Source organism: Bradyrhizobium viridifuturi, assembly GCF_001238275.1.
GTDB classification, from domain to species: Bacteria; Pseudomonadota; Alphaproteobacteria; order Rhizobiales; family Xanthobacteraceae; genus Bradyrhizobium; species Bradyrhizobium viridifuturi.
On record NZ_LGTB01000039.1, the window covers coordinates 57672 to 102580 of the forward strand.

At 65.3% G+C, this 44909-nt stretch carries 36 protein-coding genes, 1 tRNA gene and 6 pseudogenes (1 of these 43 only partly in view); 19 read left to right on the forward strand and 24 right to left on the reverse strand.

Annotated elements, in window-relative coordinates; all coding sequences use genetic code 11:
* A protein-coding gene (locus ALC15_RS30380; RefSeq protein WP_050630467.1) for a DMT family transporter crosses the window boundary here: on the forward strand, positions 1-526 show its 3' portion. It extends 389 nt beyond the left edge of the window; only the last 526 of its 915 coding nucleotides appear in the window; its start codon lies beyond the left edge, outside the window; it ends in the stop codon at positions 524-526.
* Positions 527-680: 154 nt separating this feature from the next.
* On the opposite strand, the gene ALC15_RS30385 is transcribed toward ALC15_RS30380, so the two are convergent.
* The 4 genes and pseudogenes from ALC15_RS30385 to ALC15_RS30400 all read right to left on the reverse strand — a co-directional run bounded on the left by ALC15_RS30385 (position 681) and on the right by ALC15_RS30400 (position 3491).
* Entirely contained in the window at positions 681-1277 is a 597-nt protein-coding gene (locus ALC15_RS30385) for a GNAT family N-acetyltransferase (protein ID WP_050630468.1), read from the reverse strand.
* A gap of 169 nt (positions 1278-1446) precedes the next feature.
* Positions 1447-1716 (reverse strand): 50S ribosomal protein L27, encoded by a 270-nt coding sequence (gene rpmA / locus ALC15_RS30390; RefSeq protein WP_021080922.1) that lies wholly within the window; start codon positions 1714-1716, stop codon positions 1447-1449.
* A gap of 92 nt (positions 1717-1808) precedes the next feature.
* A complete protein-coding gene (gene rplU / locus ALC15_RS30395) occupies positions 1809-2285 on the reverse strand; it encodes a 50S ribosomal protein L21 (protein ID WP_050630469.1) in 477 nt (158 codons plus the stop codon).
* Positions 2286-2541: 256 nt separating this feature from the next.
* Positions 2542-3491, reverse strand: a pseudogene (locus ALC15_RS30400) (GlxA family transcriptional regulator).
* A gap of 128 nt (positions 3492-3619) precedes the next feature.
* Between ALC15_RS30400 and ALC15_RS30405 the strand changes: the two are divergent.
* Together ALC15_RS30405 and ALC15_RS30410 are read left to right on the forward strand one after the other, a co-directional pair.
* Positions 3620-4423, forward strand: coding sequence for an SDR family NAD(P)-dependent oxidoreductase (locus ALC15_RS30405; protein WP_050630470.1), 804 nt, complete (start codon positions 3620-3622; stop codon positions 4421-4423).
* 100 nt (positions 4424-4523) lie between these two features.
* On the forward strand, positions 4524-5678 hold the full coding sequence (locus ALC15_RS30410; protein WP_050630471.1) for an ROK family protein: 1155 nt from the start codon (positions 4524-4526) through the stop codon (positions 5676-5678).
* 210 nt (positions 5679-5888) lie between these two features.
* On the opposite strand, the gene ALC15_RS30415 is transcribed toward ALC15_RS30410, so the two are convergent.
* Positions 5889-6752, reverse strand: a complete 864-nt coding sequence (locus tag ALC15_RS30415; RefSeq protein WP_050630472.1) for an alpha/beta fold hydrolase — start codon at positions 6750-6752, stop codon at positions 5889-5891.
* Between the two features lie 213 nt (positions 6753-6965).
* On the opposite strand from ALC15_RS30415, the gene ALC15_RS30420 reads away from it, so the two are divergent.
* Positions 6966-7055, forward strand: a tRNA-Ser gene (locus ALC15_RS30420).
* Positions 7056-7905: 850 nt separating this feature from the next.
* Here ALC15_RS30420 and ALC15_RS30425 read toward each other — a convergent pair.
* The 5 genes and pseudogenes from ALC15_RS30425 to ALC15_RS30445 form a co-directional block, all read right to left on the reverse strand.
* Positions 7906-8808, reverse strand: coding sequence for a sigma-70 family RNA polymerase sigma factor (locus ALC15_RS30425; protein WP_050630473.1), 903 nt, complete (start codon positions 8806-8808; stop codon positions 7906-7908).
* Positions 8805-9443 (reverse strand): flavodoxin family protein, encoded by a 639-nt coding sequence (locus ALC15_RS30430; RefSeq protein ID WP_050630474.1) that lies wholly within the window; start codon positions 9441-9443, stop codon positions 8805-8807. The genes ALC15_RS30425 and ALC15_RS30430 overlap by 4 nt, the downstream gene beginning before the upstream one ends.
* A gap of 87 nt (positions 9444-9530) precedes the next feature.
* Positions 9531-11174, reverse strand: coding sequence for an ABC-F family ATP-binding cassette domain-containing protein (locus tag ALC15_RS30435; RefSeq protein WP_050630475.1), 1644 nt, complete (start codon positions 11172-11174; stop codon positions 9531-9533).
* 138 nt (positions 11175-11312) lie between these two features.
* Positions 11313-12632, reverse strand: a complete 1320-nt coding sequence (locus tag ALC15_RS30440) for an Hsp70 family protein (RefSeq protein ID WP_050630476.1) — start codon at positions 12630-12632, stop codon at positions 11313-11315.
* A gap of 175 nt (positions 12633-12807) precedes the next feature.
* Positions 12808-15182: pseudogene (locus ALC15_RS30445) on the reverse strand (glucose/quinate/shikimate family membrane-bound PQQ-dependent dehydrogenase).
* 338 nt (positions 15183-15520) lie between these two features.
* Here ALC15_RS30445 and ALC15_RS30450 point away from each other — a divergent pair.
* Positions 15521-16270, forward strand: a complete 750-nt coding sequence (locus ALC15_RS30450; RefSeq protein ID WP_050630477.1) for a class I SAM-dependent methyltransferase — start codon at positions 15521-15523, stop codon at positions 16268-16270.
* Positions 16271-16276: 6 nt separating this feature from the next.
* On the opposite strand, the gene ALC15_RS30455 is transcribed toward ALC15_RS30450, so the two are convergent.
* Positions 16277-16765: an SRPBCC family protein gene (locus ALC15_RS30455; protein WP_050630478.1), complete on the reverse strand. Its 489-nt coding sequence runs from the start codon at positions 16763-16765 to the stop codon at positions 16277-16279.
* A complete protein-coding gene (locus ALC15_RS30460) occupies positions 16755-17729 on the reverse strand; it encodes a LysR family transcriptional regulator (RefSeq protein ID WP_050630479.1) in 975 nt (324 codons plus the stop codon). The genes ALC15_RS30455 and ALC15_RS30460 overlap by 11 nt, the downstream gene beginning before the upstream one ends.
* A 101-nt stretch (positions 17730-17830) precedes the next feature.
* On the opposite strand from ALC15_RS30460, the gene ALC15_RS30465 reads away from it, so the two are divergent.
* Together ALC15_RS30465 and ALC15_RS30470 are read left to right on the forward strand one after the other, a co-directional pair.
* Positions 17831-19012, forward strand: a complete 1182-nt coding sequence (locus ALC15_RS30465) for an MFS transporter (protein ID WP_050630480.1) — start codon at positions 17831-17833, stop codon at positions 19010-19012.
* A 23-nt stretch (positions 19013-19035) separates the two neighbouring features.
* Positions 19036-20070 carry an aldo/keto reductase gene (locus ALC15_RS30470; protein ID WP_050630500.1) on the forward strand — a complete coding sequence of 345 codons (1035 nt, stop codon included), beginning with the start codon at positions 19036-19038 and terminating at the stop codon, positions 20068-20070.
* Positions 20071-20162: 92 nt separating this feature from the next.
* On the opposite strand, the gene ALC15_RS30475 is transcribed toward ALC15_RS30470, so the two are convergent.
* Positions 20163-21104, reverse strand: a complete 942-nt coding sequence (locus tag ALC15_RS30475) for an AraC family transcriptional regulator (protein ID WP_244486330.1) — start codon at positions 21102-21104, stop codon at positions 20163-20165.
* Between the two features lie 215 nt (positions 21105-21319).
* Here ALC15_RS30475 and ALC15_RS30480 point away from each other — a divergent pair, with 215 nt between their 5' ends.
* Together ALC15_RS30480 and acmB are read left to right on the forward strand one after the other, a co-directional pair.
* Entirely contained in the window at positions 21320-23092 is a 1773-nt protein-coding gene (locus ALC15_RS30480) for a flavin-containing monooxygenase (RefSeq protein WP_244486331.1), read from the forward strand.
* Positions 22998-24191 carry a methyl acetate hydrolase AcmB gene (gene acmB, locus ALC15_RS30485; protein WP_050630481.1) on the forward strand — a complete coding sequence of 398 codons (1194 nt, stop codon included), beginning with the start codon at positions 22998-23000 and terminating at the stop codon, positions 24189-24191. Before ALC15_RS30480 ends, acmB begins: the two co-directional genes overlap by 95 nt.
* 80 nt (positions 24192-24271) lie before the next feature.
* Here acmB and ALC15_RS30490 read toward each other — a convergent pair whose 3' ends face one another.
* Both ALC15_RS30490 and ALC15_RS30495 read right to left on the reverse strand, forming a co-directional pair.
* Positions 24272-25636 carry a sensor histidine kinase gene (locus tag ALC15_RS30490; protein WP_050630501.1) on the reverse strand — a complete coding sequence of 455 codons (1365 nt, stop codon included), beginning with the start codon at positions 25634-25636 and terminating at the stop codon, positions 24272-24274.
* Positions 25637-25641: 5 nt separating this feature from the next.
* A complete protein-coding gene (locus ALC15_RS30495) occupies positions 25642-26316 on the reverse strand; it encodes a response regulator transcription factor (RefSeq protein ID WP_050630482.1) in 675 nt (224 codons plus the stop codon).
* Positions 26317-26651: 335 nt separating this feature from the next.
* Between ALC15_RS30495 and ALC15_RS30500 the strand changes: the two are divergent.
* From ALC15_RS30500 to ALC15_RS48185, 5 genes and pseudogenes are all read left to right on the forward strand, one after another.
* Positions 26652-27229, forward strand: a pseudogene (locus ALC15_RS30500) (class I SAM-dependent methyltransferase).
* A gap of 121 nt (positions 27230-27350) precedes the next feature.
* Complete coding sequence (locus ALC15_RS30505; protein ID WP_244486332.1) at positions 27351-27899, forward strand: DedA family protein; 549 nt, start codon at positions 27351-27353, stop codon at positions 27897-27899.
* 353 nt (positions 27900-28252) lie between these two features.
* The gene (locus ALC15_RS30510; protein ID WP_430649208.1) at positions 28253-29020 is read left to right on the forward strand and encodes a UDP-2,3-diacylglucosamine diphosphatase; all 768 of its coding nucleotides are present in this window, start codon (positions 28253-28255) and stop codon (positions 29018-29020) included.
* Positions 29020-29772, forward strand: a complete 753-nt coding sequence (locus tag ALC15_RS30515) for a glycosyltransferase family 4 protein (RefSeq protein WP_488240847.1) — start codon at positions 29020-29022, stop codon at positions 29770-29772. The genes ALC15_RS30510 and ALC15_RS30515 overlap by 1 nt, the downstream gene beginning before the upstream one ends.
* A complete protein-coding gene (locus ALC15_RS48185) occupies positions 29682-30059 on the forward strand; it encodes a glycosyltransferase (protein WP_488240848.1) in 378 nt (125 codons plus the stop codon). Before ALC15_RS30515 ends, ALC15_RS48185 begins: the two co-directional genes overlap by 91 nt.
* Here ALC15_RS48185 and ALC15_RS30520 read toward each other — a convergent pair whose 3' ends face one another.
* From ALC15_RS30520 to ALC15_RS30530, 3 genes and pseudogenes are all read right to left on the reverse strand, one after another.
* Positions 30060-31190, reverse strand: a complete 1131-nt coding sequence (locus ALC15_RS30520; protein WP_050630484.1) for a threonine synthase — start codon at positions 31188-31190, stop codon at positions 30060-30062.
* A gap of 6 nt (positions 31191-31196) precedes the next feature.
* A complete protein-coding gene (locus ALC15_RS30525; protein WP_050630485.1) occupies positions 31197-31856 on the reverse strand; it encodes an HAD-IA family hydrolase in 660 nt (219 codons plus the stop codon).
* Positions 31857-31873: 17 nt separating this feature from the next.
* Positions 31874-33033, reverse strand: a pseudogene (locus ALC15_RS30530) (DSD1 family PLP-dependent enzyme).
* A gap of 71 nt (positions 33034-33104) precedes the next feature.
* On the opposite strand from ALC15_RS30530, the gene ALC15_RS30535 reads away from it, so the two are divergent.
* Positions 33105-34028: a LysR substrate-binding domain-containing protein gene (locus ALC15_RS30535; RefSeq protein WP_050630486.1), complete on the forward strand. Its 924-nt coding sequence runs from the start codon at positions 33105-33107 to the stop codon at positions 34026-34028.
* 108 nt (positions 34029-34136) lie between these two features.
* Here ALC15_RS30535 and ALC15_RS30540 read toward each other — a convergent pair.
* Positions 34137-36185: pseudogene (locus tag ALC15_RS30540) on the reverse strand (acetoacetate--CoA ligase); the annotation flags it as partial.
* A 186-nt stretch (positions 36186-36371) separates the two neighbouring features.
* On the opposite strand from ALC15_RS30540, the gene ALC15_RS30545 reads away from it, so the two are divergent.
* Positions 36372-37373 (forward strand): glycoside hydrolase family 3 N-terminal domain-containing protein, encoded by a 1002-nt coding sequence (locus ALC15_RS30545; protein ID WP_050630488.1) that lies wholly within the window; start codon positions 36372-36374, stop codon positions 37371-37373.
* 352 nt (positions 37374-37725) lie between these two features.
* Here ALC15_RS30545 and ALC15_RS30550 read toward each other — a convergent pair whose 3' ends face one another.
* Both ALC15_RS30550 and ALC15_RS30555 read right to left on the reverse strand, forming a co-directional pair.
* Positions 37726-38400, reverse strand: coding sequence for a hypothetical protein (locus ALC15_RS30550; RefSeq protein ID WP_050630489.1), 675 nt, complete (start codon positions 38398-38400; stop codon positions 37726-37728).
* A 99-nt stretch (positions 38401-38499) separates the two neighbouring features.
* Positions 38500-38922: a hypothetical protein gene (locus ALC15_RS30555; protein WP_050630490.1), complete on the reverse strand. Its 423-nt coding sequence runs from the start codon at positions 38920-38922 to the stop codon at positions 38500-38502.
* A gap of 539 nt (positions 38923-39461) precedes the next feature.
* Here ALC15_RS30555 and ALC15_RS30560 point away from each other — a divergent pair.
* Entirely contained in the window at positions 39462-40070 is a 609-nt protein-coding gene (locus ALC15_RS30560) for a helix-turn-helix domain-containing protein (RefSeq protein ID WP_050630491.1), read from the forward strand.
* A gap of 14 nt (positions 40071-40084) precedes the next feature.
* Here the strand turns inward: ALC15_RS30560 and ALC15_RS30565 are convergent, their stop codons facing one another.
* The 3 genes from ALC15_RS30565 to ALC15_RS30575 all read right to left on the reverse strand — a co-directional run bounded on the left by ALC15_RS30565 (position 40085) and on the right by ALC15_RS30575 (position 42080).
* Positions 40085-40333 (reverse strand): hypothetical protein, encoded by a 249-nt coding sequence (locus ALC15_RS30565; protein WP_050630492.1) that lies wholly within the window; start codon positions 40331-40333, stop codon positions 40085-40087.
* Between the two features lie 134 nt (positions 40334-40467).
* Positions 40468-41187 carry a Crp/Fnr family transcriptional regulator gene (locus tag ALC15_RS30570; protein WP_050630493.1) on the reverse strand — a complete coding sequence of 240 codons (720 nt, stop codon included), beginning with the start codon at positions 41185-41187 and terminating at the stop codon, positions 40468-40470.
* 182 nt (positions 41188-41369) lie between these two features.
* Positions 41370-42080, reverse strand: coding sequence for a Crp/Fnr family transcriptional regulator (locus tag ALC15_RS30575; RefSeq protein WP_063781895.1), 711 nt, complete (start codon positions 42078-42080; stop codon positions 41370-41372).
* 555 nt (positions 42081-42635) lie between these two features.
* Here ALC15_RS30575 and ALC15_RS30580 point away from each other — a divergent pair.
* Together ALC15_RS30580 and ALC15_RS30585 are read left to right on the forward strand one after the other, a co-directional pair.
* Entirely contained in the window at positions 42636-44234 is a 1599-nt protein-coding gene (locus ALC15_RS30580) for a flagellin N-terminal helical domain-containing protein (RefSeq protein WP_050630495.1), read from the forward strand.
* A gap of 378 nt (positions 44235-44612) precedes the next feature.
* A pseudogene (locus tag ALC15_RS30585) lies at positions 44613-44909 on the forward strand (Hpt domain-containing protein); the annotation flags it as partial.

Below are 44909 nucleotides of genomic sequence, written 5' to 3' on the forward strand. Positions count from 1 at the left end.
CGGCTGGCGGCGCTGGACCGCGATCCTGGTCGGCTTCTGCGGTGTGCTGATCGCGCTCAGGCCATCCGCGCAAACCATCAGCTGGCCGGCGATGATCGCGCTCGGCGGCAGCCTGTCGTTTGCGGTGCTGATGCTGATCACGCGCTCGCTGCGCGCGACGCCCGACATCGTGCTGGCGACATCGCAATTCGGCGGCACCTTCATCCTCGGCCTTGTGCTGTCGCCGTTCGGCTGGGTGACGCCATCGGCCGGCAGCCTGGTGCTGTTCTTCACCGCCGGCATCATCTCGGTCGCGGCGCTGCTCTGCGTGAACCGCTCGCTGAAGCTCGCGCCGGCCAGCGTGGTGGTGCCGTATCAGTATTCGATGATCGTCTGGGCGGTGATCTTCGGCTTCGTGGTGTTCGGCGACGTGCCGTCCTGGGCGACGATCGTCGGCGCCGCCATCATCATCGCGGCCGGCCTCTACATCTTCGTGCGCGAGCAGCAGCTTGGACGCACGGACTCCGCGGTGAATCCGCCGGCGTAACCGCGTTGTCGTCCCGGCGAAGGCCGGGACCCATAACCACCGATGCTGATTGCTGCATAGGCTGGAGCCGCGGCTCGGTCTAACAACGACTATTTGTGGAAATGGGTCCCGGCTTTCGCCGGGACGACAACCTTGGTTGCGGAACGGTCGAGAACTAGCTCTCCCGCCGCTTCGAGCTATTCCAGCGCTTCAGCGAGGTCCAGACGCCGCGCGACAGGCGGAAGGCGTCGACCGGGCTCGACGAGCCCAGCGCCTCGAAGCGATGCAGCTCGACGCCGCTCCACTGGAAGCCGCACTTCTCGAGGATGTTGCGCGACGATGGGTTGACGACGCGGGCGCCCGCGATCAGCTGGTCGAGATCGAATTCCTCGAAGAAGTAGTCGATCACAGCGCGCGCGGCCTCGGTGCCGAAGCCCTGGCCCCAATAGTCGACGCCGAGCCAGTAGCCGAGTTCGGCCGATGTCTCCTCGCGCCAGTCGATGCCGACCATGCCGATCGGCGTGTGATTGTTCTCGATCAGGAAGACGGTCTCGCGGCGGCGGGCGCCGAGCGCGCGCACGAAGTCGATGGCGTCGTCCTGGGTATAGGGATGCGGCAGGCGGCGGGTGTTCTCCGCGATGCGGCGATCATTGGCGAGGCGTGCGATTGCTTTTACGTCCGCGAGCGTCGGCTTGCGCAATGTCAGCCGTTCGGTCTCGAGGACGCAAGCTCTTGCCTCGCGCAAGGTCGGCGTCGGGATTTCCTGCAACATGTCGAGCTCCTGTGATGCGACGATCGGTACGCAACGCTTGGAACGTCACGCGCGGTCGAACCGGATCGCGCGCAACAAAAAGGGGAGGCCGGTCATCCCGCCTCCCCTTGGAGCTCTTTGCTGCTCCGCCGGTTCAACAGGACCCGGCGGACTCATGTGTGTCCACCGTCTACTCGGCCGCCTGCGCCATCGGGATAACCGATACGAATGTGCGGCCATTGGCTTTGGCACGGAACTCGACATGACCCTCGACCTTGGCGAAGAGAGTATGATCGGTGCCCATGCCGACATTAAGGCCGGGGTGCCAGGTGGTGCCGCGCTGACGCGCGATGATGTTTCCGGGGATCACGCGCTCGCCGCCGAACGCCTTGATGCCAAGGCGCTTGCCCTTGGAATCACGTCCGTTGCGCGATGAACCGCCTGCTTTTTTATGAGCCATAGCTCGTCTCCGACTTCGCTTTGATCTCTAGATCAATTCCTTGACGGAATCATTTCACGTTTTGTCACGCTTCAAATCTGAAAGCGCGACGATCACTTCTTCTCGCTCTTGGCCGCCGCCTTCTTGGCGGGAGCCTTCTTCGCGGCCGGCGCCTTGGCGGGCGCCTTCTTCTTGGCCGCCTTCGGTGCTGCGTCCTCGCCATCGGCGGGCGCTGCGACCTTTTCCTTCTTCGGCCGCGGGCCGATGGTCGGCTTGGCGTTATCGGCGAGGATCTCGGTGATGCGAAGCACCGTGAGTTCGTCGCGATAGCCGCGCTTGCGGCGTGAATTCTTGCGGCGACGCTTCTTGAACGCGATCACCTTGGCGCCGCGCTTGTGCTGCAGCACTTCGGCTGCAACGGTCGCGCCCGCGACGGTGGGCGTTCCCAGCACCGGCGTGTCACCGCCGAGCACCAGAACTTCGCCTAGCTGCACGATCGTGCCGACGTCGCCGGCGATCTTGCCAATCTCGAGTACATCATTCGGAACGACACGGTACTGCCGGCCGCCGGTTTTGATGACTGCGAACATCGTTTGATTCCTTCGTGTTCGGTTCCGGCCTCGGACCGATGGTCCGGGTCGGCTTTTTGTTCAGTCGCTATGGGTTAGGTGTTTCGCGCGAAAGGGAATGAATTCCCAAATGGCCCGCACAAAAACAATCGGCGCGAGAAATCCCCGCGCCGGATGGGCGGACTTATAGCCGCAAACGACGGGGAGTCAAGGTAAAGCAGGGCAAAAACCGGCCAAAGATGAAGGGTTTGGCGCGATTTCGGCCCGGATTGCCGGCTCAAGCCGCGGTCTGGGCCGCCGCCCGCGCGTGACGGCGGATGGTCTGCGGCGGCTGTCCCAGCACCCGCAGGAACGCCCGCCGCATCCGCTCGCGGTCGGCAAAGCCAGTCTCGCCGGCAATTTCGTCCATCGAATGCGGCCGTCACCGATCAGCTCGCGCGCCGCCTCGACCCGCAGCTGCTCGATCGCCTTGGCCGGGGACTGGCCGGTCTCGGCGCGGAAGGCACGGCTGAACTGGCGCGGGCTGAGCCGCGCGACCTCGGCCAATTCCTCCACCGACAGCTCGTTGCGCAGATGCGCCTTGGCGTAATTGAGCGCGTTCTGCACCCGGTCGGATTTCGGCGCGAGCTCGAGCAGCGCCGAGAATTGCGACTGTCCGCCGGTGCGGCGGTGGTAGACGACGAGCTTGCGCGCCACCGAGCGCGCGACCTCGACGCCGAGATCATGTTCGATCATCGCCAGCGCCAGGTCGATCGTCGCGGTCATGCCGGCGGAGGTCCAGATCGGGCCGTCGGTGATGTAGATGCGGTCCTGCTCGACCTTGAGCCTCGGAAACCGGGCCTGCAACTCGGCCGCGAATTGCCAGTGCGTGGAGACGCGGCGGCCATCGAGCAGGCCCGCCTCAGCCAGCGAGAAGGCGCCGATGCAGGGCGCGGCGATCCGCTGCGATGCCGTCACGGCGCGGCGAATGTAGTCGATCAATTTCGGCGACGCCGGATGCAGCTCGTGGCCGGCGCCGATGAACAGCGTGTCGAAGCTGCGCTCGCCGAAGGCTTCGGTTTCGACATTGAAGCCGGCGGACGACCGCACCGGGCCGCCATTCTCCGACAGCAGCGTCACCTCGTAGAACTGCTCGCCGGCGATCAGATTGGCAACCTCGAAGGCGGTGATGGCGGTGAAGCCCATCACCTGGAATTCCGGAAAAACGACGAAGCCGATCTCCTGCATGGAACTCTCCAACGGCGATAATCGATGTCCTAAAAAGGTGTATATATGACATTTGAGACATACAAGGGGCTCTGTAAAACCTGACCTGCGGCCAAAACCGGCCGTCCAGGGTCAAACAGGAGACCAACATGACCAAGTCAGCCAAAGGAACGGCGCTCGTGACCGGTGCGTCGTCCGGAATCGGTGCCATCTATGCGGACCGGCTCGCACGGCGTGGCTACGATCTGATCCTCGTCGCACGCAATCGCGAGCGCCTCGATGGGCTCGCCAAGCGTCTCGCGGCGGAGACAGGCCGATCGATCGAGATCGTTGCCGCCGACCTCAGCAAGCGCGCCGACGTTTCGCGGATCGAATCCATTCTGCGCGACAATGCCGGCATCAGCGTGCTGGTGAACAATGCCGGCGTCGGCGCCACCGCGCCGCTGCTCGCATCCGACGTCGACAAGATGAGCGACATGATCGCGCTCAATGTCGACGCCTTGATGCGCCTGACCTATGCGGCGGTGCCGGGGCTCGTCGCGCGCGGCGGCGGCACCATCGTCAACATCGCCTCGGTCGTCGGCGTCCAGCCCGAGCTGCTCAACGGCGTCTACGGCGGCAGCAAGGCCTTCGTGCTGGCGCTGACGCACTCGCTGCAGCACGAGCTGAAGGACAAGAACATCCGGGTCCAGGCCGTGCTGCCCGGCGCCACGGCCACCGAGTTCTGGGACATCGCCGGTACGCCGGTCGCGCATCTGCCCGGCGAGATCGTGATGAAGGCCGAGGACATGGTCGATGCCGCGCTTGCCGGCCTCGACCAGGGCGAGGTCTTCACCGTGCCGTCGCTGCCGGAGGCTGCGGATTGGCAGGCCTATGAGGCCGCCCGCCAGAAGCTGATGCCGAACCTGTCGCGCAGCGCGCCCGCGGCGCGCTACGGGGTGAAGGCTGCCTGAGACCTGCGCAATTGCGTCCCGCAGCGGCCAACGCGCGCTGCGGGACGCAACCATTTGAGTTCCTGATTGTTAGTGCTGGGAACCTCAAGCGGGCAGGCGAATGGCTGAAGACGTTGGACTGACCACGGGCATCGCGCACCACGGCGCCGCGCGGCTGCCTTCCGTCGACATCGACAGCTTCAACATCGAGCTGAAGGACGACGAGGGCTTTCTCGGCGATCGCGCCTCCAAGGGCGCGTTCCGCAAGATCTTCGACCGCTGGCGCAAGCCGCTGCGCAAATCCGGCGAGGACCCGTTCGGCGACGAGCCGTCCGACAAGATCAGCAAGAAGAAGCTCGACGAGATGCTGGTCGGCGATGACACCGAAGCCTCCGCGGTTGTGCACAGCGCGATCGAGGAGTTTGCCCAGGAGCTCGCCTATGTGACGCGGCGCTTCCTCAACACCAAGGCCTGGGCCAAGACCGAGCGCATCGTGGTCGGCGGCGGCTTCCGCGACTCCAGGCTCGGCGAGCTCGCGATCGCGCGAACCGACATCATCCTGAAGTCGGAGGATTTCAAGGTCGATTTGGTGCCGATCCGCTTCCATCCCGACGATGCCGGGCTGATCGGCACGCTGCATCTGGCGCCATCGTGGATTTTCGAGGCCCATGACGGCATGCTCGCGGTCGACATCGGCGGCACCAATATCCGCTGCGGCGTCGTCGAGACGCGCTGGAAGAAAGCGCCGGATCTGTCCAAGGCGACGGTCTGGAAATCGGAGCTGTGGCGTCACGCCGATGACGAGCCGACGCGCGAGGGCGCGGTGAAGCGGCTGGTGAAGATGCTGAAGGATTTGATCACGGCCGCCGAGAAGGAGAATCTCAAGCTCGCGCCGTTCATCGGCATCGCCTGTCCCGGCGTCATCAAGGAGGACGGCGGAATCGAGAAGGGCGCGCAGAACCTGCCCGGCAATTGGGAGAGCAGCAAGTTCAACCTGCCGGCGAGCCTGGTCGAGGCGATCCCGCAGATCGGCGATCATGATACCGCGATCGTGATGCACAATGACGGCGTGGCGCAGGGGCTGGCCGAGGTTCCGTTCATGCAGGATGTCACGCGCTGGGGCGTGCTGACCATCGGAACCGGGCTCGGCAATGCCCGCTACACCAATCGCAGGAAAGACAACGGCAAGGGTGAGAAGAAGACCGAGAAAGACAAGAACGTCGAGGGCGACAACGGTGAGAAAAAGGCCAAGAAAGCCAAGAAGGCCGACGCCTGAAGATTTCCTCCGTGGTCATACGGCCTGGGATCGCGCGGTAAGGTTGATCGGTTAGGTTAAGATCGGCTTCGCATTGCCGATCCAGCGGGCGCCGCTACCGTGGGCCGTGTCGCTCCCGCCGACCGGCGAAGCCGCACTTCCCGGCCAGCAATACTAAAAAGCGGCACGGGACCGCCAGTTTTTGTCGCGTCCTGGCGGTCCCACCACTTTCTACCTCCAATTGATCCGCTCGAAGAAGCCGGCGATCTCCGCGGCTGCGCGATCGGGGTCCTCGCGATGCGGGAAATGCCCGACATCGGGAAACATCGCGAGATCCAGGTTGGAGAAGGTCTCGCCCAGCCGGTCGGTCCATGAGTAAGGAAACAGCGGGTCGTGTTCGGCCCAGCGGATGCAGGTCGGCACCGTGATCGGCGGCAGCACGGGCGCTTCCCCTTGCATCATCTTCACGCGCCCCGCGTGTGAGGCGCGATAATGAGCGAAGCCTCCGGCGAGGTTGCCCGGCTTGAAGAAATTGTCGGCAAAATCCTCGATCACGTCGTCGAACGCCGCCTTGCGGTGCGACCAATTGTGCAGGAAATGACCGATGTAGGTGCGGCAGCTCTCCCTGGTAGCGCCGACCAGCGCGGGCGCCATCTCCATCTGGTGGAACGACTGATACCAGATGTGATTCAGCCGGTCGGGCGCGGCCATCCGCGGCCCGATGCCGGGATAGACGAAATCGAAGAACATCAGCCCGGCGATGCGTTCCGGCGCCTTGCGGGCCAACGGCTGCATCACGGCGCCGCCGACGTCGTGGCCGACCACGCCGGCCCTGTCGATGCCGAGGGCGTCCAGCAGCGCCAGCATGTCGTCGGTATGCTGATCGGGGCCGTAGGGGCCTTGCGGCTTGTCGCTGTCGCCGAAGCCGCGCAGGTCGGGCGCGATCAGGGTGTAGCGGTCGGCGAGCCGCGCCATGACAGGCTTCCAGGTCAGCCAGAACTCCGGCCAGCCGTGCAGCAGCAATAGCGGCCTGCCGCGGCCGGTCCGCACGACGTGGAACGCCGCGCCGTTGGCTCGAATCGTTGCGTGATCCATGGTCCGCTCCTGCTGGCTTTGGCCCGCTCGCGCGCCGATCGAGCGCGAGGTGTCCCGCTAGCGCCTTGTTTCCGCGTACTTTCTCACGTTGGCCCGGTACTTCGGCGGTACGAGGCCGCGGTGGCGGAAATATTATTGCAGCGCCTTGTCTGTCCCGCCAACCTCGCCTAGAACACGCCCCGACCGCGGGTGGCGCAAATCACCCGGGCCACTGGAGAGGTGGCAGAGTGGTTGAATGCACCGCACTCGAAATGCGGCATAGGTGCAAGCCTATCGGGGGTTCGAATCCCTCCCTCTCCGCCACCCTTAGCCTTGCGGGTTCTGGTGACACGACCAGCCCTGCTGGATCACTCGAAGCGTCGTGCAGACCCGCCGCTTCCTCAAAATGACATCGATGGATTTGAGCGCGCGCCGTGTGCAGCCGTAGTTGAAAGTGCACGGGCAAGTCGCGTCACTCGTTGCGGCTGAGAGGCCCGTGTCGCTGCCGGCGCGGCTTTGCGGCGCGTCGTTAACCTTAATTTTTCCTTTCGATTGTCGATAAAGTTTTATCGATTATCCTCGCGACAGTTGGGCGGTGTGACGAACCGCACGATGAGAGGCGAGAGCCGAGTAGCTCGACAGCCTCTCTGAAATCGAAGGGTGGGCAGAGCGCAGTGCCAGCCACCTTTCGGGCTGTCCGGCGGCGGCCGGCGGGGCAAATCAATTTTGAAATGCATTCGATTGCCAGGTTGCGGCGCATATCGCGCCGCATGATGCTTCACAATTGGGATGTTCCAAATGACGCTCGCGCATTTATTGATCGCGGTCGGTGGCGGCTTTGTGCTGCTGGCAGGCTTCGTCGCATTTGCCCTTTGGCGAAACGCACTCCATTCGACAGCGCGGATTTAGCAACCGGCGAAATCTGACTCCGGCGGCCTCGCTCATGGGGGTGAGTGAAGCCTGCGGGGATGGCCGCACCGCCGCGCGGCCTGACAGCCGAGCACCGCGCCTACACCTGCCCCAAGGCGACGCGTGCTCGGCTGTTCATTATTCAAACAGCCTTCACCGTTCGAAGCATTGATCGTGTGAAGGCAACTCGCTTCGACGCTGAGAGCGTCGGCGAGGGAGATCGATCACTGTGTGCCGTAGCGAGGTCCATTGCGCTCCCCGCGCGTCAATGCGGCCTCGCGGAACGTGCGATCGGTTCCGTCGCATAGGGGATGTTGTGCAGCTTGTCGGGATTGCGGGTCACAAAGATCGCAACGACGCGTTCGTTCTCGATCTGCAAGGCTGTCGTTTGAACGAGGCCATCCTCGATGGTGATGAAGCCGGGCAAGCCGTTGATGGTTGCGTAGCGGATCAGGCGTGACGGATGCACGTCGAACAGGCGGGCGAGCCCCGCGAAACGCTCCATCGCCGCTTCGAGCCCGACCAGCGGTCGAACAGGCGCCGGGACCCGGCCGCCGCCATCGGCATAGACCACGACATCTTCGGCGAGCATCGCGCGCAACGCGGCGAGGTCGCCGGTTCGCGTTGCCGCGAAGAAGGCATTGGCGAGCCGCTGGCCTTCTTCATTGCCGACCACGAACCGGGGCCTAGCATCGTGGATGTGCGCGCGTGCGCGGCTCGCGAGCTTGCGGCAGGTCGCCGCCTCGCGGCCGATCGTCTCGGAGACCGCATCGAACTCCATTCCGAACACGTCATGCAGCAGGAAGGCCGCCCGTTCGAGGGGCGACAGGCGTTCCAGTGCGATCATCAGCGGCAGGATCAGATCGTCGGCGGTCTCTTCCTGCTCGGGATCGAAGAACGGTTCGGGCAGCCACGGTCCGATATAGGCCGCGCGCCGGCGCCGTGCGGATTTCAGTTCGTTAAGGGATAGCCGGGTGACGATGGTGTAGAGCAGGGCCCTGGGATCGCGCATTTGGTTGCGATCGGCGGCGAGCCAGCGCAGCCAGGCATCGTGAACGACGTCCTCCGCGTCGGCCACCGAGCCGAGCATCCGATAGGCCAGCCGGATCAGCCGCGGCCGCAAATCGGCGAAGATCTCGGCCGCCGCGGTTTCAGCCGCCTCCTTCATGAGGCCGCCCGCATGGCCGCGGCAGCCGCGTCACGGCCGCGCGCAAACTGAATTGCAGTCTCCGCCACGCGCCGTCCGAGGTGGCGGGCGGTCGCGAGATCAGATTCGGGCGGCGCGGTGTCGGCACCCTCGTCGGTGTTCGATTGTGCCCCGGCGCCGAGCCAGAACCCCAGTCTGTTCGGATCGGCGTCCGATCCCGATGCGGAGTTGTTGCCGGGAGGCAGATCGAGATTGACCCAGTGCATGCCGTGCTGGGCGGCGAACAGTGCAAGCTGGATCAATGTGGAGAGCTTGTCGCCGGCATGGGCCCCTGAATTGGTGAAGCCTGCCGCGAGCTTGTCCTTCCACCGGTAGCCCTTGGACATCACGGCACTTGAGGTTGCTTCCTGAAAGGCTTTGAAGGCCGCAGACGCAGCGCCCATGTAGGTCGGCGTGCCGAAGATCAGTGCTTCTGCACCCAGCAGATGATCCCAATTCTGTTCCACGCTCTCGACAGACACCAATAGGGCCTCCGCGCCATCGACATCCCCGACGCCGGACCTGACGGCCTCCGCCTGGCGCCGGGTGTGGCCGTAGGCGCTATGATAGACGATCGCGATCAGGGTGCGACCGCCTCCGGTTCCGATAGTGTGCATGCTGTCCTCTGCTGCTGCTATTGCCGAAGCTAGGACAAGGCAGGGCGTCGAAACGTGACATGCCCTCCGAACTTTCTTGACCGCCGCTCAGGTTGGTGGCCGCTGGCTCCTTTGCATGGGGTTGTTTTCGATATTTTGGTGGGAGCCGCGGTCGCCGAGCTCGAACCTGCGGGTGATCCCGATCGCCTCCAGGAAGGCCTCGTCGTGGCTGACGACCAGCAGGGCGCCGTCATAGGCGCGCAGTCCGGCCTCGACCGCCTCCATCGAGTCGATGTCCAGATGGTTGGTCGGCTCGTCGAGGATCAGCAGCGGTGGTGGCGTTGGCCCGCCCAGGACGCAGGCGAGACCGGCGCGGAGCAACTGGCCGCCGCTCAGGCTCGCGACGACCTGCAAGGGCGCATCGGCGCGAAACATGAACCGCGCCAGTGCCGCCCGGCAGGCGTTCTCGTCGGCATCCGGATTGATGCGGCGGAAATTATCCAGGATCGAGGCCCGCGCATCGAGCAGGCTGACCGCCTGATCGAACATCGCAAAGCGGGTCATCACCTCGACGCTGCCACACGCCGCGGTCAGCTCGCCGCTGACGAGCTTGAGCAACGTCGTCTTGCCGGCGCCGTTCGGGCCCGCGATCGCGACACGCTCCGGACCCGACATGGAGAAGGTGAGGCCGCGCAGGATCGGCGCGTCCGCGCTGTAGCCGGCCTCGGCGGTCTCGATTCGCAGCACCATCCGGCCCGCGGGCAGATGCGTCGACGGCAGTTGCACCGAGAACGGTTGCAGCACCTCGATGCGCTGGCGTGCGGCGGCGGCGAGGTCAACTGCTTGCGTTCGCCGCCGCTCGGCGAGCCTGGCCGTCTCGCCGCCGCTGTCCTCGCTGCGATCCCGGCGCAGCCCGGCGGCGATCCGCGGCATGTCGCCCTTGGCGCGCTTCCTTGCGCCGGCGCCGTCCTTGCGCGCCTTCTTCTCCGTCGCTTCCCTTGCCTTGCGATCGATTTCGGCGACGCGCTTCTCGGCATCATCCAGATCGTGCCGTGCTGCCGAGAGCTCGATGGCCTTGCGCGCGCGGTATTGGCTCCAATTGCCGCCGTAGCGCCGGGCCTCCAGCGAGGTCAGTTCGACGATCGCATCCATGGTCTCAAGCAGTTCGCGATCGTGGCTGACGACGATAGCGCCATGCCGCCAACTGGCGAGCAGGTCGATCACCGCCTGGCGTCCGGCGCGGTCGAGATTGTTGGTGGGCTCATCCAGCAGCAGGAAGTCGGTTTCTGCGAACGTCAGCGCAGCGAGGCGCGCCCTTGTGGCCTGTCCGCCTGATAGCATCGCCAGCGGCACGTCGAGCACATCGTCCAATCCGACACGCGCGAGTGCGGACGCGATGCGGCTGTCGAGCGTCCAGTCGATATCCGCAAGCTCCTCAGTCGTCGCAAGGCCCTGCCCGGCACGGTGCAACGCGGCCAATGCGCGGCGCGCGCCGAACAGGTCGATGACGGATTCGTCCGGCTTCACCTGCACCGTCTGATGCAGCATCCCGACGCGTCCCTGAACCGAGACCGCGCCGGATTGCGGCGCCTGCCGGCCTGCGATCAGGCCGAGCAGCGTCGTCTTCCCAACGCCGTTCCTGCCGACAAGGCCGATCCGTTCAGGGCCGAAGGTGAGATCGATATTGGAAAGGAGAACCCGGCCGTCAGGCGCGGACAGGGTGAGATTCGAGAGCGTGATCGATGCTGGCATGGCGATGGATATCCCGGTGGGCAAGGCTGATGGGCGTTGCTGTCCGGATGAAATCCATGGCCGTCGGCATCCTCTCGAATTGATGATTGATGAGCTGTAGTCGCGTATTGCGCCGGGATCAAGGCGCGCAGCGAAGCGTCACGCTGCTTCGGCGAAGGTCCAGCGGTTGGGATCGGGCGTGTGGCCGATCAAGGCGAGACCATATGCGATCGATTCGAACTGGTCCGCCGAGGTCAGCCGCGCCTCGCCGAAACGCTCGGCGAACAGGCGCTGCACGGCCGGCACGAACGAGGTGCCGCCGGTCAAAAACACCTTCTCCACGTCGCGTGCGGTGATGCCGGATTTCGCCAGCGCCTCGTCCACGGTGGCGCCCAGCCGTTCGATGTCGTCGGCGATCCAGGATTCGAAATCGTCGCGCGTCACGGTGGCGCCGATGTCGATGCCTTCGCGGGCAAAGCGGAACTCGACACGGTCGCGGCTCGACAGCGCGACCTTGGTGTCGGAGACGGCGCGGTACAGCGCGAAGCCGAGGTCGTGATCGACGATGGTGATGAAATCGTGCAGCGGCGCCGGATCGAGCGCGGTGCGCGCGAGCTGCTGCAATTCGCGGAGATCGCCATTGCCCCGCATCATCGCCAGCTGGTGCCAGCGCGCGAGGCTCGAATAATAATGATTGGGGATCGGCAGCACCTTGTCGAACGAGCGGTAGTTGGTGCCCTTGCCGAGCCGCGGCGAGACGATGTGGTCGACGATGCGGTAGTCGAAGGTGTCGCCGGCGATGCCGATGCCGGAATGTCCCAACGGCTCGGCGCGCAGCACGCCGCCCTTGCGCGAGAACCGCATCACCGAGAAGTCGCTGGTGCCGCCGCCGAAATCGGCGACCAGCACCGTGGCATCGTGGTCGAGGCTGCGCGCAAAGGAGAACGCCGCACCGACCGGCTCATAGACATAGCGCGCGTGCCCTGCGCCGAGCCGCTCGAATGCGGCCCGGTAGCGCTGCATCGCGAGCTCGTCGTTCGGATTGCCGCCCGCGAACTTCACCGGGCGGCCGACCATGATGGTCGGTGCGCCCAAATCGAACCCGTCGCCGGCATGGCGCGTCAGCGTGCGCAGGAACGCCGCCAACAGGTCCTCGAACTTGTAGCGTTGCCGGAAGATTTGTGTGGTGTTGAAGGCCGAGCTTGCCGCGAAGGTCTTGAACGACTGGATGAAGCGATGGATCGTGCGTCCCTCGAGGAACTGCTCGATCGCCCACGGCCCGCCCTCGGCGCGCGGATGCAGGCCGGCGCCGGGCCGTTCCTCCCAGAAGCACAGCGCGGAGACATAGACGCTATGCGTGCGGCCGCCATGGTCGAAACGGATCGCCTCGACACGGCCATCGGCGTCGGACAGCGCGACCACGGTGTTGCTGGTGCCAAAATCGACGCCAATCGAGACGGCGGGCGGAGCGCTCGACATGTCATGCTCGGGATTTGATGTGAAAGGGGACGGACCCTTAGCGGCTTTGGCCTGACTTGCCAACCCTTCCCGATGCTACGGAATTCACGATCAAGAGAATGACGGCAACAGCGCCGTTGCGCGGTGGTCCGCGGCGGAACTGCCGTATGACGCAATGATGTCGATGTGCTGCGGCCTAATCCTTCAATGCATAGGCGATGACATAGTCGCCGCGTTTGGTGCCGAACGAGCCGTGGCCGCCGGCCGCGGTGACTACATACTGCTTGCCGCCGGCTCGTAGCTCATCGGTGTCGATTGCGCGCCGGCGGGCAGGCGATCTTCCCACAGCACCTTGCCGTCACGCACGTCATAGGCCCGGATCGTGTACTCGTAGGTGCCGGTGTAGAACGCAACGCCGCCGGCGGTGGTGATGGGGCCGCCCAGCATCGGCACGCCCATCTTGAACGGAAGCGGCAGCGGCGTGGTGTCCCGGATGGTGCCGTTGGGATGCTGCCAGACGATCTTCATCGTTTTCAGATCGATCGCGGCCATCGAGCCCCATGGCGGCCGGTAGCACGGCACGGACAGCGGCGAGAGGAAGCTCGAAATATCAACCCCGAACGGCGTGCCGTACATCGGCTGCGTTCCGACCTCACTGCCGACCGGCTTCTCGGCGGTCGGCGCCGGCGGATTTTGTGGACCCCGCGGAATCAGCCGTGACGCGAACGGCAGCGACATCGGGTTGGCGATCGCGATCTGCCTGACAGGATCGATCGCGATACCGCCCCATTCGAACATGCCGAGATTGCCGGGGAAGACCAGCGTGCCCTGCAACGATGGCGGCGTGAACGTGCCTTCGTAGCGCAAACGATGGAACATGATCCGGCACAGCAGCTGATCGAAGATCGTGCCGCCCCACATGTCGGCGCCAGTCAGCTTCGCCTCCGGGCGGAATGTCAGTTCGGAAAACGGCTGCGTCGGCGCGCTACGGTCACCGGGCGCCGGCCCCTGCGGCACCGCTCGTTCCGGCGCGGGTACGATCAATTCACCGGTCCTGCGGTCGAGCACGAAGATATTGCCGACCTTGGTCGGCTGGATGATCGCGGGAATGACGCCCTTCGCCGTCGTCACATCGACCAGGCTCGGCTGCGAGGGAACGTCCATATCCCAGAGATCATGATGCACGGTCTGGTACGACCAGGCACGCTTGCCGGTGTTGACGTCAAGCGCGACGATCGAGCTCGAATAGCGCTCGACCAGCGCATCGCGATTGCCGCCCCAGATGTCGGGTCCGTTGTTGCCGGTCGGGATGTAGACCAGATTCAATTTCGGATCGAACGAGGCGGTGATCCAGGAATTCGGTGAGCCGTTGGTATAGTGCCGCGTCGGCGACGGCAGCACGTTCTCGTCGGCCGCGGCGGAGTCCCAGGCCCAGACCAGTTTGCCGGAGTAGACGTCGAATCCGCGGATCACGCCTGAGGGCACCTCGACCGCGTAATTGTCGATCACTGCGGCGGCAACGACCAAAATCTTGTCGCTGACGACAGGCGGCGACGTCGGCTCGAAGAAGCCGGCGGTGGTGATCCCCATCCCCTGCTGCAGGTCGAGGATGCCGTGATCGGCAAAGCTCTCGCAGGGTTTGCCGCTGTCGGCATCGAGCGCGATCATGCGGCCGTCATTGACGGGCAGGAAGATCCGCCGCGGGCACTCCGCAGGCGCGGGATTGCCGCTGGAGTCGACGGCGCCCGCGGCGGTCTCGTGATAGGAGACCCCGCGGCAGGTCATGTGCTGGAACGTCTTGTTGTGCACGAGCTTGGGGTCGTAGCGCCAGCGCTCGGTGCCGGTCCTGGCGTCGAGCGCGAACAGCACCTGGTGCTGCGAGCAGAGATAGAGCGTGTCGCGCACCTTGATCGGGGTGACCTCGAAGGTGGTCTCACCGGAATCCTCCGGCGTCTTGACGTCGCCGGTGCGGAAGGTCCAGGCGACCTTGAGGTTGGCGACATTGTCGGGCGTGATTTGTTTGAGCGGCGAATAGCGCTGTCCGAACTGCGTCCGTCCATAGGCGCGCCAGTCGCCATCCGGCTGCGGGTCGGCTTCGCCTTGCGGCACGGCAGGCCCGGAGGCGGCAATCGTGCCGTCGATGTCGTGATAGCTCGTCAGCAGCCCGCCCACCAGGACGGCAGCTGATGCCACGACGCCGATCCAGAGCGGCGCTGTCGCACGCGCGTAGGACACAGGCTCGCCTCGCGTCAGGGCGCGAACGATCACCGGCGTCAGCAGCCAGAGCGCCATCGGGAAGATGATGTCGCCGCGCGCCGCGAGCGGCCACCAGTCGAAGCGCACCTCGTGGACAGCCCATGCCAGCGTGCCGACCAGCACGATCGCAAATAGCCACAGCGCCGAACGGCGCTGCATCAGCAACAATGCGGCCGTGGCGAGGATGCCGACGCCGAGGACAATGTAGAAGATCGATCCACCCAAGGCGGCGAGCCAGATGCCGCCGGCCGCGAGGACCAGGCCGATCAAGGCGTAGACGATAGCTGTGATGAAGACAGCCCTGGATCGCTGCATGGTCGCTCCGGTGCGCAAGAGGGACCGGGCTTGTCGTGCAAGCGCAACAGACCGTGTCCGCCGTCAAGGACTGTGGTTCAGTCGACCGCAACTTGCAACCTGGAACTGCGATCTTGATGCTGCACAAGCGCGCAAAGGGGCATGCGAAACCTGCCGAAGAAGAATCGTTCAAATTGCGCGTGCACCATTCGACGGGAGCAACAGGCCGGCGGCGCTGACGCAAAGGTGACGGGACTTCAGCGAATTTTGTATCGACGCGCTCTTCCAGTCCCGTGCAGGCACTGCTCTATACCGTCGGGCAGACTCCCCGCTGAAGGCCGGCTCGCAGGAGAAGCAAAATGACACTGAACCCTACAGCCAAGAATTATCGCGTCGCGGTCGCCGCCTACGAGGCGGGCCGGCCCAGCTACCCCGCGGAGATCGTCGCCGCGCTGCCGCTTCAGGCCGCGCGCTGTGTCGTCGATCTCGGCGCCGGAACCGGCAAGTTCACCCGCCTGCTGTTGCAGCATCTGACCGCGACGACGCGTCTGGTCGCGGTCGAACCGGTTGCCGAGATGTCGGCGAAGCTGGCGCAGGAAGCGAAGGTGGAGGTCATCAACACCCGCGCCGACGCGATCGATCTCGCAACCGGCAGCGTCGATCTCGTGACCTGTGCCCAGGCGTTCCACTGGTTCGACAACGAGGCATCGGTCGCCGAGATCGCGCGCCTGCTGCGTCCCGGCGGCACGCTGGCACTGGTCTGGAACAACAGGGACGACCGTGCGCCGTGGGTCGAGGCGTTGTCCGTCATGATCGAGAAATACGCGGGAGACACACCGCGGCAACGCTCTGGCCACTGGCGCTGGATCTTGAAGGATCCACGCTTCGTGCTCGAGAAGGAGATCGTGCAGGATCATCCGCACCGGATGGCGCGGCAAGGCGTCTATGAGCGCGTCGTGTCGACGAGCTATGTCGCCAATCTTCCCGATGCGGAGAAGGCGGCCCTTCGCGACAAGACCGACCAAATTCTGCGCGAAGCCGGTCTCGGCGACGCTGAAGAGGTGGTGTTTCCCTATGTCACGCAGTTGTTTCTGCTGAAGCGCGTCTAGACGCCGCTATTGCGCGGCACGGCCTTGCTCGACGGCCTGCTTCAGACGCGGCAGCGTCATGCGCCAGTAGAAGGCAACATGCTTCGCGCCGGAGTCTGCGCCGATTTCCCATCCGTTCCCGCGCCGGATCGGCGACGGCGGCACTTGCTGGGTTACTGTCAGTATTGTCTCGCCGCTGTCGGTCGCGAGCACCATCGTGACCGTTGCATAGCATTGCGGAACGTCCGGCAGGCCGGAGACCTGTGACCAATAGGAGTATGCGAGCCGTATTGGCGGCTCGACATGGAGGACGCGGCCCTTGTCGCGATAGCGCTTGGCGCCGATCTCCGCCTCGATCTCGATCTGCGCGCCGATCTGCCAGTCGGTCGTGAAATGCGCGTTGCGCCACGTCTCGCCCGCCTTGGGATCCAGGATCGTGTCCCACACCTGCGTCGGCTGTGCGGCGATGCGGATCGATTCGGTGACAGTCTGCAAGACGGCCGTTTCATTTGTCATCGCGAGCTCGTTTGTCGCCGGCGATCTTCCATTTCCCATCCGCGCCACGCCGCAGCGCCGGATCGCCGATGCGGATGTGCTGTGCGAGGAAATCGATGAAGGCACGCACCCGTGCCGGCAGTGGACCGGCGTGGCCGACATAGACCGCGTGGATGTCCTCACGATCGCCGGGATTCAGGTTCTGCAATACCGGCACCAGACGTCCGGCCTCGATATCGGGACCGATGTGGAATAGTGCCAGCCGTGCCACACCGATGCCGCCGAGCGTGAGCTGGCGCGCGGTCTCGCCGTCGCTGGCGCGGGCGACCGGCGGCGGCAATGCCTCTTCGATCTTTTCGGCGCGGCGGAACGGCCAGCCGCGGATGCTGCGCGGAAAGGTCCAGCCGACGCCGCGATGGCCGGCGAGGTCGGCCGGCGTCTTCGGGATGCCGTGGCGAGCGAGATAGGACGGCGAGGCGACCACCGCCATGCGGCTGGTGCCCAGCTTGCGCGCGATCAGCCGCGAGGCGCCGAGCGGGCCGGCGCGGATCGCGACATCGGCGCGCGCCTGCATCAGATCGACCAGCGTGTCGGTCAGCACGATGTCGAGCGTGATGTCGGGATGCTCGCGCATGAAGCGCGGCAGCAGCGGCATCACGTGCAGCATGCCGAACGGGATGTTGCTGTTCACGGTGAGATGGCCGCGCGGCACGCAGGAGGCGGCCTCGCGTTCGGCCTCGTCGATGTCGGCGAGGATGCGCTGCGCGCGCTGGTAGAACGCCTGGCCCTCCTCGGTCAGTTGCAGCTTGCGCGTGGTGCGGTTGACCAACCTTGTGCCGAGCCGCGTCTCGAGCCGGGAGACCAGCTTGCTGACGCCCGACGGCGTCTGGCGAAGGCTGTTGGCGGCGGCGGTGAAGCCGCCGAGGTCGACGACCCGGACAAACACGTCCATCTCGCCGGAGCGGTTGGTGTCAATTCGGGCCATCTTGAATTCACGTCACAAATGATTGGATTGCGGCCATTCTAATCCTTCCTCGTCCGGACCGCTATGTCGCATTGCGGAATCCTCGTCCTCCGGAGCGACACATGCCTCTCGCAGTCCTTGCCTTGACCGCCGGTGCCTTTGGCATCGGCACCACTGAATTCCTCATCATGGGACTGTTGCTGCAGGTCGCCGCCGACATGCATGTGTCGGTTTCCGCGGCGGGTCTGTTGATCTCCGGCTATGCGCTCGGCGTGTTCGTCGGCGCCCCGATCCTGACGCTCGGGACGCGCAAAATGCCGCGCAAGGCGGTGCTGCTGGCGCTGATGGCGATCTTCACGCTCGGCAACGCGGCCTGCGCGCTGGCGCCGAACTACGAGCTCCTGATGGCGGCGCGCATCCTGACCTCGCTGGCGCACGGCACCTTCTTCGGCGTCGGCTCGGTGGTCGCGACAAGCCTCGTCCCGGAAGACAAGAAGGCGTCCGCGATCGCCACGATGTTCATCGGCCTCACGGTCGCGGCCCTGCTCGGCGTGCCCTTCGGTGCATGGTTCGGCCTGATGCTGGGCTGGCGCGCTGCGTTCTGGGCGGTGGCGGCGATCGGCGTGGCCGCGTTCGTCGTGCTGGCGCTGCTGGTCCCCGGCCATGTCGGCGCCAAGGACAAGCCGGTGCCGCTGCGCGAAGAACTCGCCGTGCTCGGCCGCCCGCAGGTGCTGCTCGGGCTCGCCATGACGGTGTTCGGTTTCGGCGGGCTGTTCGCGGTCTTCACCTACGTGCAGCCGATCCTGACGCGGCTGACCGGATTCTCCGACGCCGCGGTCTCGCCGATCCTGCTGGTGTTCGGCGCCGGCCTTGCGATCGGCAATGTCGCCGGCGGCCGGCTCGCCGACAAGGGACTGGCGCGTGCGTTGCTCGTTTCCCTTGGCGGCCTCGCCATTGTCCTGGTGGGGCTCTCGGCTGTCATCTCGATCAAGGCTCTGGCTGTGGCGCTCTTGTTCGTGCTTGGCATCGCCGCGTTCGCGACCGTCGCCCCGCTGCAGCTTCGCGTGCTGGAAGCGGCCGGTGTCGAAGGCCGGACACTGGCCTCCAGCCTGAACATCGCGGCCTTCAATCTCGGCAACGCGCTTGGCGCCTGGGCCGGCGGCGTCACCATCGATCGCGGCCTCGGCCTCGGCGCGCTGCCGCTGGTCGCCGCCGTCATCACGGCAGTCGGATTGCTGCTGGCGCTGTGGAGCCTTCGGCTCGATCGGCCGGCCGTGCTGGCCGCGCAGTGCCCGGCGGAATGAGCTGCATCATAAGGAGTATGACCATGGAATATCGCAATCTCGGTGGGTCCGGTCTGAAGGTCCCGGCGCTCAGCTTCGGCACCGGCACGTTCGGCGGCCAGGGACCGTTGTTTTCCGCCTGGGGCCGCAGCGATGCCGGCGAGGCACGGCGGCTGATCGACATCTGCCTCGAGGCCGGCGTCAACCTGTTCGACACCGCCGACGTCTATTCGAACGGCGCGTCGGAAGAAATCCTCGGCGCCGCGATCAAGGGCCGCCGCGACAAGGTTCTGATCTCGACCAAGACCGGGCTGCCGATGGGCGACGGCCCGCTCGACGCCGGCACCTCGCGCTATCGCCTCGTCGCCGCGGTCGACGCTGCGCTGCGCCGGCTCGGCACCGATTACATCGATCTGCTGCAGCTCCATGCCTTCGACGCCTTCACGCCGATCGAGGAGGTGCTGTCGACCCTCGATACGCTGGTGCGTGCCGGCAAGCTGCGCTATGTCGGCGCCTCGAACTTCTCCGGCTGGCACTTGATGAAATCGCTCGGCATCGCCGAGCGGCAGGGCTGGCCGCGCCATGTGGCGCACCAGGTCTATTACTCGCTGGTCGGCCGCGACTATGAATCCGAGCTGATGCCGCTCGCGCTCGACCAGGGCGTCGGCGCGCTGGTCTGGAGCCCGCTTGGCTGGGGCCGTCTCACCGGCAAGATCAGGCGCGGCCAGCCGCTGCCCAAGAACAGCCGCCTGCACGAGACCGCACAGTTCGGCCCGGCGGTCGACGACGAGAAGCTTTACGCGATTGTCGACGCGCTGGACGCTATAGCCGCAGAGACCGGCCGCACGGTGCCGCAGATCGCGATCGCCTGGCTGCTTACCCGTCCGAGCGTGTCATCCGTCATCATCGGCGCGCGCGACGAGGCGCAGCTGCGTGACAATCTCGGTGCGGTCGGCTGGTCGCTCTCGCCGGACCAGATCGCGCGTCTCGATAAGGCTAGTGCGGTGATGCCGGCCTATCCGTACTACCCCTACCGGATCCAGGAGGGCTTTGCCCGGATCAATCCGCCGCCGGTCTAGGCTGATCGCTGCAAAGCGGCAGCGCAGGGCGCAGTCTCACGCCTCGAACTTGGTCTCGCACACCTGCCGGCGGTACTCCGCCGGCGTCACGTTCATGTGCTGCCGGAACACGCGATTGAGGTGGCTCTGGTCGGCGAAGCTGCGAGCAGCGCGATCTCCTTCAGCGCCACGCGGTCCCTGCGCAGATGCTGGCACGCATGCTCGACCTTGCGCCGCAGGACGTAAGCATGCGGCCGCATGCCGTAGTGGATGCGGAACTTGCGGGCAAACTGCACCGGTGTGCAATTGCAGATGTTGGCAAGCTCCTCCAGCGTGATGTTGCGGGAGATGTTCTGCTCGACATAGTCCTCGATCAGCCGCGCATGCGCCGGCCTGAACCTGCCTTGTGCGCAGGGCATCTTGAACTCGATGGCGGCGTATTTGCGCAGGATGTGCACGCTGGCCTGCAGCGCCAGCGCGTCGTAGCAGAGCCGGCCGCCGGGTCCGCCCGCGGCGATTTCCTGAACCATCTGATCGTTGATCCAGGTCAGCATCGGGTCCTCGACCTTGAGCAGATCGTGAAGCTCGACCGTTTCGGCGTCACGGTCGAACGCTTCGCTCGCGGTCTTCGTCATCAGCGTCGGCGAGATGTAGAAATGGCTGACCTCGATGTCGTGCTGCCAGCGCCAGTTCGAGGGCTCGGCGCGCGTCAAGAGCGTCGTGACCCCGCGACCGACATGATCTTGCTTCCACGCACCGGTGACGCGGCGATTCATCGACGTGACGCCGTCGCGATAGATCACGATGAGGTAGTTCTCCGACGGCGGGACCCAGATGTCGGACGGCGCATAGCGGAAGATCCGCAGCCGGAAATCATTGCGGCCGACCGGCGAACTATCCAGCTTCAACTCGCCGGGAGCGTAGCGCGGCAGCTCCTCGACAGTGATCAACTGGCCCATCGCGCGAGCCTCCTCCCTGGATTCATCGGCGGTTGTCCGCTTCTTCTTGTTCTTCTTGGCCGGACGGCTGAGCGCAGAATAGGCCGCTTTCGCCATTTGCCAAGGAGACCAATGGCCGAGGGCGATGGCGCGGCCGCGTTCCAGAGATTGTCGGTTTCATCCAAGCCCCGGGAGCCGCAAGCCCCATAGCCTCCTCTGCGTCCCGGCAGCCTCGTCCATGCCGCCGGGGCCCAAATTGGCGCAACGCACCGTCATTCCGCGGCCAGCGGGGTGGGAAAGGGCGTGCGAGAGACCACACACAGGAGGAAATCATGACCGCGACCGCAACCAGGTCCAATGGCAGCAATGGCGCGCACGCGACATCCAAATTCGACGCCGTGGTGATCGGCGCCGGCGTTGCCGGCCTCTATCAATTGTTCCGCCTGCGCGAGCAGGGCCTGAATGTCAGGGCTGTTGACGCAGGGTCGAGCGTCGGCGGCACCTGGTACTGGAACCGCTATCCCGGCGCACGCTTCGATTCCGAAGGTCACACCTATCAGTATCTGTTCTCCGAGGACCTCTACAAAGGCTGGAGCTGGAGCGAGCGGTTTCCGGGCCAGCCGGAGATCGAGCGCTGGCTGAACTACGTGGCCGACCGTCTCGACCTCAAGAAGGACATCCAGTTCGAGACCACAGTGAAGAGCGCGCATTTCGACGAGGCGACGCAGCGCTGGCAGGTCACGACCGACAAGGGTGAGGTGATCGACACCCAGTTCCTGATCACCTGCTGCGGAATGCTCTCGGCCCCGCACGTGTCGTTCCCGGGACAGGAGACGTTCAAGGGCAAGCTGTTCCACACCGCGCGCTGGCCGAAGGGACCGATCGAACTCGCCGGCAAGCGCGTCGGCGTGGTCGGCAACGGCGCCACCGGAATCCAGGTGATCCAGTCGATCGCCGGCGAAGTCGGCCATCTCAAGGTGTTCATCCGCACCCCGCAATACATCATTCCGATGAAGAACCCGAAATGGGACGCGTCGGATGCGGAGGCCTACAAGTCGAAGTTCAAATTCCTCACCGAGCGGCTGCCGAAGACCTTCACCGGCTTCGAGTTCGACTTCGAGCACGCCTGGGCCGACCTGACGCCGCAGCAGCGCCGCCAGGTGGTCGAGGATTGCTGGAACGACGGATCGCTGAAATTGTGGGTGTCGTCCTTCGCCGAACTGTTCTTCGACGAAGCCGTCAACGCCGAGATCACCGAATTCGTGCGCGCAAAGATGCGCGAGCGGATCAAGGACCCCAAGCTGTGCGAGCAGCTGATCCCGACCAATTACGGCTTCGGCACGCACCGGGTGCCGCTGGAGTCCAATTTCCTCGAGGCCTTCCATCGGCCCAATGTCGAGATCGTCAGCGTCAAGGACAATCCGATCGCCCGCATCACGCCCGAAGGCATCCAGACTGCCGACGGCACGGTGCACGAATTCGACGTCATCATCCTGGCGACCGGCTTCGATGCCGGTACCGGCGCGTTGACGCGGATCGATATTCGCGGCCGCGACGGCCGTTCGCTGAAGGAGGATTGGGGCCGCGATATCCGCACCACCATGGGCCTGCAGGTTCACGGCTATCCGAACCTGTTCACGACGGCGGTGCCGCTCGCGCCTTCGGCCGCGCTTTGCAACATGACCACCTGCCTGCAGCAGCAGGTCGAGTGGATCGACGATTGCATCAAGTACATGCGCGGCAACAACCTGAGCGTCATCGAGCCGTCCAGGGACATCGAGGATCAGTGGGTGGCGCATCACGATGAGACCGCCAACGCGACGCTGATCGCGAAGACCAACTCCTGGTATCTCGGCTCGAATGTCGAGGGCAAGCCGCGCCGGGTGCTGTCCTATTGCGGCGGTGTCGGCACCTACCGCCAGAAATGCGACGAGGTCGCCGCGAGCGGCTATCGCGCTTCGCCATGCAGTAGGACCATGCCGTCAACATCACAAACATGGGAGGAAAACAATGAGCACGAACTTCAGTGCGGCAGCAGATGCGATTCTCGACGGCGTCGTGACGTCGAATCCGCGCGTCCCCGGCGTCGTTGCGATGGTGACTGACCGGCATCGCAACATTTATGAAGGCGCCGCCGGCAAGCGCCGGCTCGACCAGCCGGCCGACATGTCGACCGACAGTGTGTTCGCCATCTTCTCGACCACGAAGGCGATCACGGGCACTGCGGTCCTGCAACTCGTCGAGGAGGGCAAGCTCGATCTCGATGCGCCGGCCAAGACCTATGCGCCCGATATCGGCAAGCTTCAGGTCATCGAGGGCTTCGACGACAGGGGCGAGCCACGGCTCCGTGCGCCGAAGCGCGACATCACGACCCGCATGCTGATGGTCCATAGTGCGGGCCTCAGCTACGACTTCATCAATCACACCTACAATCGTCTTGCTCAGGAGAAGGGACAGCCGAGCGTCATCACGGCGTCCAAGGCCTCGCTGATGACACCTCTGCTGTTCGATCCCGGCGAACGGTGGGAGTATGGCACCAACATGGATTGGTGCGGGCAGATCGTCGAGGCGATCACCGGAAGGCGGCTCGGGGAGGTCTTCAAGACGCGGATCTTCGAACCGCTCGGCATTCAGGACACGGCGTTCGAGCTCACCGACGGCATGCGCCGCAAGCTTGCCGGCATTCACGCCCGCAACGCCGACGGCTCGCTGACGCCGATGGATTTCGAGTTGCCGGCCAATCCGGAGATCCACATGGGCGGCCACGGGCTCTACGGGACGATCGGCGACTACATGCGCTTCATCCGCATGTGGCTGAATGACGGCGCCGGCGAGCACGGCCGCGTCCTCAAGGCCGAGACGGTGCGGATGGCCGAGAAGAACCACCTCGGCAACAGCAAGGTCACCGCGATCACGGGCGTGATCACCTCGCTCGCCAACGACGCCGAGTTCTTCCCCGGCCAGTCGAAGTCATGGGCGCTGAGCTTCATGATCAACGACGAGCAGGCTCCGACCGGCCGTCCCGCCGGCGCGCTTGGCTGGGCCGGTCTCGCCAATTTGTTCTACTGGATCGACCGGCAGAACGGCTTCGGCGGATACTGGGCAACGCAGATCCTGCCGTTCGGCGATCCGGCGTCGTTCATCGGCTACATGAATTTCGAAACGGCGTTCTACGAATCCCTGAAGCTGCGCAAGGCGGGCTAGAGCGTGATCCGGAAAAGCGCGATGACGATTTAACCCAATCGCATCGCGCTTTAGCCTCGCCGCGGCCACCTCAGCTCGATTCAGGATGGCTGCACTTTCGGGAACACCATGCGCATGCAGGCGCCGCCGGACGGCGCCTGATCGACCTCGATCCGGCCGCCATGCAGGCGCATGATGCTCTGCACCAGGTCGAGGCCGAGGCCGGCGCCGCGTCCGCCCGGCTGCAGCCGGCGGAATGGCTCGAATATCTGCTCGCGCTCGTCCGGCGCGATGCCGTCGCCATCGTCGCAGACCTCGATCAGGCCCGCCGCCGTGACCCGAATCAGGATCGTGCCGCGCCGCCGTCCGTGGTCGACGGCGTTCTGCACGAGGTTGGTGAGCGCACGCTCGAGCGAGGTCTGGTCACCGGTCACCACGATGGTCTCGTCCTCGTGTTCGAAGGACATTTCATATCCCGCCGCAAAGGCGAGCGGCGCGAGGTCGAGGACGACCTGCCGCGCGACCGCGACGAGATTGACGGGACCGAACGTGTCGGCGCGCTGGTCGAGCCGTTGCAAATCGAGCAACTGGCCGGCCATGACGCTCAGCCGGGTGGCGTCCTCGAGCAGGTGGGTCTTCTCCGGCCCGGCCTCCAGCGAGGCGACCCGCGTCGAGAGGATCGCGATCGGCGTGCGCAGCTCGTGCGCCGCATCGGCGAGGAAGCGGCGATGGCGCTCGTAGCCCTTGTCGAGGCGGTCGAGCGCGGCATTGATGGCCTTGACCAGCGGGGTGATTTCGATCGGCACCTTGTCGAGCGGCAGTTGCACGCCGCGCTGATCGATGTCGATGCGCTCGGCCTGCGCCGCGACCTGCGCCAGGCCGTTCATGGCCCGGCGCACCACGAAGGGGGTCGCGACCAGCGTCGCCAGCGTCATCAGCACGACGATCGGCAGGATCATGTTGAGGAACAGCAGCGGCGTGCTCTCCAGCGCGCGCCACATCGAAAGCTCGCCGTAGGTGCCGGTCAGGATCTGGATCCGCCCTGCCGGGGTGTCGACCCATTTGACGAGACCGGCGGGGCGCATGGCTTCCGCGGCGTTCCATTTGAGCCGCGCCTCGCTGACGTGATCGAGGCTTGAGGCAATCGGCGCGAATTGCACGGGCACCGCGCCTTCGGAGAGCTGGTGCCCCTCGCCGTCGCGGATGACGAACCAGAGGTCGGCATGCTCGGCGCGCAGGGCGGCGAGCTCCGGCGTTTGACGCAGCGCCAGTCCACCCGTTTCATCGCGGGTGATGGCCTCGCGCAGCGTGTCGAGCGTGCTGCCTTCGTACTCGCCGATCAAGAGTCCGGCCCGCAGCAGCCCGATCGCGGCCGCCCCGATCAGCAGGATCAACAGGGTCAATGTGACGGCCTGCAGGCCCGCGAGGCGCCCGATCAGGCGCCAGGTGAGCGATCGCGGTCGCAGCACGCTCACGGTATCTCTCGCAGCACATAGCCGAGGCCGCGAACGCCGTTGATCGCGACGCCAGCGTCGGCCTCGGCGAGCCTGCGGCGCAGCCGCGACACATGGGTATCCAGCGCATTGGGCTGCACGTCGTCGTCGAGGCCGTAGACCGCCTCCATCAGTGCGGAACGTTGCACCATGCGTCCCATCCGATGCAGCAGCGCCTCGAGCACCAGCCGCTCGCGACGTGGCATTTCCAGCGAACGTCCGTCGACGCTGGCCTCGCGATGGGCGAAGTCGAACGACAAGCGGCCGATCCGCGCGGCATGCTGCTGCATATTGGCGGGCCGGCGCAGCAGTGCGCGCAACCGTGCCAACAGCTCCTCGAATGCAAAGGGTTTGCCGAGATAGTCGTCCGCACCGCAGTCGAGGCCCGAGATCCGGTCCGCGAGCTCGCCGCGGGCGGTCAGCACCAGCACCGGCACGGTGTTGCCGCCCGCGCGCAGCTTCGGAATCAGCGACAGCCCGTCGCCATCGGGCAGTTGCCGGTCGAGCACGATCGCATCGTAGCTGCCAGCCGCGGCAATCGCCTCGGCTTCCGACAGGTCAGGCGCGTGATCCACCAGCATGTCGTGGCGCGCGAGTGCCGCACGCAGCGCTGCGACCATTTCCGGCTGGTCCTCCACCAACAGCACGCGCATTCGTCGTCTTCATCCCTGCATCGGCTTCGTCATCCGATCTGCCGGCTTTATGTCCGATTCATTGCGGCAACCTTGCGGTTTGCTCCGCGCCAATGCGTCGCGGCGTTAAATTTCGCACGCACGCGCATTCGCGACAGGCTGGCGCAAGCTTCGCATGAGACAGAGGCCTCGCTTGGAGCGGGTCGAATCGGCCCGTCACCGGCCGACACGCTCAACCGGCGGGCGCCTTCCACCACACGATGGCGGCGTCCGCAATGCGAAAGATACGCGAATGGCCTTGTTAACGAATCCGCGGCGCGAGATGCGCAACGCGCCCAGCGCGCGGGAGCTCCAGCATGTCGGCCGCTGACATCCTGCCGTTCTTCCGCGCCTGGGTGCGCAATCCGATGCGTGTCGCCGCGGTCGCGCCGTCCGGGCCCGCCATCTCGTCGCTGATGACGCAGGAGATCACGGCGGATACCGGTCCGGTGATCGAGCTTGGTCCCGGCACCGGCGTCTTCACCGACGCATTGCTGAAGCGCGGCGTGAGGCAGCAGGATCTGACGCTGGTGGAGTACGGCTCCGAGTTCATCCCGCCGCTGCAGCGGCGTTTCCCGGGCGCCCGGGTGCTCTGGATGGATGCGGCCTGGCTGTGGAGGGAGAGGCTGTTCGAAGGGACGCCGGTCGGCGCCGTCGTGAGCGGGCTCGGGCTTCTCATCATGCCGCCGGAGAAAGTCACGACGATCCTCGATGCCGCCTTCCGCTATCTCCGCGCCGGGGGTGCCTTCTACCAGAAACCTATGGCCCGCGTTGTCCGGTGTCGGACGCGGTCCTGGACCGCCTCGATCTGCAGGCGAGCTGCATCGGGCAGACGTTCCGCAACCTGCCTCCGGCGTCGGTGTACCGGATCAGCCGCCGCCACCCCCACGCTTGATCGAGGCGCCATGGACACGTCGAGCACGATCGCGATGTTTTTGCACTTCGGCCTGGTGGGCGTCGGCTGCCTCGCCGTCGCCGAGAAGTTCATTCCGCTGCTGCCGTCTTACGTGCTGCTGATGCTGCTCGGGCTGACGGTCCCCGACGGCACGACGCTCGCGACGACCATCCTCGCGACCAGCGCAGGTTCTGTCGTCGGCGCGCTCGGCTGGTACGGGCTTGGGCGTGCGCTCGGCTCGCGGCGCATCGAAGGCCTGGTGACGCGCTATGGCAAGTTCGTGCTGTTGCGGCCCTCGCTCTACCGGCAGCTCACCGACGCCTATCGCGGCAATCATTTCTGGGTGACGCTGATCGGCCAGACTTTGCCCACGGTGCGGATCTACCTGGCGCTGCCCGCTGGCGTGCTGCGGCTGGAGCCGCGCGCCTTCGTGATGGCGACGGCGATCGGCACCGTGATCTGGAACATGCCGTTCCTCACGCTTGGCTATGCGCTGCGCGGCAGCGGCCATGATCCGGTCAGCCTCGGCTTCTGGGTGGTGGTCGTCCTGATCGCCGTCGAGCTCGCGCTCTTGCTCGGATTCCGCTTCTACAAGCGCTCGCTCACACCGCGGCGTTTCGCGGAGCCGCTCGCGCTCCCCTCGCGCTTGCCGCTGGAGGAAGGCGCATGAGAGCCCTGCTGTCCCGCCTGCGGCCGAGCTCGCACACGCTCGAGTGCACCGCCGCGGCATTGCTGGTGCTGGCCGCAAGCTATCAGTTCGGTGTCGCCGCGTCCGGCGGGCGATATCGCGCGGCCGAGTTCGCGCTGCTGGTTCTCGTGGCAGGCATCTATTGGCATCGCTCGATCTTCCGGCGATGCGCCAGCCGCGATGTCACCAAGGTTCTCGCCGGATTGGCCGAGGCCATGGCGACGGCATTGCGGCGGGACGGCAGCGAAGTTGATCGAGATGTCCTTGTCCCGCTCGGCGGCGATCGCGCCAGCGCGGTGCGGCTCGCGTCGCGGCATCCCGTCAAGGTCAGGAGCCTGTTCATCTCCGACGTCCATCTCGGAACCAGAGGGTGCCACGCCGAGCGGTTGATCGACTTCCTTCGGCACCACGATGCCGAAACCGTGTTCCTGGTCGGCGACATCGTCGATGGCTGGTGCCTGCGGTCGAGCTGGTATTGGCCCACGGCGCACAATGCGGTCGTACGGGAGCTGATCGAGCTCGCGCAACGGGGACGGCGCCTGATCTACATTCCCGGCAATCACGACGAATTCCTGCGCGACTATGCCGGTGCGGCGTTCGGCGGCGTCGAGGTGGTCGAACGAGCGATCCATCGCGGCCTCGACGGTCGCGACTACCTTATCGTTCACGGCGATCATTTCGATCTGGTGGTGAGGCATGCGCGGTGGCTCGCGCTGATCGGCGATGTCGGCTATCGGGCCGCGCTGGCTTCCAATGTCTGGCTCAACCGGATCAGGCGTCAATTGGGGTTCGGCTATTGGTCGTTCTCGTCCTGGGCGAAATTGCGGGTCAAGAATGCGGTCAACCACATCGGCCGGTTCGAGGAGGTGCTGTCCTCCGAAGCCAGGCGACGCAACGTTCAGGGCGTGATCTGCGGCCACATCCACCACGCGGCAATGCACGACGAATTCGGCGTGCGCTACGTCAATACCGGGGACTGGGTGGAGTCCTGCACCGGCGTGGTCGAGCGCTATGACGGGCAGTTCGAAATCGTCCGATGGACGGATCCGCAGCCGGCGTCGAGCGCGGCGGGCTTCGCGCCACTTGCAGAGGCGGTCGCCTGATGCGCGTCCTGGTGGCGACCGACGCCTGGCGGCCGCAGATCAATGGCGTGGTCCGCTCGCTCGAATACCTCGCCAGCGAGGCGCCGTCGCTCGGCGCGGAGATCAGCTTTCTCACGCCGACCGATTTCCGCACCGTGCCGTTGCCGGGCTATCCGGAGATCCGGCTCGCGCTGCCGTCGATCGGGCGGATCGCGCGCGCGATCGCCGCAGCGCGCCCGGACTCGGTGCATATCGCCACCGAAGGTCCTATCGGCTGGATCAGCCGCCATGTCTGCCAGACCCGCGGCTATCCGTTCACGACCAGCTATCACACCCGCTTTCCGGAATATCTCGCCGCGCGGCTGCCGGTGCCGTTGCGCTGGAGCTACGCGGCGTTGCGCCGCTTCCATAATGGCGGCGACGGAATCATGGTCGGCTCGCCGTCGCTCGAGCAGGCGCTGAAGGCGCATGGTTTTCGCAAGCTGATGCCATGGTCGCGCGGCGTCGATGCCGAGCTGTTTTGTCCCCGCGCGGAGCGGCCGCTCGCCTTCCCGGGGCCGGTGTTTCTCTATGTCGGCCGCGTCGCGGTCGAGAAGAACCTCGACGCTTTTCTTGGTCTCGACTTGCCGGGCTCGAAGGTCGTCGTCGGGGATGGACCGCTGCGCAGCAGTCTGCAGGCCCGATATCCGCATGTGCATTTTCTCGGCACGCGGACCGGGCGGGCGCTCGCCGATGTCTATGCGTCGGCGACGTCATGGTGTTTCCGAGCCTGACCGACACGTTCGGGATGGTGCTCCTCGAGGCGCTGGCTTGCGGTGTGCCGGTCGCGGCGTTTCCGGTGATGGGGCCGCTCGACGTGATCGGCAAATCAGGCTGTGGATGTCTCGATCACGATCTGCGGCGCGCGGCGCTCGGCGCGCTGCTGGTGCCGCGCGAGAAATGCCGCGCCCACGCCTTGACCTTCACCTGGCAGGAGAGCGTGCGGCAATTCCTCGACAATATCGGGCGGGCGCACGCTTCGCCGGCGCGCGCTTCCGTTGGGGGAGCGATTGCAGTCTGACTAGCTGCCCAGCAACTCCGTGATCAGCCCTGCGGCCTTGATCCCGGTGCCGCTGATGATGACGACGGTGCGCTCCGCCGGCCGGATCGCGCCGCGGTCCTTCAGGACGTCGAGCGCGGCGGCGGCCGAGGCCGAGGTCGGCTCGACGAACAGGCCGGTCAACGCCAGCCGCTTCAGTGCGGCGACGATGCCGTCTTCGGGGATCGCGACCGTGCCGCCGCCGCTCTCCTTCAGCGCCGCGACCATCTGCTTCAGCCGCAGCGGATGCTTGATCGCGGTGCCCTCCGCAATGGTCTTGTGGACCGGGCGATCGGCCAGCGTGTCGACGCCGGCGGCAAAGCTCGCATCGACCGGCGAGCAGTTGAGCGGCTGCGCCGCGAACAGCCGCGGCAACTTCTTGATCTGCCCGGCCGCCAGCAGTTCCTTGAAGCCGATGTAGCAGCCGAGCAGGCTGCTGCCGGCGCCGACCGGCATGATGACATTGTCGGGCGCGGTGAAGCCGAAATCTTCCCAGATCTCGTAGGCCAGCGACTTGGTGCCTTGCAAGAAGAACGGCTGCCAGTTGTGGCTGGAGTAGAAGACCTGCTTCGATTGTCGGATCGCCTCCGCTTCGGATTCCTCGCGCGGGCCTTCGACCAGTTGCACCTCGGCGCCGAAGGCGTGCATCTGCGCTACCTTCATCGGCGACGTCGTTGCCGGCGCCAGGATTTTCACCCGCATGCCGCCCGCCGCGCCATAGGCTGAAACGGACGCGCCGCCATTGCCGGAAGAGTCCTCCAGCACGGCGTCGACGCCGAGCTGGCGCAGGAACGACAGCATCACCGTGGTGCCACGATCCTTGAAGCTTGCGGTCGGATTGAACCATTCGAGCTTGAAATGCGGCCGAAGGTCGCCCCATTCCTTCTCGACCGCAGGCGTGCAGCCTTCGCCCATCGTGATCGGTTGCCTGATCTCGACCGGCAGCGCCGCGCGGTAGCGCCACAGCGACCGCGTCGCGCGCTCGACCTCGTCGCGGGAGATGCCGGGCAGCGGCGTCACGAGCAGCGGCTTGCCCTCGTCGGAGCACCAGCGTGGCACATCGAGCGGGTAGAGCTTTCCGTTCAGCGGGTCGATATAGCTGGGTGAAGGCATCTCGATTCAGTCCTCAAGGGGCGGGCCGGACAAGTCGCTTCCAAGCACGAAAGCCGGCAAGGTCGCAAGGCTGTCGCGAACCACGATCGGGGCGGGCGCCCCTTCCGGCAGGTTCATTGCAGCCCGATTATGCCACCAAGTCGGCAGCTGCACACGTGCCGTGCCGAACAGATCGTAGGCCGATCCCGCGACGAACAGGCATCGATTTGCGGGCACCGGCAATTCGTCGAGCGCGAGCTGGTAGGGTTGCGGCTGCGGCTTGTAGTAGCCGGCGCGCTCCGCCGTCACGAAAACGGTGAGAGGAACGCCGAGGCGGTCGGCGGCGATGCGGCCGAGCCGCTCCGAGCAGTTGGTTACGACGCCGAGCGCAACGCCGGCCTCGTGCAGCGTTTGCAGGACATCGCGAATCTCGGGCCAGGGATCGAGCTCCGCATAGCGTGCGCCAAGCTCTTCGGCCCGTTCGAACGGCAGCCCGACATTGCGCGCCGCCTCGCCCACCAGATCCTCATAGGGACGATAGCGCCCGGTTGCATAGGTGTTCCTGAGATACTCGGCGCGCCAGCGCAGCCCGGCCTCATCGGAGCCGGCGACCTTGTTCCAAAGCGTCCAGCTGTCGAGCAGCGCGGTCAAGAGGTCGAACAACACAGCGTCATAGGCTCGCGTCATGGGCTGCGCTCCATTTCCTACCATCCGCGAAACCGCTCCCATTGTCTGACGGTGCCGGAGCCGGCAGCGACGACATGATAACGGTCGTGCTGGGCTCCGGTCGCGCAGGCATGGTTCGGCAGGACGCGCACTTTCGTGCCGACCCGCAGCGTCGCCTGTGGCGCGGTGCTGCCGGGGCGAAGCGCGATGATGCCGTGCTCCTGATTGGTCTCGGTCACGATCAGATCGGGATAGGGCCGTCCATCGATATCGCAGACGATGCCGTAACCCTGATCGACCGGTTGCCGTGCGGTGCCGCGATCGCGCGACAGCGCCATCCAGCCTGCGTCGATGAAGGTCCAGCCGCGGTCGGCGCGATGGCCGATCACTGTCGCGAGCACCGACAGCGCGATGTCCTCGACTGCGCAGACCCCGATCCCGGCCATCACCAGGTCGAACATCATGAAGACGCCGGCGCGTACCTCGGTGACGCCGTCGAACCGGCGCGCGAAATGCGCTGTCGGCGTCGAGCCGACGCTGACCACGGGGCAGGGCAGTCCGGCCCCGCGCAAAGCCTCGGCGCAGGCAACCGCGGCGACGCGCTCCTGCTCGGCGCCTGCTCGAGTGCCTCAACGCTACGGCAGGAATAGGATTCGCCGGCATGCGCCATCACGCCGCGCAGTTCGGCGCCGCCTTGATGCAGCGCGCGGCCGATCTCGACCAGCAGCGGGTCGTTCGCGCTCACACCGGCGCGATGGCCGTCGCAATCGATCTCGATCAGCACCGGAATGCAGTCGCCCGTCATGCGCGCCATCGCGATGACCGCGGCGGCCTGCTCCACGCTGTCGAGCACCACGGACAGGTCCACGCCCTGCCGCCGCAGCGCGGCGACGCGATCGAGCTTCTGCGGCGCGATGCCGACGGCGTAGAGGATGTCTTTTACGCCGGCCGCGGCAAAGGCCTCGGCTTCCTGCAAGGTCGAGACCGCGGCCGGACCGCCCGGGCCGTCCATCACGGCGCGCGCCGCCGGAATTGATTTCGCGGTCTTCAGATGCGGGCGCAGCGGCACGCCGAGCCGCGCCAGCCGCGTCTTCAGGCGGGCGATGTTGTGCAGCATGCGGTCTTCGTCGAGCACCAGGCAGGGCGTGTCGATCCCGGCGAGCGGGTGCGGTGCGTTCAGGACAGGGGCTGAAGTCATGCGGCAAGACTAGCCGTTTCTATGCTAAATACAATTTACCGAACGTCATTGTTATATTAAGTCTAGGCTTAATGATCTCGACCGACGACATCCGCTTCTTCCTGGCCATCGCCGCGGCCCGTTCGCTCGCGGCCGCGGCGCGGGCGCTCGACGTGACGCCGTCGGCGGTCTCACAGCGGCTGCAAAGCCTCGAACAGCGTTTGGGCGTTCAACTGGTCAGCCGTTCGGCCCGGCGGCTGACGCTGACCGACGAGGGCGAGCTACTGGTGCTGCGCGGCGGCACGCTGCTCGACGAGGCGACGGAGCTGACCGACGCGCTGCAGGCGCGTCGCGGCACCATCGCGGGCCATCTGAAGGTTCTTGCGCCGCTCGGCTTCGGACGCCGCTACATCGCCCCGATCGTTGCCGCTTTCCGATCACGTCATCCCGAGGTGTCCGTCGAGCTCGAACTGTCCGATCGGCCGGGCCGTGCCGCCGCGGGTGCGTGGGACGTGATGATCCACATCGGCACGCTGAAGGACTCCACGCTGCGCTTGCTGCGCCTTGCGCCGAACGAGCGTTACCTGTGTGCCTCGCCGGCCTATCTGAAACGCCAGGGAACGCCGGTGCGCCCGCAGGATCTGCGCTCGCATCAGTGCATTGCGCTGCGCGAGAACGAGGAGGACGTGACGCTGTGGCGGTTCTCCCGCAAGCGCGGCGCGTCGGAGCCTGATGTCGTCAGGATCGAGCCGATGCTGTCGAGCAATGACGGCGAGGTCGTGAAGACCTGGGCGCTGGCACATCACGGCCTGATCGTCAGGTCGGAGTGGGATGTCGCCGAGGATCTCGCAACCGGCCGGCTGGTCCGTGTTCTGCCGAACCATCGCCTGCCGCCGGCCGACATCGTCGCACTGCTCAATCCCGGACGCGGCGGCCGCGCCCGACGCACGCAGGCTTTCGTCGAGCAGCTGCGCGCTGCGCTTGCGCCGCCGCCATGGCGCAGCGGGCCGCGCTAAAGCATGATCCGGAAAAGTGCGCGGCGGTTTTCCGAAACGATCATGCTCAAACAATGAACTAAAGCGCGATGACGATTCAACCCAATCTCATCGCGCTTTAGCCGGCGTTCACGCGGCGCCGGCCTGCTTGCTCAGATAGCTCCTGGCAAAATCGAGATACCAGTCGAGGCATCCGGGGTTGGCCATCGCATCGCGGTTGATGACCTTCTCGACGGGGTGGCCGAGCAACAGCTTCTTGACCGGCAGCTCCTGCTTCTTGCCGGACAGCGTGCGCGGAATCTCCGCCACCACGAAGATATCGTTGGGCAGGAAGCGGCGCGACAATCCGGCTTCGATCGCTTTGTTGATCCTGGCCTTCATCGCGGCATCGAAGGCAACGCCTTCGCGCAGCACCACGAACAGCGGCATGTAGCTGTCGCGACCGAGGTATTCGAGGTCGACGACCATCGAATCCAGCACCTCGGGCAACGCCTCGATCGCCGAATAGAGTTCGCTGGTGCCCATCCGCAGGCCATGGCGGTTGATCGTGGCGTCGCTGCGGCCGTAGATCACGCAGGAGCCGTCGGGATTGATCTTGAGCCAATCGCCATGCCGCCATACCGGGCCGCGGCCGGTGCCGTCGAAATTGTCCGGATAGGTCTCGAAATAGCTCGACAGGTAGCGGGCATTGCCGGGGTCGTTCCAGAACCGCAGCGGCATCGAGGGCAGCGGTTCGGTGCAGACCAGCTCGCCGACCTCGTCGAGCACGGCGCGGCCCTGCTCGTCGAACGCCTCCACCGCGCAGCCGAGCAGGCGGCATTGCATGATGCCCGGCGTCTGCGGCAGTTCGCGATTGCCGCCGATGAAAGCGCCGGCGAAATCGGTGCCGCCGGAAATATTGGCCCACCAAATGTCGGCTTGCGCTGTGTTGCCGTTTGTCTTCGACAGCGCGGCGAAGCGTTCGTTGAACCAGGCTTGCGTGTCGGCTGACAGCGGCGAGCCGGTCGAGCCGAGCGTGCGCAGGCCCGAGAGGTCGCCGACACCGGCGAGATCGATCTCCGCCTTGGTGCAATTGGCGAAGAACGCCGCGCCGGCGCCGAAGAAGGTCGCCTTGGCGTCGGCGACGAAGCGCCACAGCGTGGTCCAGTCCGGCTTGTCCTTGGTGCCGCCGGGGCTGCCGTCGAAGATGCAGCAGGTGGTGCCGTTGAGCAGGCCGTTGGCCTGGCAGTTCCACATGATCCAGCCGGTCGAGGAGTACCAGTGGAAGCGTTCGCCGAACGAGTTCGGCTGGTAGCTGCAGCCGATATCGTTGTGCAGCGTCGACAGCGGCAGCGCCACCACGATGATGCCGCCGTGACTGTGCAGGATCGGCTTCGGCAATCCCGTGGTGCCCGAGGAATAGACGATCCAGAGTGGATGATCGAACGGCAGCCATTCCGGCTCGAAGGCGTCGATCTCCGCGCTTTGGCCCGCGAGGATGGATGACAGCCGCGTCTCGGACGGTGCCGCGTCGCTGTGCAGGATGACATGCTCGACCGTCGGCAGCGCGCGCCGCAACTCCTCGATCACGCCTTGCCGGTCGTGGCGGCGGCCGGCATAGGTCACGGCATCGCAGGCGATCAGCACTTTCGGCTCGATCTGCTTGAAGCGATCGATCACCGCGGGCGCCGCCATGTCGGGGGCGCAAACGCTCCAGATCGCGCCGAGACTGGCGGTGGCGAGAAACGCGATGATGGTCTCGGGGATGTTCGGCAGGTAGGCGGCGACGCGATCGCCGGCACGGACGCCATTGGCCTTCAGATGCAGCGCCAGCGCCGCCGATTTGCGTTGCAGTTCGGGCCAGCTCGTCTCCGACAACTTGCCGTCCTCGCCGCTTGCAATCAGGGCGGGCAGGCCGGCGGCATGCGCCGGCGCGACGTGGCGGAACACCTGGCGGGCGTAATTCACCGAAGCGCCGGGAAACCACACCGCGCCGGGCATCTTGCGGTCAGCGAGCACCGCCGAATGCGGCGTCGGCGAGCGCAGGTCGAAATAATCCCAGACGCTCTGCCAGAATGCGTCGATATCGGTGACCGACCAGCGCCGCATCGTTTCGAAATCCGCAAACGTGAGGCCGCGGGTCTCCTTCAGCCAATCGCGGTAAAGGGCCATTTGCGGGACGTAAGGTGCTGTCATGAGCGGTTTCCGGCGTTTCTTGTGTTGTGGCGGACGCGTGTGCGGCGTGCCGGCGTGTCTTAACATAGGGATGCGAGCGCGGGGAACGCAGTCGGGCAGTGGCTTGCGTCATATTCATACCGCCGCGGCAGCGTGCTATTCCGCAAGCGCGCGGGTTGATTCGATGCGTATCCAGGTGAGCGAGCGGCGATGTCGATCGGCGAACTTTTCATCCTCGGCTTCTACGGCAAGGTCATCCCGGCCTGGCTGAAGGACTTTGCCGCGCAGTTCGGGCTCGGCGGAGTGATCCTGTTCGATTACTCGTGCCAAACCCGCCAATACGACAACAACATCGCTTCGCCCGAGCAGGTGCAGTCGCTCTGCGCCGCGATCGCCGCGCTGCCGTCGCAGCCGCTGGTCTTCATCGACCAGGAGGGCGGCCTGGTGCGCCGGCTCAAGGATGGCCTGGGCTTCCAGCCGCTGCCGAGCGCGAGGGATTTCAATCTGCTCGCACCGGCGGATAAGCAGGCGATCCTTGGCGTAAGCTATGGCGAGCTGCGCCGGCTCGGCATCCGCTACAATTTCGCGCCGGTCATCGACGTCGACTACAATTCCGACAATCCCAATATCGGCAGGATCAAGCGCTCTTATTCCTCAGATCTCGGCGAGGTCGCGGCCAATGCCCGCCTGGTCGACGCCGCGGCGCGGCAGGCTCGGGTAGGTCTCTGCCTGAAGCATTATCCCGGGATCGGCGGCGCGCACGTCGATTCGCATCTGGAATTCATGGACATTTCCGACGCGCTGCGGCCGGAGCAGGAAGAGCTGTTCTACGCGTTGGCCCCGGATACCTACGGTGACGCGGTGTTGGTCAGCCACGCCATTGTCCGCCAATGGGACCCGCAGCATCCGATGACATTGTCACCGGCCGGGATCGGCCGGCTGCGCCGCCGCCTGCCCGAAACGCTCCTGATCACCGACGACATGCAGATGCAGGGCCTGCAGAAGGCACTCGGCACCAGCGCCGCCAGCCTGCGGGCGATCGCCGCCGGCATGGACATGATCTGCATCGGCAATAACCTGTTCGACCAGGAGCAGGAGATGCTCGGTGTCGCGGCGGCGGTCGCGGGTGCAGTGCAGGACGGATCGCTCGATCAGACCGCGGTGCGGCAATCGATAGCGCGCGTGCAAGAGCGCAAGGCGCTGCTCGCCTGATCGCGTTGAACCAAAATTTGTGCCGGGCGACCACAGGGAACGGAACCAAATTTCATTACCGCGATTTAACATCGACGCTCATCGGGGCTAACAACCATGAAGATGCTCAAGCGTCTCTTCCGATTGACCTGCTACGCCGCGTTGCACGCAGTTCAGCCGATTTTCCACCTGCCTCCATCGACCCCGACGAATTCAGCCGCCTGCTTTGCAGCGGGCGCCGCGAGGATTTGCGGATACTGGCAAAGCGGCTGAGCCAGCGCTCGCGCGCCCACGCGTAGTCGGTGCGTCGGGGCGAGTGCGGGTTGGTTCTGACTGAAGCAGAACCGGCAAGTCCGGCGCGCGCTTCGCTGCGCTAGTTCTGGCTCCAGGCAGTCAGGGCCATGGCGAAGGCGGCATCTCCCGACGATCCTTTTTCGACGGCAAGGATCGCACGACGCTGATTGCCGTCGACGATCGCGATATCGAACCAAGGCCGTTCCTTGAGCGCCTGCAGGTTGCGTTGCCGGTCCATCTGGCCGTTCGACAGGCCGATCATGAACATGTTCTCGGCGACCCTGGCGGAGACACCGACGAGCGGCGTGCCGTGGCCCTGCTCGGTCGATTTCGTCAACACGCCCGGCACGGTGGCGATGCGCTGCCCGATATATCCAGGGACCGGCACGAAGGTCAGCTCGATCACATGGCTGGCCGGAAGAGCCTTGTCGACGTTGCGCTTGAGCGTCAGCGCCAACTTGAACCGTTTCGGGATGTCGATGTCGGCGAGCACGATCGTCTCATCGGACGCTTCCGCCGTCTTGATCGTGTCGGTGTGCCAGACGACCGAGCCGAGAAGCTTCCGGCCAACCGGATCGGCAGGATCCTCCTCGAACAGCACGGCCCAGGCAGCGGACGGCGCCACCTCATCCGCAGCGGCGGGTAGCTTGCCCGGATGGCCGGCGATCGACACCAGCAAAGCCAGCGCGAAGACCAGTCGGCGGCGCAGCCGGCAGGTCGCGGGCGCGCTCAAGCTGTGTTCGTTTCCGGTCATGGCTGGACTTCCGTCACCTCGGTGATGGACGTCCATCACCTCGGCGGTGAGCTCTACCGAGGCGGGAAAGACCGGGCAAGTGCACCTGGTCCGATTTGGTTACTGCTTCGCCTTTTCGTGCTTGCCGATCCCGACCGCCTTGTAGTCGTAGGTCGGATAGAACTCGGTGCGATAGGCGCCCCAGGCGCTGTTCTCGATGACGCGGTTGACCTCGCGCAGTCGCGACGCCGGCAGCCGCAGGGTCACCACCTGGCCGGCGCCCATCATCACATACCAGCTCACCACCTCGACACCTTCGGGCGGAAACGCCTTGTAGAAGCCCTGTCGCTCGAGCTGCGCATTGAGTTCGCCGAGCGGGCGCGATTGATCATGCTTGAAGAAGATCGTGATCATGATCGTGTTGTCTTGTACCGGCGCTGCATCGCTGGTCGGCGGGGTCTGGGCCTGCGCACCGGCACTGGCCAGCAGCGCTGCGGCGAGCGCCGCGATCGAGAACCAGGATCCATTCCGCCCTCGCTTCATTGTCGCCCCCATTTTGTTGGCCGAGAGGCGGCGATCATCGCGGCGCGTGCCGGGGGCTGTAAACGGACATTCGCCTGACCCCAGCGTCCGCCGCCCGATGTGAACCGTCTCACACGAATATTGCCCAACGTGCGGTAAGCCGATGCGATCCCGATGCTCTGAGGGATGATCGATGTCGACCCGGCGAATGGCGTACTGGTGGTTCAGGTTCGTTCTTTCGGGACGGTTCCTGCAGAAATTCCTGCGGCTCCGGCGCCTCTGAGGGGCAGCGTGCGTCCCGGCCATTTCAACCCGAGCCCTTTGGGGCGGGTGCGCCTGCCAAGGTAATGCCTCGCCCTCGGGATCATCGGGGATGCAAGAGTCCCGCCGTCCCGTAAGAATACTGTAATTCGACTCAAATATGCGAGATTCATTGCCAAATCAGCGGTAATCTGCGCCTGCTTGGCAGGTCGGGGCCCGAGGTCACAGTTGCGTCACCCGTAGTTTTACGGAGTCCCGTGTTAACGCGGCCACAAGTTCACCTTCGGTAAACCATACTTATGACGCAACATGACAATCGAGCCGAGGCGCGCCTTCCGGCATGGATGGGCGGAACCGCGGCGCTCGAGGGGCCGCCGCCTGAGGATCATGGGGCTACTTCGCCGCGACCGCAGGCGACCTCGGACGCCGGCGCGGCCATCGTCCGGCAGTTCAATGGGCCGGTGACCGCGCTGCTGCTCTATATGAACGAGCTCAAACAGCACAGTCAGCAGTTCGCGCACGCACCCGGCAATGGCGTCTATCTGCGCCAGGTAATCGAGAACGCGCTCGAACAGACCGAGCGGGTGTCTGCGATGCTGAAGCAGATTTCGGATCTCTATCCGAATGCCGTTCCGGCAACCGACCTCAGGCCGCAGGGTGACGACAAACCGGCAGGCGCCCGGTCACCCGATGTCATGTTCGCGCCGGAGGCCGGCCGCAAGCCGTTGACCAAGCGCGAGCGTGAGGTGCTCAGCCTGATCAGCGACGGCTATTCCAACAAGCAGGGCGCGCTGCGGATGAACATCAGCCCGCGCACATTCGAGAGCCATCGTGCCGAGGCCATGCGCAAGCTCGGCGCGCGCAACACCGCGGATCTGGTCCGCAAGGCCTTGCTGCATTCCGCCTGAGCGGAGACTGGTTGTCAGAAATCGTCTTCCGCGGTGAAGCACAGCCGCGGCGCGAGCCGCGCGGCGGGAGCGGCCGTCTTGGGTTGCTCCGGAACGATCGTGACCACCCACGCCGCCGTCGCGCCGGACTTGCTCTCGACGATCGCGCGCACCCGTCCGGTGACCGTCGCGCCGGCGGACCTGACCGTGGCTGGCCGACCGTTGAACTGGGCCATGCGGAAGCGCCGGGCTTCCTTCCGATCGGTCGTCTCGTACGTGAACATCGGCTCCCCCGTGCGTCCAGGCAACTTTGCGGAAGCAGCGTTATCCGACGGTGAAAATCCCACGCCGTAGAAGTACGGCTTGCGCGACGGCCGGTGCGCTGTTGCGCGGAGCGGGAATCGCTTGAATCGAAATCCTAGCCGCTGGTTTCCTCGCAACTCAGCAGTCTCGCATATTGCGCCTTGACGGCGGCGTAGCATTCGCAGGCGGTCCTGATCAGTCCGTCCGCATTGGTGATCTCGATGTGGCCGCGGCTGTAGTGAATGAAGTTGGCCTGCTGCAAGGTATGCGCGACCAGCGACACGCTGTTGCGGCGCGCGCCGATCATCTGTGCCATCGCCTCCTGCGTCAGGACGATCTTGTTGCTGCCGGAGAGATCGCGCGTATGCAGCAGGCATCGCGCCAGCCGCGACTCCACGGTATGGACGGCGTTGCAGCCCGCGGTCTGCTGGATCTGGGCATAGACGGCGAGCCCGTGCCGGATCAGCATGGTGCGAAGCGTCGGGCTCTGGCCGGCAGCCACGCGCAACGGCTCGAGCTCCACCGTCGAGGCAATGCCGGGCACCAGCACCGTGGCGTTGTTCAGGACCCGCCCCTCGACCAGCGGAGCGAATGCGCCGAAAATGCTGTCGCGGCCGACCATTGCGACCTGGACGCGCTCGCCCCTCGCCAGCTTGACCACCAGCGAGATCACGCCCTTGTGCGGCATGTATGTCCGCTTGAGCATCTCGTCGGTCTCGATCAGGACCGAATCGGCGGCGAGGTCGACCGTCCGCAAATGCGGTCGGATCAGCTCGAAATCGCTCGCAGAGAGCGACGACAAAAACCCGTTGGGTGATCGCGGAACCGTATCCAAAGCAACCTCCTGCCTTCCCGGCAAAGCTTGTCTCTGGTCACCAGGGCTAACGCGTGCAGCTAGACGTCCCTGCAACTTATTCTGGCACGTCTGGGTTCCAATGGAAACACATCCCGGTTCCATTAGGAATATGCTGATCGCCGCAGCCTCACATTATCTGCGGCTGAGTGGGGTTGCAGCGATCAATCGTCCGGTCCGATCAATTGTTCGGCGTGTGCCTTGACGGTCGCATAACATTCACACGCCGCCTTCCGCAGGCCGTCGATATCGGTGATTTCGATCTGGCCGCGGCTGTAGCGCAGGATGCCGGCCTGCTGAAACCCGTGCGCGACGATCGAAACCGCGTTGCGCCGGACTCCGATCATCTGCGCCAGCATCTCCTGGGTCAGCGGCAGCGCTTCGCTGCCGCACAGGTCGCGTGCGCGCAGCAGCCAGCGCGACAGCCGCGCCTCCACGGGATGCGAGACGTTGCAGGCGACGGATTGCTGCGTCTGCGCCATCAGCGCCTGCTCATAGAGCGCAACCAGGGTGCGGAATTCTGCGCTGCGATTGGCGGCCTCGCGGAAATCTTCCGCCCGCACCACCGACGCCGTGCCCGGCACGACGACAATCGCGTCGGCGAGCAGCGGCCGCTCATGCAGAGCGGCGGACGCGCCGACGGCACCGTCGCGACCGATGGTTGCAATCTCGACGGATTGCCCGTCGGAGAGATTGACCATCATCGAGACCACGCCGGCGTGCGGGAAATAAACCCGCTGCACCGGTGCGCCGGCATCGGCCAGCGCCGTTTCCTTGGTCAGGTCGACGGTTTCCAGAAGAGGATGAAGTTGCGCGTATTCCGCTGGGGGAAGTGCTTGCAACAGACGATTGGGCGGACGCGATACCGCGGACATTGGAGCTCCTGCCGAGGGCGGGAGCACTACAGTCTCGCATCACCTACTCTTGGCGTGTGGACTGCGAACATAGCTTGCCTGTCCAATAGCACAAGGGTTGTAGTGCGAACCTTATACCCTCTAGGGGGCAGACGATCGGCATCGCCCCGCTCCGTGCCACGATCGAAGCGATTCGTACGACACGCAATCCGGCCGGTACGGTTGCGACATTGTCTCGCATTTATTGATTTCCATTAACTCTGATGCAGACCAGGCGCGCGTCGTCGATGATTGCCGTTCCGGGTTTCGAAGCCGCCAGCCGGCAGCGTGAGCATGTGGCAAGTCCCGCAAATGCGGGGACAAATTCGCCGCCGCGTCGTCGATCCGGCGGCGGACAAAGTCGGTTTGGTCACGCGTCTGCGCGGCAGCCGTAGAATTACCGGCAAGAGCCGTTCTGGGTATTTGTACGGAGCAGCCCTTTAACGAACGGGTAGCGCGGACGGACCAGTGTGGCACCGGTCGCCGTGCGAAATTTACGGCGTCGCGTCAATCGTGTTCATCCAGAAGGGTATCAGTATGTCCGGCATCGTCCTCTCGGCATCGGTCCGTCAAAATCTGCTTTCGCTGCAGTCGACGGCCGACCTGCTCGCCACCACGCAGAACCGCTTGTCCACCGGCAAGAAGGTCAACACTGCTCTCGACAACCCGACCAACTTCTTCACGGCGCAGTCGCTCGACAACCGCGCCAGCGACATCAACAACCTGCTGGACGGCATCGGCAACGGCGTGCAGGTGCTGCAGGCCGCCAACACCGGCATTACCTCGCTGCAGAAGCTCGTCGACAGCGCCAAGTCGGTCGCCAACCAGGCCCTGCAGGCTGCGGTCGGCTATTCGCAGAAGTCGCAGGTGACCACCGCCGTGATCACCGGCGCCACCACCGACGATATCCGCGGCACCGCGACCTACAGCAACGCCACGCTCGCCGGCACGGCCGTCAACAACAACCTCACGGTGCCCGCGGCGATCACGGCCGCCACCAAGCTCGTCAGCGCGACCAACTCCGATACCCTGGCGACGACCCCGACCGGTGTGATCAACGTCAACGGCAAGACGATCTCGTTCTCGACCTCGCAGACCACGTCGACGACCGACTCGGCCGGTAACGTCACCCTCGGCACCGGCGCGGGCAGCACGCTGACGGTCGGCGACCTGCTCACCGCGATCGACGGCATCACCGGCGCGACCACCGCCTCCACCGTGTCGGCCGGCGCGCTCCAGATCAGCACCGGCATCAACCAGGACCTCAACATCTCGGGCTCCGGGCTGGCCGCTTTCGGTCTCACGGCCGGAACCACGGCGCGCACCGTGGCGACGCCGTCGCCGCTCGATGGCCTGACGCTGACGATCGGCGCGACCGGCAACGGCACCGCCACCAACATCACGTTCGGCAGCGGCACGGGCAAGGTGAAGTCGCTCAACGACCTGAACGCCGCACTGTCGGCCAACAACCTGCAGGCGTCGCTCAGCGCGGGCGGTGCGCTCACCATCAGCACCACCAACGATGCTGCGTCCGCGACCATCGGCACGATCGGCGGCACGGCAGCCGCTTCGGGCAAGCTGTTCAACGGCCTCGCGGGCAGCGCCCCGGTGCAGGATCCGAACGGGCTGGCCAACCGCGCCAACCTGGTCAGCCAGTACAACAACATCCTGGACCAGATCACCACGACCGCCCAGGACGCGTCGTACAACGGCATCAACCTGCTCAATGGCGATCAGCTCAAGCTGACCTTCAACGAGACGGGCTCCTCGACGCTGAAGATCCAGGGCGTCACCTTCGATGCTTCCGGCCTCAACCTCACCAAGCTGGTGGCCGGCACCGACTTCATCGACAACGCTTCGGCCAACGCCACGCTGAAGACGCTCAACAACGCGAGCGGCCTGCTGCGCACCCAGGCTTCGACCCTCGGTTCGAACCTGTCGATCGTGCAGATCCGCCAGGACTTCTCGAAGAACCTGATCAACGTGTTGCAGACCGGCTCGTCCAACCTGACGCTGGCCGACACCAACGAGGAAGCGGCCAACAGCCAGGCGCTGTCGACCCGCCAGTCGATCGCGGTGTCCGCGCTGGCGCTGGCCAACCAGTCGCAGCAGAGCGTTCTGCAGCTGCTCCGCTAAGCGTAGCCGCAACAGACATCGACTATCGAGGCGGCGGGGGAAACCCCGCCGCCTTTGTTTTATGCGTGATCGACCTTCCGGCCGGCTTCAACCAAAGGGCGATCCGGGCTTGATACAGCCCGGCGCCATGGCGCGAATGTTTCGCTCGGCTTAACGGCCCCACGATTCCATTTGATTCAAATTGCGATGACCGATGGAACGGGCTCTTTCCCGTCCGGGTGGTAGACGCCTGAGACTGGCCGCGACGTCGTGCTGCATCGTCTGATCGCGTGACTCCTCGTCCGTATTTGCACGGACGGCAAAATTAACGTCGCCGTGAAGGCGGAGGAGTTATCGATGCGAGGCGAGCGTTCCGTAGCACCTTGAGGGGACCTATCCATGGACGATCTGTTGCGCGAGTTCCTGACGGAGAGCAGCGAGAGCCTGGATACGGTCGACAACCAGCTGGTGCAGTTCGAGCAGGATCCGAACAACGCGAAGATCCTGGACAACATTTTCCGCCTTGTGCACACGATCAAGGGGACCTGCGGCTTCCTCGGGCTGCCGCGGCTGGAAGCGCTGGCGCATGCCGGCGAGACCTTGATGGGCAAATTCCGCGACGCATGCCGGTGAAGGCCGAAGCGGTGACGCTGATCCTGTCCTCGATCGACCGCATCAAGGAGATCCTGGGCGGCC

Bases quoted from the DNA above. Each gene is read 5' to 3' on its own strand.
- ALC15_RS30385 (WP_050630468.1), bottom strand. From the start codon at position 1,277: ATGTTGCAGGAAATCCCGACGCCGACCTTGCGCGAGGCAAGAGCTTGC.
- rpmA (WP_021080922.1), bottom strand. From the start codon at position 1,716: ATGGCTCATAAAAAAGCAGGCGGTTCATCGCGCAACGGACGTGATTCC.
- rplU (WP_050630469.1), bottom strand. From the start codon at position 2,285: ATGTTCGCAGTCATCAAAACCGGCGGCCGGCAGTACCGTGTCGTTCCG.
- ALC15_RS30405 (WP_050630470.1), top strand. From the start codon at position 3,620: ATGACCAAGTCAGCCAAAGGAACGGCGCTCGTGACCGGTGCGTCGTCC.
- ALC15_RS30410 (WP_050630471.1), top strand. From the start codon at position 4,524: ATGGCTGAAGACGTTGGACTGACCACGGGCATCGCGCACCACGGCGCC.
- ALC15_RS30415 (WP_050630472.1), bottom strand. From the start codon at position 6,752: ATGGATCACGCAACGATTCGAGCCAACGGCGCGGCGTTCCACGTCGTG.
- ALC15_RS30425 (WP_050630473.1), bottom strand. From the start codon at position 8,808: ATGAAGGAGGCGGCTGAAACCGCGGCGGCCGAGATCTTCGCCGATTTG.
- ALC15_RS30430 (WP_050630474.1), bottom strand. From the start codon at position 9,443: ATGCACACTATCGGAACCGGAGGCGGTCGCACCCTGATCGCGATCGTC.
- ALC15_RS30435 (WP_050630475.1), bottom strand. From the start codon at position 11,174: ATGCCAGCATCGATCACGCTCTCGAATCTCACCCTGTCCGCGCCTGAC.
- ALC15_RS30440 (WP_050630476.1), bottom strand. From the start codon at position 12,632: ATGTCGAGCGCTCCGCCCGCCGTCTCGATTGGCGTCGATTTTGGCACC.
- ALC15_RS30450 (WP_050630477.1), top strand. From the start codon at position 15,521: ATGACACTGAACCCTACAGCCAAGAATTATCGCGTCGCGGTCGCCGCC.
- ALC15_RS30455 (WP_050630478.1), bottom strand. From the start codon at position 16,765: ATGACAAATGAAACGGCCGTCTTGCAGACTGTCACCGAATCGATCCGC.
- ALC15_RS30460 (WP_050630479.1), bottom strand. From the start codon at position 17,729: ATGGCCCGAATTGACACCAACCGCTCCGGCGAGATGGACGTGTTTGTC.
- ALC15_RS30465 (WP_050630480.1), top strand. From the start codon at position 17,831: ATGCCTCTCGCAGTCCTTGCCTTGACCGCCGGTGCCTTTGGCATCGGC.
- ALC15_RS30470 (WP_050630500.1), top strand. From the start codon at position 19,036: ATGGAATATCGCAATCTCGGTGGGTCCGGTCTGAAGGTCCCGGCGCTC.
- ALC15_RS30475 (WP_244486330.1), bottom strand. From the start codon at position 21,104: ATGGCGAAAGCGGCCTATTCTGCGCTCAGCCGTCCGGCCAAGAAGAAC.
- ALC15_RS30480 (WP_244486331.1), top strand. From the start codon at position 21,320: ATGACCGCGACCGCAACCAGGTCCAATGGCAGCAATGGCGCGCACGCG.
- acmB (WP_050630481.1), top strand. From the start codon at position 22,998: ATGAGCACGAACTTCAGTGCGGCAGCAGATGCGATTCTCGACGGCGTC.
- ALC15_RS30495 (WP_050630482.1), bottom strand. From the start codon at position 26,316: ATGCGCGTGCTGTTGGTGGAGGACCAGCCGGAAATGGTCGCAGCGCTG.
- ALC15_RS30505 (WP_244486332.1), top strand. From the start codon at position 27,351: ATGCTGCTCGGGCTGACGGTCCCCGACGGCACGACGCTCGCGACGACC.
- ALC15_RS30515 (WP_488240847.1), top strand. From the start codon at position 29,020: ATGCGCGTCCTGGTGGCGACCGACGCCTGGCGGCCGCAGATCAATGGC.
- ALC15_RS30520 (WP_050630484.1), bottom strand. From the start codon at position 31,190: ATGCCTTCACCCAGCTATATCGACCCGCTGAACGGAAAGCTCTACCCG.
- ALC15_RS30525 (WP_050630485.1), bottom strand. From the start codon at position 31,856: ATGACGCGAGCCTATGACGCTGTGTTGTTCGACCTCTTGACCGCGCTG.
- ALC15_RS30535 (WP_050630486.1), top strand. From the start codon at position 33,105: ATGATCTCGACCGACGACATCCGCTTCTTCCTGGCCATCGCCGCGGCC.
- ALC15_RS30545 (WP_050630488.1), top strand. From the start codon at position 36,372: ATGTCGATCGGCGAACTTTTCATCCTCGGCTTCTACGGCAAGGTCATC.
- ALC15_RS30550 (WP_050630489.1), bottom strand. From the start codon at position 38,400: ATGACCGGAAACGAACACAGCTTGAGCGCGCCCGCGACCTGCCGGCTG.
- ALC15_RS30555 (WP_050630490.1), bottom strand. From the start codon at position 38,922: ATGAAGCGAGGGCGGAATGGATCCTGGTTCTCGATCGCGGCGCTCGCC.
- ALC15_RS30560 (WP_050630491.1), top strand. From the start codon at position 39,462: ATGACGCAACATGACAATCGAGCCGAGGCGCGCCTTCCGGCATGGATG.
- ALC15_RS30565 (WP_050630492.1), bottom strand. From the start codon at position 40,333: ATGTTCACGTACGAGACGACCGATCGGAAGGAAGCCCGGCGCTTCCGC.
- ALC15_RS30575 (WP_063781895.1), bottom strand. From the start codon at position 42,080: ATGTCCGCGGTATCGCGTCCGCCCAATCGTCTGTTGCAAGCACTTCCC.
- ALC15_RS30580 (WP_050630495.1), top strand. From the start codon at position 42,636: ATGTCCGGCATCGTCCTCTCGGCATCGGTCCGTCAAAATCTGCTTTCG.